This window comes from Pigmentiphaga sp. (genome assembly GCF_033795525.1).
GTDB lineage: Bacteria > Pseudomonadota > Gammaproteobacteria > Burkholderiales > Burkholderiaceae_B > Pigmentiphaga.
Genome location: NZ_JARYGM010000005.1, coordinates 110953 through 154770, shown reverse-complemented (window position 1 = coordinate 154770; position 43818 = coordinate 110953). Strand labels below are relative to the sequence as shown.

General features: G+C 63.5%; 53 protein-coding genes and 1 riboswitch (1 of these 54 only partly in view). Of the genes, 42 read left to right on the top strand and 11 right to left on the bottom strand.

Features of this window, described 5'->3' with window-relative positions; translation table 11 throughout:
* The 13 genes from QHC78_RS15045 to QHC78_RS14985 all read left to right on the top strand — a co-directional run.
* On the top strand, nt 1–260 hold a 260-nt coding region (locus QHC78_RS15045), incomplete at its 5' end, for an EF-Tu C-terminal domain-related protein (RefSeq protein WP_495886037.1).
* Nucleotides 261–440: 180 nt separating this feature from the next.
* A complete protein-coding gene (rpsJ, locus tag QHC78_RS15040; protein ID WP_087779994.1) occupies nt 441–752 on the top strand; it encodes a 30S ribosomal protein S10 in 312 nt (103 codons plus the stop codon).
* 275 nt (nt 753–1027) lie between these two features.
* Nucleotides 1028–1720: a 50S ribosomal protein L3 gene (rplC, locus tag QHC78_RS15035; RefSeq protein WP_319745914.1), complete on the top strand. Its 693-nt coding sequence runs from the start codon at nt 1028–1030 to the stop codon at nt 1718–1720.
* Between the two features lie 2 nt (nt 1721–1722).
* Nucleotides 1723–2346 (top strand): 50S ribosomal protein L4, encoded by a 624-nt coding sequence (rplD, locus tag QHC78_RS15030; RefSeq protein WP_319745912.1) that lies wholly within the window; start codon nt 1723–1725, stop codon nt 2344–2346.
* Nucleotides 2343–2642 (top strand): 50S ribosomal protein L23, encoded by a 300-nt coding sequence (rplW, locus tag QHC78_RS15025; protein ID WP_087779997.1) that lies wholly within the window; start codon nt 2343–2345, stop codon nt 2640–2642. The genes rplD and rplW overlap by 4 nt, the downstream gene beginning before the upstream one ends.
* Nucleotides 2643–3470: a 50S ribosomal protein L2 gene (rplB, locus tag QHC78_RS15020; RefSeq protein WP_319745909.1), complete on the top strand. Its 828-nt coding sequence runs from the start codon at nt 2643–2645 to the stop codon at nt 3468–3470. It abuts the gene before it with no gap.
* Nucleotides 3471–3482: 12 nt separating this feature from the next.
* Entirely contained in the window at nt 3483–3758 is a 276-nt protein-coding gene (gene rpsS / locus QHC78_RS15015) for a 30S ribosomal protein S19 (protein WP_087779999.1), read from the top strand.
* Nucleotides 3759–3763: 5 nt separating this feature from the next.
* Nucleotides 3764–4093, top strand: coding sequence for a 50S ribosomal protein L22 (gene rplV / locus QHC78_RS15010; RefSeq protein WP_319745907.1), 330 nt, complete (start codon nt 3764–3766; stop codon nt 4091–4093).
* A gap of 9 nt (nt 4094–4102) precedes the next feature.
* Entirely contained in the window at nt 4103–4966 is an 864-nt protein-coding gene (gene rpsC / locus QHC78_RS15005) for a 30S ribosomal protein S3 (protein WP_319745905.1), read from the top strand.
* Between the two features lie 2 nt (nt 4967–4968).
* Nucleotides 4969–5385 carry a 50S ribosomal protein L16 gene (rplP, locus tag QHC78_RS15000; protein WP_319745903.1) on the top strand — a complete coding sequence of 139 codons (417 nt, stop codon included), beginning with the start codon at nt 4969–4971 and terminating at the stop codon, nt 5383–5385.
* A gap of 11 nt (nt 5386–5396) precedes the next feature.
* Nucleotides 5397–5588 (top strand): 50S ribosomal protein L29, encoded by a 192-nt coding sequence (rpmC, locus tag QHC78_RS14995; RefSeq protein WP_087780003.1) that lies wholly within the window; start codon nt 5397–5399, stop codon nt 5586–5588.
* A 2-nt stretch (nt 5589–5590) separates the two neighbouring features.
* Entirely contained in the window at nt 5591–5854 is a 264-nt protein-coding gene (gene rpsQ, locus QHC78_RS14990; RefSeq protein WP_319745900.1) for a 30S ribosomal protein S17, read from the top strand.
* A 176-nt stretch (nt 5855–6030) separates the two neighbouring features.
* Nucleotides 6031–6780, top strand: coding sequence for a FadR/GntR family transcriptional regulator (locus QHC78_RS14985; protein ID WP_319745898.1), 750 nt, complete (start codon nt 6031–6033; stop codon nt 6778–6780).
* A gap of 8 nt (nt 6781–6788) precedes the next feature.
* On the opposite strand, the gene QHC78_RS14980 is transcribed toward QHC78_RS14985, so the two are convergent.
* Genes QHC78_RS14980 through QHC78_RS14965 form a run of 4 tightly spaced genes read right to left on the bottom strand, consistent with a single transcriptional unit; the run spans nt 6789 to nt 10157 of the window.
* Nucleotides 6789–7952, bottom strand: a complete 1164-nt coding sequence (locus QHC78_RS14980) for a M20 family metallopeptidase (RefSeq protein ID WP_319745896.1) — start codon at nt 7950–7952, stop codon at nt 6789–6791.
* Between the two features lie 55 nt (nt 7953–8007).
* On the bottom strand, nt 8008–8988 hold the full coding sequence (locus QHC78_RS14975) for a tripartite tricarboxylate transporter substrate binding protein (protein WP_319745894.1): 981 nt from the start codon (nt 8986–8988) through the stop codon (nt 8008–8010).
* A 45-nt stretch (nt 8989–9033) separates the two neighbouring features.
* On the bottom strand, nt 9034–9717 hold the full coding sequence (locus QHC78_RS14970; protein WP_319745892.1) for a type 1 glutamine amidotransferase domain-containing protein: 684 nt from the start codon (nt 9715–9717) through the stop codon (nt 9034–9036).
* 29 nt (nt 9718–9746) lie between these two features.
* Nucleotides 9747–10157: a DJ-1/PfpI family protein gene (locus QHC78_RS14965; protein ID WP_319745890.1), complete on the bottom strand. Its 411-nt coding sequence runs from the start codon at nt 10155–10157 to the stop codon at nt 9747–9749.
* A gap of 288 nt (nt 10158–10445) precedes the next feature.
* Here QHC78_RS14965 and QHC78_RS14960 point away from each other — a divergent pair, with 288 nt between their 5' ends.
* Together QHC78_RS14960 and QHC78_RS14955 are read left to right on the top strand one after the other, a co-directional pair.
* Nucleotides 10446–11492, top strand: a complete 1047-nt coding sequence (locus QHC78_RS14960) for a phosphotriesterase family protein (RefSeq protein ID WP_319745888.1) — start codon at nt 10446–10448, stop codon at nt 11490–11492.
* 28 nt (nt 11493–11520) lie between these two features.
* Nucleotides 11521–13278: a M28 family peptidase gene (locus QHC78_RS14955; protein ID WP_319745887.1), complete on the top strand. Its 1758-nt coding sequence runs from the start codon at nt 11521–11523 to the stop codon at nt 13276–13278.
* Nucleotides 13279–13372: 94 nt separating this feature from the next.
* Here the strand turns inward: QHC78_RS14955 and bglX are convergent, their stop codons facing one another.
* The gene (gene bglX, locus QHC78_RS14950) at nt 13373–15613 is read right to left on the bottom strand and encodes a beta-glucosidase BglX (protein WP_319745925.1); all 2241 of its coding nucleotides are present in this window, start codon (nt 15611–15613) and stop codon (nt 13373–13375) included.
* 499 nt (nt 15614–16112) lie between these two features.
* On the opposite strand from bglX, the gene QHC78_RS14945 reads away from it, so the two are divergent.
* Together QHC78_RS14945 and QHC78_RS14940 are read left to right on the top strand one after the other, a co-directional pair.
* Entirely contained in the window at nt 16113–17663 is a 1551-nt protein-coding gene (locus tag QHC78_RS14945) for a glucan biosynthesis protein G (RefSeq protein WP_319745885.1), read from the top strand.
* 62 nt (nt 17664–17725) lie between these two features.
* On the top strand, nt 17726–18712 hold the full coding sequence (locus QHC78_RS14940; protein ID WP_319745883.1) for a dioxygenase family protein: 987 nt from the start codon (nt 17726–17728) through the stop codon (nt 18710–18712).
* A 19-nt stretch (nt 18713–18731) separates the two neighbouring features.
* On the opposite strand, the gene QHC78_RS14935 is transcribed toward QHC78_RS14940, so the two are convergent.
* Nucleotides 18732–19904 (bottom strand): MFS transporter, encoded by a 1173-nt coding sequence (locus tag QHC78_RS14935; protein ID WP_319745880.1) that lies wholly within the window; start codon nt 19902–19904, stop codon nt 18732–18734.
* A 114-nt stretch (nt 19905–20018) separates the two neighbouring features.
* Here QHC78_RS14935 and QHC78_RS14930 point away from each other — a divergent pair, with 114 nt between their 5' ends.
* The 20 genes from QHC78_RS14930 (at nt 20019) to yghX (ending at nt 31740) form a co-directional block, all read left to right on the top strand.
* Entirely contained in the window at nt 20019–21002 is a 984-nt protein-coding gene (locus tag QHC78_RS14930; RefSeq protein ID WP_319745923.1) for a LysR family transcriptional regulator, read from the top strand.
* Nucleotides 21003–21273: 271 nt separating this feature from the next.
* Nucleotides 21274–21642 carry a 50S ribosomal protein L14 gene (rplN, locus tag QHC78_RS14925; RefSeq protein WP_087780015.1) on the top strand — a complete coding sequence of 123 codons (369 nt, stop codon included), beginning with the start codon at nt 21274–21276 and terminating at the stop codon, nt 21640–21642.
* A gap of 10 nt (nt 21643–21652) precedes the next feature.
* Nucleotides 21653–21970, top strand: coding sequence for a 50S ribosomal protein L24 (gene rplX, locus QHC78_RS14920; RefSeq protein ID WP_319745876.1), 318 nt, complete (start codon nt 21653–21655; stop codon nt 21968–21970).
* Nucleotides 21971–21985: 15 nt separating this feature from the next.
* Complete coding sequence (gene rplE, locus QHC78_RS14915) at nt 21986–22525, top strand: 50S ribosomal protein L5 (protein WP_319745874.1); 540 nt, start codon at nt 21986–21988, stop codon at nt 22523–22525.
* 11 nt (nt 22526–22536) lie between these two features.
* Nucleotides 22537–22842, top strand: coding sequence for a 30S ribosomal protein S14 (gene rpsN / locus QHC78_RS14910; RefSeq protein WP_319745872.1), 306 nt, complete (start codon nt 22537–22539; stop codon nt 22840–22842).
* A gap of 11 nt (nt 22843–22853) precedes the next feature.
* Nucleotides 22854–23249, top strand: a complete 396-nt coding sequence (gene rpsH, locus QHC78_RS14905) for a 30S ribosomal protein S8 (RefSeq protein ID WP_319745870.1) — start codon at nt 22854–22856, stop codon at nt 23247–23249.
* Between the two features lie 9 nt (nt 23250–23258).
* The gene (gene rplF / locus QHC78_RS14900; RefSeq protein WP_319745868.1) at nt 23259–23792 is read left to right on the top strand and encodes a 50S ribosomal protein L6; all 534 of its coding nucleotides are present in this window, start codon (nt 23259–23261) and stop codon (nt 23790–23792) included.
* Between the two features lie 18 nt (nt 23793–23810).
* The gene (gene rplR, locus QHC78_RS14895) at nt 23811–24176 is read left to right on the top strand and encodes a 50S ribosomal protein L18 (RefSeq protein WP_319745866.1); all 366 of its coding nucleotides are present in this window, start codon (nt 23811–23813) and stop codon (nt 24174–24176) included.
* 11 nt (nt 24177–24187) lie between these two features.
* Nucleotides 24188–24709 (top strand): 30S ribosomal protein S5, encoded by a 522-nt coding sequence (rpsE, locus tag QHC78_RS14890; protein ID WP_319745864.1) that lies wholly within the window; start codon nt 24188–24190, stop codon nt 24707–24709.
* A gap of 3 nt (nt 24710–24712) precedes the next feature.
* The gene (gene rpmD / locus QHC78_RS14885) at nt 24713–24898 is read left to right on the top strand and encodes a 50S ribosomal protein L30 (RefSeq protein WP_319745862.1); all 186 of its coding nucleotides are present in this window, start codon (nt 24713–24715) and stop codon (nt 24896–24898) included.
* A 10-nt stretch (nt 24899–24908) separates the two neighbouring features.
* Complete coding sequence (gene rplO / locus QHC78_RS14880; RefSeq protein WP_319745860.1) at nt 24909–25343, top strand: 50S ribosomal protein L15; 435 nt, start codon at nt 24909–24911, stop codon at nt 25341–25343.
* 14 nt (nt 25344–25357) lie between these two features.
* Nucleotides 25358–26680 (top strand): preprotein translocase subunit SecY, encoded by a 1323-nt coding sequence (gene secY / locus QHC78_RS14875; protein WP_319745858.1) that lies wholly within the window; start codon nt 25358–25360, stop codon nt 26678–26680.
* Between the two features lie 9 nt (nt 26681–26689).
* Nucleotides 26690–26908, top strand: coding sequence for a translation initiation factor IF-1 (gene infA / locus QHC78_RS14870; protein ID WP_087780026.1), 219 nt, complete (start codon nt 26690–26692; stop codon nt 26906–26908).
* 36 nt (nt 26909–26944) lie between these two features.
* A complete protein-coding gene (gene rpmJ, locus QHC78_RS14865; RefSeq protein WP_319745855.1) occupies nt 26945–27058 on the top strand; it encodes a 50S ribosomal protein L36 in 114 nt (37 codons plus the stop codon).
* 41 nt (nt 27059–27099) lie between these two features.
* Nucleotides 27100–27465: a 30S ribosomal protein S13 gene (rpsM, locus tag QHC78_RS14860; RefSeq protein WP_319745853.1), complete on the top strand. Its 366-nt coding sequence runs from the start codon at nt 27100–27102 to the stop codon at nt 27463–27465.
* A 29-nt stretch (nt 27466–27494) separates the two neighbouring features.
* The gene (gene rpsK / locus QHC78_RS14855; RefSeq protein WP_087780029.1) at nt 27495–27896 is read left to right on the top strand and encodes a 30S ribosomal protein S11; all 402 of its coding nucleotides are present in this window, start codon (nt 27495–27497) and stop codon (nt 27894–27896) included.
* A 361-nt stretch (nt 27897–28257) separates the two neighbouring features.
* Complete coding sequence (gene rpsD, locus QHC78_RS14850) at nt 28258–28881, top strand: 30S ribosomal protein S4 (protein WP_319745849.1); 624 nt, start codon at nt 28258–28260, stop codon at nt 28879–28881.
* 162 nt (nt 28882–29043) lie between these two features.
* Nucleotides 29044–30030, top strand: a complete 987-nt coding sequence (locus tag QHC78_RS14845; RefSeq protein ID WP_319745847.1) for a DNA-directed RNA polymerase subunit alpha — start codon at nt 29044–29046, stop codon at nt 30028–30030.
* Between the two features lie 212 nt (nt 30031–30242).
* Nucleotides 30243–30629 carry a 50S ribosomal protein L17 gene (gene rplQ / locus QHC78_RS14840; protein WP_319745845.1) on the top strand — a complete coding sequence of 129 codons (387 nt, stop codon included), beginning with the start codon at nt 30243–30245 and terminating at the stop codon, nt 30627–30629.
* 223 nt (nt 30630–30852) lie between these two features.
* Nucleotides 30853–31740 (top strand): YghX family hydrolase, encoded by an 888-nt coding sequence (gene yghX / locus QHC78_RS14835; RefSeq protein WP_319745843.1) that lies wholly within the window; start codon nt 30853–30855, stop codon nt 31738–31740.
* A gap of 19 nt (nt 31741–31759) precedes the next feature.
* Here the strand turns inward: yghX and QHC78_RS14830 are convergent, their stop codons facing one another.
* The 3 genes from QHC78_RS14830 to QHC78_RS14820 form a co-directional block, all read right to left on the bottom strand.
* A complete protein-coding gene (locus QHC78_RS14830) occupies nt 31760–32836 on the bottom strand; it encodes a GntG family PLP-dependent aldolase (RefSeq protein ID WP_319745842.1) in 1077 nt (358 codons plus the stop codon).
* A complete protein-coding gene (locus QHC78_RS14825; protein ID WP_319745840.1) occupies nt 32814–34004 on the bottom strand; it encodes an aminotransferase class V-fold PLP-dependent enzyme in 1191 nt (396 codons plus the stop codon). Before QHC78_RS14825 ends, QHC78_RS14830 begins: the two co-directional genes overlap by 23 nt.
* 90 nt (nt 34005–34094) lie before the next feature.
* Nucleotides 34095–35024 (bottom strand): LysR family transcriptional regulator, encoded by a 930-nt coding sequence (locus tag QHC78_RS14820; RefSeq protein WP_319745838.1) that lies wholly within the window; start codon nt 35022–35024, stop codon nt 34095–34097.
* Nucleotides 35025–35128: 104 nt separating this feature from the next.
* Between QHC78_RS14820 and QHC78_RS14815 the strand changes: the two genes are divergently transcribed.
* The 4 genes from QHC78_RS14815 to QHC78_RS14800 all read left to right on the top strand — a co-directional run bounded on the left by QHC78_RS14815 (nt 35129) and on the right by QHC78_RS14800 (nt 40829).
* Nucleotides 35129–37219 (top strand): hydantoinase/oxoprolinase family protein, encoded by a 2091-nt coding sequence (locus QHC78_RS14815; RefSeq protein WP_319745836.1) that lies wholly within the window; start codon nt 35129–35131, stop codon nt 37217–37219.
* On the top strand, nt 37219–38799 hold the full coding sequence (locus QHC78_RS14810) for a hydantoinase B/oxoprolinase family protein (RefSeq protein ID WP_319745834.1): 1581 nt from the start codon (nt 37219–37221) through the stop codon (nt 38797–38799). The genes QHC78_RS14815 and QHC78_RS14810 overlap by 1 nt, the downstream gene beginning before the upstream one ends.
* Nucleotides 38800–38925: 126 nt before the next feature.
* Nucleotides 38926–39918, top strand: coding sequence for a Bug family tripartite tricarboxylate transporter substrate binding protein (locus tag QHC78_RS14805; protein ID WP_319745832.1), 993 nt, complete (start codon nt 38926–38928; stop codon nt 39916–39918).
* The gene (locus QHC78_RS14800) at nt 39918–40829 is read left to right on the top strand and encodes a LysR substrate-binding domain-containing protein (protein ID WP_319745830.1); all 912 of its coding nucleotides are present in this window, start codon (nt 39918–39920) and stop codon (nt 40827–40829) included. Before QHC78_RS14805 ends, QHC78_RS14800 begins: the two co-directional genes overlap by 1 nt.
* A 70-nt stretch (nt 40830–40899) precedes the next feature.
* On the opposite strand, the gene QHC78_RS14795 is transcribed toward QHC78_RS14800, so the two are convergent.
* Nucleotides 40900–42192, bottom strand: a complete 1293-nt coding sequence (locus QHC78_RS14795) for a D-amino acid dehydrogenase (RefSeq protein WP_319745828.1) — start codon at nt 42190–42192, stop codon at nt 40900–40902.
* Nucleotides 42193–42316: 124 nt separating this feature from the next.
* A riboswitch (glycine riboswitch) is annotated at nt 42317–42423 on the bottom strand.
* 155 nt (nt 42424–42578) lie between these two features.
* Nucleotides 42579–43454 carry a helix-turn-helix transcriptional regulator gene (locus QHC78_RS14790; RefSeq protein WP_319745826.1) on the bottom strand — a complete coding sequence of 292 codons (876 nt, stop codon included), beginning with the start codon at nt 43452–43454 and terminating at the stop codon, nt 42579–42581.
* Nucleotides 43455–43601: 147 nt separating this feature from the next.
* Here QHC78_RS14790 and QHC78_RS14785 point away from each other — a divergent pair, with 147 nt between their 5' ends.
* Nucleotides 43602–43818, top strand: the 5' end (the start) of a protein-coding gene (locus tag QHC78_RS14785; RefSeq protein ID WP_319745824.1) for an ATP-binding cassette domain-containing protein. Its footprint extends 755 nt past the window's final position; 217 of the gene's 972 nt are visible here — the first part of the coding sequence; its start codon is at nt 43602–43604; the stop codon falls past the right edge of the window.

Below are 43818 nucleotides of genomic sequence, written 5' to 3'. Positions count from 1 at the left end.
TGTACGTGCTGTCCAAGGAAGAAGGGGGTCGTCATACGCCGTTCTTCAACGGGTATCGTCCGCAGTTCTACTTCCGTACGACGGATGTGACCGGGACGATCGAGCTGCCCAAGGACAAGGAGATGGTGCTGCCGGGCGACAACGTGTCGATCACGGTCAAGCTGCTCTCGCCGATCGCCATGGAAGAAGGTCTGCGCTTTGCTATCCGTGAAGGCGGCCGTACCGTGGGCGCCGGCGTGGTTGCCAAGATCATTGCCTGATTGACCCCCCGTACGCGCTGACGCGCGCCCCTCAGGGGGCGGGACTGGCGGACCGGCAAAGCCGGATCCGCGGTCCCCTGGATCAGGCCGCGGCAGTGCGGGTGTGGTTGTAGTGACCAGCAGTATCTGACTACTATCCGGGGCGGGTTCCCCCGCCCCATCGCTCTTTAGGACAGTTTTATGAAAAAGCAGAAAATCCGCATCCGCCTCAAGGCGTTCGATTACAAGCTCATCGACCAGTCGGCCGCTGAGATCGTCGAGACCGCCAAGCGCACGGGTGCCGTGGTTCGCGGTCCGGTTCCCCTGCCGACCCGCATCCGCCGTTACGATCTGCTGCGGTCGCCGCACGTCAACAAGACGTCGCGCGACCAGTTCGAGATCCGCACCCATCAGCGCCTGATGGACATCGTGGATCCGACGGACAAGACGGTGGACGCGCTGATGCGCCTGGACCTGCCGGCCGGCGTGGATGTGGAAATCGCTCTGCAGTGACGTAGTATTTGCGCCCGGGGCTTGAAAAGGCTGCCGGGCGCAGGCTATACTAGCCGGCTAGCCCGTGGGGGTTTCCCCTGGCTAGTGGATGGCGCGGGCCGTGTGCCGCGCGTACATCCGAAGGCGTCTTTTTTGCGTGGGTCCGGGGTACTTGCCCGGCGCGCGAATATCCGCTCTACCCAATCGAGTTTGGCGCGGTGCCTCCATGGCGCCGCTGTCCCGGCGCCATGCTTAGGCATGCCGCCATTTTTAGCCCCGGCCAATCGTAGTCGGGAATGGAGAAAACGATGTCGACCCAATCGACGGCCTCCACGCCAGCCGCATTCCGGCTCGGCCTGGTGGGTCGCAAGGTTGGCATGACCCGCATTTTCACGGACGATGGCGAGTCCATCCCCGTGACCGTGCTGGACGTGTCGAACAACCGTGTGACCCAGGTCAAATCCCCGCAAACGGACGGTTACGCTGCCGTCCAGGTCACGTTTGGCACGCGCCGTGCCTCGCGCGTCACCAAGCCGCTTACCGGTCATTTCGCCAAGGCCGGTGTCGAAGCAGGCAGCGTGCTCAAAGAATTCCGCCTTGATCCGGCCAAAGCGGCCGAGTTCGCTCCGGGTACCGAACTGAAAGTGGAAAGCGTGTTCTCGGTCGGCCAGAAGGTCGACGTGACCGGTACCACCATCGGTAAGGGCTTCTCGGGCGCGATCAAGCGTCACAACTTCTCGTCGAACCGCGCTTCGCACGGTAACTCGGTGTCGCACAACTCGGCCGGCTCCATCGGTATGGCGCAGGACCCGGGCCGCGTGTTCCCCGGCAAGAAGATGGCCGGCCACTATGGCGACGTCACGCGCACCGTGCAGAACCTTGACGTGATCCGCGTGGACGCCGAGCGCGGCCTGCTGCTGGTTCGTGGCGCCGTCCCGGGCCATACCGGCGCGAACATCGTCGTTCGTCCCGCTGTGAAAGGAGCCTGAACATGGCAGATCTCAAGCTCCTGAACGAACAGGGCCAGGTCGCCGCGACCGTCAACGCCCCCGACACCGTCTTCGGCCGCGAATTCAACGAAGCGCTGGTGCACCAGATCGTCGTCGCCTACCAGGCCAATGCCCGGAGCGGCAACCGTGCGCAGAAAGATCGCGCGCAGGTCAAGCACACCACCAAGAAGCCGTGGCGCCAGAAGGGCACGGGCCGCGCCCGCGCCGGTATGACGTCCTCGCCGCTGTGGCGCGGAGGCGGTCGGATCTTCCCGAACTCGCCCGAAGAGAACTTCAGCCAGAAAGTGAACAAGAAGATGTACCGCGCCGGCGTGCGCTCCATCTTGTCGCAGCTGGCTCGCGAAGACCGCATCGCGATCGTCGAGAACTTCGTGGTCGATTCGCCCAAGACCAAAGTGGCCGCCGACAAGCTCAAGAGCCTGGGCTTGAACTCGGTCCTCATCATTACCGATACGGTTGACGAAAACCTCTATCTGGCAACGCGCAACCTGCCGCACGTGGCCGTGGTCGAGTCCCGTTATGCCGATCCGCTGTCGCTGATCCACTACAACAAAGTGTTGATCACCAAGCCCGCGATCGCTCAGCTCGAGGAGATCCTGGGATGAGTAACGACCGTCTGCTGCAAGTTCTGCTGGCGCCGATCGTCTCTGAAAAGAGCACGTTCATCGCCGACAAGAACCAGCAAGTGGCTTTCCGCGTCCTGCAGGACGCCACCAAGCCGGAAATCAAGGCTGCCGTCGAACTGCTCTTCAAGGTGCAGGTCGAGTCCGTGCAGGTTCTCAATACCAAGGGCAAAGTCAAGCGCTTTGGCCGCTTCATCGGTCGCCGCCGCAATGAGCGCAAGGCGTACGTGTCGCTGAAGCCCGGTCAGGAAATCGACTTTGCGCAGGAGGTGAAGTAAATGCCCCTCGTCAAGCTGAAGCCGACTTCCGCCGGTCGCCGCGCGATGGTGAAGGTGGTTCACCCCCACCTGCACAAAGGTCGCCCGCTCGACAGTCTGCTCGAAAAGCAGATGCAGAATGCCGGCCGCAACAACAACGGCCATATCACCACGCGTCATCGCGGCGGTGGTCACAAGCAACACTATCGCGTGATCGATTTCAAGCGCACCAAGGACGGCATCCCGGCCAAGGTCGAGCGCATCGAATACGATCCCAACCGTACGGCGCACATCGCTCTGGTGTGCTATGCCGACGGCGAACGTCGCTACATCATCGCCCCGCGCGGTCTTGAAGTCGGCGCCACGCTGGTCTCCGGTAGCGAAGCGCCCATCCGCGCTGGCAATACCCTGCCGATCCGGAACATTCCGGTGGGCAGCACGATCCACTGCGTGGAAATGATCCCCGGCAAGGGGGCCCAGATGGTTCGCTCGGCGGGCGCTTCCGCGGTCCTGTTGGCCCGTGAAGGCACCTACGCGCAGGTTCGCCTGCGTTCGGGCGAAGTTCGCAAGGTACACATCGAGTGCCGCGCGACCATCGGCGAAGTCAGCAACGAAGAACACGGCCTGCGCCAGATCGGCAAGGCTGGTGCGACGCGTTGGCGCGGCATTCGCCCCACCGTTCGCGGCGTGGCCATGAACCCGATCGACCACCCGCACGGTGGTGGTGAAGGTCGTACCGGCGAAGCCCGTGAACCGGTCAGCCCCTGGGGCACTCCGTCCAAGGGTTTCAAGACCCGCCGCAACAAGCGGACGAGCAATATGATCGTCCAGCGGCGCAAGAAGAAGTAAGCGAGGCGAGCCATGTCACGTTCGATCAAAAAAGGCCCGTTTGTCGACCTGCACCTTCTGAAGAAGGTCGAGGCGTCCACGGCCGGAAAAGACAAGCGCCCGATCAAGACCTGGTCGCGTCGTTCCACGATCCTGCCCGAGTTCATCGGTCTCACGATCGCGGTTCACAACGGTCGCCAGCATGTTCCCGTGTATATCAACGAGAACATGGTCGGTCATAAACTCGGCGAATTCGCGCTGACCCGTACGTTCAAGGGTCACGCCGCGGATAAAAAGGCCAAGAGGTAAGCGCGATGGAAACCACTGCGAAAGTCCGTGGCGTACGCGTGTCGGCCCAGAAGGCCCGTCTGGTCGCGGACATGATCCGCGGCAAGTCGGTGGCCCAGGCCATCAACATTCTGACGTTCACGCCCAAGAAGTCTGCCGGCATCATCAAGAAGGCGGTCGAATCCGCCATCGCGAATGCCGAGCACAACGACGGTGCCGACATCGACGAGCTGAAGGTGAAAACCATCTACGTCGACAAAGGCACGTCGCTCAAGCGTTTCGACGCCCGCGCCAAGGGCCGGGGCGTCAAGATCGAGAAGCAGACCTGCCACATCGTGGTCAAGGTCGGTAGCTAAGGAGCCACGATGGGACAGAAAATTCACCCGACCGGGTTCCGTCTCTCGGTCAGCCGTAACTGGTCTTCGCGCTGGTTTGCCAGCGGGAACGCCTACGCGGGCATGCTGGCGGAAGACATCAAGGTCCGCGAGTACCTGAAGAAGAAGCTGAAAGGCGCTTCGGTAGGCCGCGTCATCATCGAGCGTCCTGCCAAGAACGCGCGCGTCACCGTCTACTCGGCGCGCCCGGGTGTCGTGATCGGCAAGAAGGGCGAGGACATCGAAATCCTCAAGGCCGACCTGCAGCGCCTGATGGGTGTGCCCGTGCACGTCAACATCGAAGAGATCCGCAAGCCCGAGATCGACGCTCAGCTGATCGCCGATTCGATCGCCCAGCAACTCGAGAAGCGCATCATGTTCCGCCGCGCGATGAAGCGTGCGATGCAGAACGCCATGCGCCTCGGTGCCCAGGGCATCAAGATCATGAGCGCGGGTCGCCTGAACGGCATCGAGATCGCCCGTACCGAATGGTATCGCGAAGGCCGTGTGCCGCTGCACACCCTGCGCGCCAACATCGACTACGGTACGTCCGAAGCCGGCACGACCTACGGTCTGATCGGCATCAAGGTGTGGGTCTACAAGGGCGACACGCTGGGTTCGGCCGAGCTCGCCGCCGCCCCGGAAGCAACCAAGGACGAAGAGCGCAAACCGCGTCGCGGCCCGCGTAACGATCGCGGCGACCGCCCGGGCAATCGCCCCGGCGCTGGACGTGGTCGCGGCGGACGCAAGCCCGAGGGCGAAGCGGCTGCCGCCGCGCCCGAGGGCGGCGCCCGGCGTGCGCCGCGCAAGCCGGCTGCTGAAGCAGCGGCCGCGCCTGCCAAAGACGGAGAATAAGCATGCTGCAGCCATCGCGCAGGAAATACCGCAAGGAACAAAAGGGCCGCAATACCGGCCTGGCGACGCGCGGCGCCAATGTCTCGTTCGGCGAATTCGGTCTGAAAGCCACCGGCCGTGGCCGCCTGACCGCTCGCCAGATCGAGTCGGCCCGTCGTGCCATCACCCGCCACATCAAGCGTGGCGGCCGTATCTGGATCCGCGTCTTCCCCGACAAGCCGATCTCGCAAAAGCCCGCCGAAGTCCGTATGGGTAACGGCAAGGGCAACCCCGAGTACTGGGTCGCCGAGATCCAGCCGGGCAAGGTGCTGTACGAGATGGAAGGCGTCAACGAAGAACTGGCGCGCGAGGCGTTCCGCCTGGCCGCTGCCAAGCTTCCGATCTCGACCGTCTTCGTGACGCGTCACATCGGAACGTAAGGAGATTAGCAATGAAGGCAAGCGAACTCCGTTCGAAAGACGCCGCCGAGCTCGGCAAAGAGCTCGAGGGTCTGCTTAGGGCTCAGTTCAGTCTGCGCATGCAGCTGGCTACCCAGCAGCTTTCCAACACCAGCCAGCTCGGCAAGGTGCGCCGCGACATCGCGCGTGTCCGTACCGTGCTGCGCGAGAAAGCCGGGAAGTAAACATGAGCGAAACCAAGCTGAAGCGTACGCTGACCGGTCGTGTGGTCAGCGACAAGATGAACAAAACGGTGACCGTGCTGGTCGAGCGGCGTGTCAAGCACCCGCTGTACGGCAAGATCGTCGTGCGTTCCAACAAGTACCACGCTCACGACGAAGAAAACCAGTACAAGACTGGCGACCTGGTCGAGATCTCGGAAACCCGTCCGGTTTCCAAGACCAAGGCCTGGTCCGTGGTCCGTCTGGTCGAAGCCGCGCGTATCATCTGATCGCCGGCGGAAAGCGCGCTCGCGCTTTCCTGCCAAAGCCGCCGCGAGTCTACCGACTCCCGGCGGTTTTTTGTTTTGAACGGCAGAGTACTTCAACACCAAGGAGCTATTACTCCCCCAAGCGTATGTGCTAACCTGTCAGGCAGTAAGATGGCTTGGCAACGTTTGGAATTCATATGCAAGTACAGAACAATAAACAGGAGATCGCCCCTTTTGAGAAGCGTCGCACCGCAGCCACGTATGTCCAGGAACAGTTGAGACAGCGAATAGAGAGCGGCGTTTTTCGCCCCGATGAGCGATTGCCATCCGAAGCGGAGCTGGCCGGCTTGTTCGGTGTGAGCCGTCCGGTGGTGCGGGAGGCCTTGATGTCGCTGCAAGCTCTGGGTTATACGGAGTCGCAAACCGGCCGGGGCACCTTCGTGGTGTCGAACCGAATCAGCAGCTCTCTTGTCTTCGGGCGGTACACGCCTGCGCAAATACAAGAGGTGCGTTGCGCGCTGGAAGTCCCGGTCGTTCAATTGGCCGCGATAAAACGTACAGAACAGGACATCGGTGTATTGGCGTCGTTGTTAGGCCGGCTCGATGAGGCTAGTGATCCAGATCGGCGCAATCAGCTTGACGCGGACTTTCATACGGCGATTGCCAAGGCCTCGGGTAACCCGCTGTTCGTCATGTTGATTGAGGATATGCGCGGAGTCCTGGAAGGCTATGCGAAGGAATTAACCAAAGCGCCCTATCGCCGGAATGCAGCGCGAGCCGAACATGCAGAAATCTATAAGGCAATCGTCCAGCGCGACCCTGTCGCTGCAGGGGAGGCGATGATCAGACACTTGCATGCGGGCGAAGAGGTATTTGGTGCAGTGGTGGTAGGGGCATTACCGGTGCAACGTAATGGTATGAAACGTACTGGCAAGAAGAATACTTAAGCATTGAATCAATCTGGATCGAGTGTCGCGATCGCCAAGGCCAGAGCCTGGGCGCGGGGAACTATTGATGCCAGCATGCAGTATTCCCGATCCGTATGAACGTGCCCGCCGACAGGTCCGACAGCGCAAAGGGTAGGCGCGCCAACCGCGGAAGTTAGGCCACTGTCCGCGGCGCCCCCTGTGTACTCGCCCTCGACAGTGAAGCCGACCTCGCGCGCGGCGGTCTGATAGTGGGCAAGGAGATCCATCGTCATTGCTGTAGTCAGCAAAGGCAGGAACAGTCCTTCACGGACGACCTTTCCGCAGGTACAAGTCGGCGATTCTTCTTCGATGATGTCGATGATCTGCTGTCTGAGCGCGCTACGGTCGATGTTGTCGGGAAAGCGAACGTCGAGTTGGCCACAGGCAAAGTCGGCCACGGTGTTGACCGACAGGCCTCCGGAAACGGTGCCGACATTGGTTGAAATGCCGTTGCTGCGATTGGACAGGGCGTGTAGCGCGATGGTTTTGCGCGCCAGTGCCTCGATTGCACTGGCGCCTAGCTCCGGGCTGACACCTGCGTGGGCGGCAACCCCCCGGACCTCAAAGTCCATGAACAGGGCACCTTTCCGGCCGGTGACCACATTGCCTGTAGGCCTTCCCGGCTCGGCATTGAAGACCGCGCGGGCACCCTTTGCCATTTCTTGAGTGAGGCGGCGAGAGGCCGGCGACGCGATCTCTTCGTCACCGGTGAAGAGGATGTGCAGCGGTAGTCGATTGCCTCCTAGTTCGGCGAACGCTCGCGCAACAAACAGGTTCATGACGAGGCCTGCTTTCATATCGGCGACGCCTGGACCATAGGCCACATCACCGTCGATGTGAAAGGCTCTTCTGGACGCGGTCCCGGATGGAAACACTGTGTCCATGTGACCTAGCAAAAGGACGTGCTTGTTCGCCCGATGTTCACCGTCGATCTTCCCGCTGATACAGTCGCCGTTGTTCAATAGCCGGTGGCGAGAAGTGACTACATCGGCGTTCCGAAGGGCGCTTTCGAGTATGCTGCCGACTTGGTCCACGCCCGCTTTGTCGTAGCTGCCACTGTCGGTATTAACCAGCGCTTCAAGCAGGTCGAGCATCTCGCCTTCGCGTTGCCTGAACCAGTCGGTTAATGCCGGCTTCAGTGTCGCTTTCATGGCTGGGATTCCTTTGTAGTGAGCGGATGCTGCTGCATGGTTCCGAGTCATGCGCCTATTGGATGCGTATATTTGCAGTGCGGATGACGTGCTGCCATTTGGCGATTTCATCTTGGATGCGAACCCGAAATTCCGCGGGTGAGCTGGGCGCGACGGAAAAGCCTACGTTCAACAATTGCGCCCTGACATCAGGCAAGGCCGCAGCCTTTCTGATCTCGGCATTGAGCTTCTCGATAATGAAGTGCGGAGTTCCCGCGGGCGCTAGAATGCCCGAGACTGTATCGCCTTCTAGTCCGGGAGTGCCGGATTCTTCAGTGCCAGGTACGTCGGGCAGAATTTCGCTTCGCGTTTTGCTCAAGACCATAACGGGCTTGAGTTTGCCGTCGCGGATGAAGGGCAGGGCCGACGGCAGCGAGGTGAACACGATGGGTGTATCACCTGAAACGGCGGAGGCCAGCAGTTGAGGGGTACCGTTGAACGGAACGGTGGTCAGTCCGTCGAGCTTGTACGTTAGTTTGAATAGTTCGCCGTTGAGGTGCGGCGTAGAGCCGATACCGGGGTGGGCATAGTTGTACTGGTTCGGGTGAGTCTGGATGAGTTTGATCAGTTCTTTTGCCGATCCAACCTTCATCTGTGAATTTACGCTAATGATGTTTGGTGACGCAGCCAACATCGCTATTGGTTCGAAATCCTTAAGCGGGTCATAGCCGGTGCCGCCAACATAAAGACTCGGATTAATGATGAAGCCTGTGCTGATTACGTGTAGCGTGTAGCCGTCTGGAGCGGCCTTGGCAACCCTCGCGGCGGCTATGTTGCCGCCCGCGCCCGGCACGTTTTCAACGATGACGCTCTGGCCCAGGCTTTCACCCAATTTTTGTGCCATGACGCGAGCGATGATGTCGGCGGGCCCTCCGGCCGTAAAGCCGACCACAATCCGTATGGGTTTCTCGGGGTACTGGCCGGCAGCATATGCGGTGTGGGACAGCATGACTGAGACGGCGAGCAGGGACAGCAGATTCGATAGGCGCAGCTTCATTTCATCGCTCCTTGGAAAGAGGCGTCGATAGGGTGGAAGGAGCCTTTAGCGGGCGAGGATTTCACCCATGCCGACCACGGTCGTGTAGTCGGCTGACGCAACCCCTCGAGGGCCCATGTTCAGGACTGCACGCTGGGTGTAGACCGCCGTCGCGGGCTTGCGTCCCTCTGCAGGAGTGAGGGCTCGGCTGCCCGCTGGGGACGAAGGGGCACTACGTAGGTACTCGATGATGGCGGAGCAAAAGATAGGTAGATCGCTCGGGAGGCGCGACGTGATTAGATTGCGGTCGCGCACGACTGCTTCGTCCCTATAGCGGCCGCCGGCGTGAATGACGTCGTCACGAATCAGAGCGACGCAGGTGACATCGCGGTCCTTCACGATGCCCGCTGACGCGAGAACCCACCCCGCGTGGCAGATGGCTGCAACGAGATTGCCGCGGGCGTCCATGTTGCGAACGAAATCAATCATGGCCTTATGGCGGCGCATCCCTTCGGGAGCGAATCCGCCAGGAATAACGACGGCGTCGAAATCCTCTGCGTCTACCGCGGCCACTTCTAGGTCAGGGCGTACCGGGTAGCCAAGCTTGCTGGCATAGACCTGCTCGTGAGAAGGACCAACGACCAGCACTTTGGCCCCCGCCTCGCGTAAGCGCAGCAGTGGATACCAGAGTTCGAGTTCTTGGTACTGGTTTTCAGCCAAGACGGCAATACGGGCTTCTGAAAGCTTCATTGTGGGCTCCTGAATATGATGCCCGGCGCTCAAGCCAGGGCGGACATAAGTTTCCGGCTCCAGTTGGGCAGCTCGTCCGTATCGGGTGCCGTGATTGCATCGCCGGCAGCGCCGCCCAGAAGTGAAATGCCTTCGGAAATCGCCGCGAGGAGGGCGCCTGCTTTGTCCGCTTCGTCCAGGAACGTGCGCAGGGCAGCGTTGGTTTGGAGGGGAGCTGCATTTCCTCCAGGAACGATGACGGCTGAAAACTCTGAGCCGGTGACATCGGTTAACGGCCGGTTGGGGATGACGGGATAGCCGAGCCGGCTGTACGCCGCCTCTGGGCCCGAACAGCCGAGGACGACGACTTCCAGTTTCTCCTCCCGCAGTCGAAGCACCGGATACCAAAACTCCAACTCCTGGAAGCCCGGATAAAGAAGGACAGCGACGGGTTTGGTCATGGATCACTCCATACAGAAGTAGTTGTAAGGCTGTAAGATAGGTTGTACTCTATCCGCTCAGTAGAGCTTTGGCAACGAGTTTTGCTGGAATTTCTTGAGGGCGGTCTTAACGTGTTGATTAATATAGTTATTTTGTGAGATTTGCTGGAGTTCTCAGAGAGGCCGATAGATGGGTTTTGAAGCTGGTAAAGAAAAGTTGGTGATCTGTTGCCCATAAGCTGTCTGACAGGATGGGCATGCATGCCCGATCTAGACAAGTGGCGTACCTCGTAACTAATGGAGATGGCAATGAAGAAGATCCGAACCGTAACGGGCGACGTTCCGGTCGAGCGCATGGGCGTGACGTTGACACATGAGCATCTGCTCTATACCTACCCCGGCGGGGAATACGACCACCTGTCGAGTTATGTGCTAGATGAAGCGGTCGACAAGATCTCATCCGAGCTCAAGGCTGGTATGGATGAGTACGGCTACGGCACGATTGTCGATATGACGCCAGCTGAGGTCGGCCGTAACCCCGAGCTGATGAAGCGGGTCGCTGAAAGTACGGGCGCGAACATTATTGCCGTCAGCGGTTTCTTCCCCGAGAGAATGGGGATTCCGTATTGGTTCAGGCGCCAAACCGTAGAAGAACTGACCGAGTTCTACTATCGCGACTTGATGGAAGGCATGGTCTTTAGTGGTACGCGGACCGGAATCAAGGCGGGTGCTATCAAGATAGCGACAGGTCAGGAAAGTGTTCACCCGACACCGAGCCCCATTGGTCCTAATGGGCGCCGGATTCACTTGTATGAGGATCGCCTGATTCGAGCCGCTGCGCGCGCTCAACGCAAGACCCGGTGCTGCATCAATACACATACCGACCCAATGGACTACTCGGTGACGAATCCTGGGCTGGAACAGTTGGAGATCTTGGAGGAGGAGGGGGCCGATCTGAGCAAGGTCATCATAGGCCATGCCTTTGTCCAGCCAAGAGGCGTAGAACAGATAGAAGCAATCCTGCAGCGCGGCGCGACCGTGCAAGTCGATCACATCGGCATACCGTGGCGTTTTGATGGTGAAGAGGGGCTAGATGAGTCGATGGCTCACTTGATGCAAGTGCTGGCGGATAAGGGATATATGGATCAAATGGTGATCACTTATGACCGCTGGTTTTTCAACCCACGCGGTCCGTCAACCGAAGAGAATCCGCAGCTTCTCAACGAGGCGGTCGGATTAGGCTATATCTTTGACGAGTTCGCCCCTCGTCTTCGCAGGAAGGGCTTTACCGATGCCGACGTCCATAAGATGATGGTAGACAATCCGAAGCGATTGTTGTCCATGGACTCTCTCTAAACCGATATTCGCTATCCTGGAGAAGAATATGGCCGACAATCCCGTTGCGTATGAGTTCTCGGCACAGCGTGTACGTCATGACGTCGTGACAACGACGGAGAATTTCCCAACCCGTCTGGCGGGAACCGAACAAGTACGTCTGACTGCCGAGTACTGCGTAGACGAGTTGCGCGGTGCCGGATTGCAAGCAGATGTTCACACTTTTCCAGGCTTGGTAAGTTTCCCGGAAGAAACCTATGTCGAACTGAGTACCAGCACTCCTCGGCGAGTACGGGCCATGACGTTCGGGCATAGCGCTCCTACGCCGGAGGCTGGCGTGTGGGGCGAGATCGTCGACGTCGGAAGCGGTACAGAGGCTGATTACCGGGGGCGAGATGTCGCAGGGGGCATTGTGCTGGTAGATACCCAGGCAGGGCCTGGGAGACAAGAGAAACAACGTATTGCCGCCTTGCATGGGGCAGTTGGCTACATCGGTATCAATTGGGGCCATGCGACCGATGAGACTTTGCCGTATGGTTCTGTCAAATGCGGGTGGGGTAACCCCTCGCCGATAGCGTCCCGTGGCGAGGTGCCGACTTTGCCGTGCATTGGAGTTTCACGCGCGGAGGGTGAACGGATACGCTCGCAACTGCGCCAGGGAGCTCTTCACGCCTGCCTGCATACGCGGGTTTCCAACCCTTGGAAGCCAGTCCAAGTGGCTCTGGGATGCTTGCCTGGACAAACCGATGATTTCGTTCTGGTTGGCGGGCACATCGATTCCTGGGAAGGGCCTCAGGCCACAGACAATGCCACCGGTATGGCGTGTATGTTGGAGTTGGCTCGAGTGTTTGCGCAGCATCGTGAGAGGTTGCGCCGTGGCTTGGAATTCGGATTCTGGGTGGGGCACGAAACTGGCACGATGATTGGATCGGCTTGGTACGCGGATCGGAATTGGCGCCGCCTTCAACGGCACGCGGTAGCTTATCTTCAGATAGATCAGCCGGGTTGCCGCGGGGCGACTCATTGGGGTGCAACGTCGAATACTGAACTGCGCCCATTCCAGGAAAGGGTGGACAAATTGTGGACCGATGGCAGGCCGTGGTCTTGGAGGCGGGCGATGAAGATTGGCGATACCTCGTTCTACGGGGCTGGCGTGCCGATGTTGAGCGGTTTGGCGACCTTCGACGCGGCCACACTCAAGGACACCGCGAACGCTACGTTGGGCGCATGGCATCACACTGTAGAGAACACGTTGGACAAAGTGGACTGGGATGGCTTAGCGATGCACTTACGCGTCTACGGCGCTTATTTATGGGAGCTATGTACCCAGCCGGTATTGCCATTGTCATTTGGCGGGGTGGCAAACGAGATCCTTCAGCGCCTGGACGTTTTGTGTCGTGTCGGTGCGCCGCTTCCGCTTGACGAGGTGAAGGCAGAGGCATTGCGCTTGCAGTCTGGCGTAACTCGCCTTGATCGGCTGATACAGTCGGATGATGTGACCCGGCACGCGGAAATCGTCAATGAATGCCTAAAACGGCTAAGCCGGCACCTGATCCCTGTGACTCACACCGTTCAAGGGCGCTACGGCCACGATACGTATGGATTGAGTGCGCAAACGACCTCCCTACCTGGGTTGTACGGGTTGGCAGACTGGGCTCGAGAGCCGATAGGTACGCCCGACTGGGTGGGTAAGGAAATTGACTTCTTGCGAGAGCGGAACCGGATCGGGGATGCGCTGGCCGACGCATCAGACGAAATCGACCGGTGCTTGGCATTAGTCGGCAGCGAGCCAGGCGGTAAGCATTGACGCGCGCCGACGAAGTCCACCCACGGTGGCTTGTTGACCAACAAAGCCGCTCAGTTCGAGAAAAGCTGAGCGGCTAGGGTATCCAGACCGAGACTCAGAGCAGCTCGAAACGCGCGCTCTGGACCGCCTGCGAATCCAACCCGATCTGGACTTCGAACTCGCCGGGTTCGGCCACATGCTCGAGCCGGGCATTGAAGAACTTCAAGTCGTCTTCGCCGATGTCGAACTGGAGGGTGCGCGACTCGCCCGGTTCCAGCGTCACTTTCTGGAACCCGCGCAGTTCCTTTACCGGCCGCACGACCGACGCCGCTTCATCGCGGATGTACAGCTGCACCGCCGTCTCCCCCTTGCGCCGGCCGGTATTGGTCACGGTGACCCGTGCCGCGATGCGGCCGCCGCGCTCGAGCCGTGCGCTGCTCAGGGATACGGCGGACACCGTGAAGTCGGTATAGCTCAGGCCATATCCGAACGGGTAGAGCGGGCCGTTTTTCTCTTCGAAGTATTGCGAGGTGTAGTTGCCCGGCTTGCCTTCGACGAAGGGCCGCCCCACGCGCGGGTGGTTGTAGTAAGTGGGGATCTGGCCGATCGAGCGGGGGAAGGAGATCGGCAGCTTGCCGGACGGGTTGTAATCGCCGAACAGGACGTCGGCGATCGCATGGCCGCCTTCCGATCCGCTGAACCAGGTCTCCAGCATCGCGTCGGCATTGGCGCTCTCCCATTGCAGGTCCAGCGGCCGGCCGTTCATCAGCACCAGCACGAGGGGCTTTCCTGTCGCCTTGAGCGCTTCCAGCAGCGCACGCTGGCTGGCGGGAATGTCCAGGCGGGTGCGGCTGGAGGATTCGTGCGACATGCCCCGGGATTCGCCCACGGCGGCGACCACTACGTCGGCCTGCTTCGCCATGGCGACCGCCTCGGCGATCATGTCGGCGGGTGGCCGGGGGTCCTGGAGCACCTCCTTGTCATCCCAGTTCAGGAAGTTCAGGTATTCGACGATCTGCGGGTCGTCCGTGACGTTGGCGCCGACCGCATAGAGCAGGCGGCCCTTGCCGCGCATTGCTTCGGCCATGCCACGGCGCAGCGTGACGGAGGACTGGCTCTTCCCGGCCGCCGACCAGCTTCCCATCATGTCCAGCGGTGCGTCGGCCAGCGGCCCCACCAGGGCCACCGTGGCGGTCTTGCGCAGCGGCAGCGTCTGGTTCTTGTTTTCCAGCAACACCATGGACCGGCGCGCCACTTCCCGCGCATCGGCGCGGTGCATGCGGCTGTCGGCGTAGAGGTCGGCCGGATCGTCGGCCGCCGCGCCTATGCGCAGGTAAGGGTCGTGGAACAGGCCCATGTCGTACTTGGCGCCGAGGACGTTGCGCACCGACCGATCGATTTCTTCCATGCTGACTTCGCCGGATTCGACCAGTCCCGGCAGTTCCTGCAGATAGAGCGTGTCGGCCATGCTCATGTCGATGCCGGCCTTGATCGCGAGCTTGGCGGCCTCGCGCCCGTCCCGGGCGACGCCATGCCGGACCAGCTCGGTAATGGCGCCGTGGTCGCTGACGGCGACGCCGCCAAAGCCCCATTCCTTGCGCAGCAGGTCCTGCATCAGCCAGGTATTGGCGCTTGCCGGCACGCCGTTGATCGAGTTGAGCGCCACCATGACTCCGCCTGCGCCCGCCTCGATAGCGGCGAGGTAGGGCGGCAGGTAGTCCTGGTACATCCGCATGGGACTCATGTCGACGATGTTGTAGTCGCGGCCCCCCTCGACGGCGCCGTACAGGGCAAAGTGCTTGACGCTCGCCATGATGCTGTCGCGCCGGGCGGGCGAGGGGCCCTGGTAGCCCCGGACCATCGCCCGTGCAATACGCGATACCAGGTAAGGGTCCTCGCCGAAGCCTTCGGAGGTCCGGCCCCAGCGCGGGTCGCGCGAGATGTCCACCATGGGAGCGAAGGTCATGTCCAGGCTGTCGGCGCTGGCCTCGATGGCGGCGACGCGCGCGCTGCGTTCGACGAGCGGCATGTCCCAGCTCGACGCCAGGCCCAGGCCGATCGGGAATATCGTGCGGTGGCCGTGGACGACGTCGTAGGCGAAGAACATGGGAATCTTCATCCGGCTCTTTTTGACCGCCGCGTCCTGCATCATGCGGTTGTCCACGTGCACCACCGAGTTGAACGTCCCGCCTATGCGGCCCGCCGCGATTTCCTGGACGATCTTCTCGCGCGGCATGTCGGGACCGATGCTGATCAGGCGCAGCTGCCCGATTTTCTCGGCAAGCGTCATCTGTCCCACCAGATCCGCGATGAATGCCTGCTTGTCATGCAGCAGCGCCGGATTCGGCGCCGCCATGGCCGGCGCCCCGAGCAGCGCCGCGCACAGGCCGGCTCCCAGCCATTGCCTCAAGAAACGCGCGGCATGCCGCACGGGACGGCGCAACGCGTGCCACCAGCGCGGCGCGGCGGGGGGAACAAGGGGGCGGATGCAAGGGGAAGCGTTGAGGGCCAAGTAGTCGTCCTCCTGGTATGCGGCGTGAGGGCGCGGCGACAGAGCAATGCGTCGCCGCGGACCTCCCGGATTGTACGGGGCCCGCCGCGGCGGCCAAGCCTCTGGCAACGGCGGGCGGGCTGGCTATGATACTTTCCGTTTCGAGAGATTGCCGGGCGGCGCGGCGCACGGTGGTCCATCGCCGCACGCTTGTTACAACCGGAGCGGCCATGGTGTCGCAAAAAAAGGAATCATCGACCTCTTCGGCGGTCCGACGCGGATGCCGGATTCCAATTACTTACATCGCTTCAGGGAGAAATTTGTGCGTTTTGCAGACGTTGCAGCCCCCGTGCGGAACAAGCTGATGCTTGCTTCGCTCGGCATCGCCACGGTCTTTTCCATGCTGAATGCCGCCACGGCGCAGGCGTTTTCGCTCGATGACGTGACGGCGCGCGCCAAGGCGCTGGTCGAGCGCCCCTACGCGGCCCCGGTGAGCAATCTGCCGCCGGTCTTCAGCAAGATGCAGTTCGCGGACTACCTGCGTATCCAGCCCCGCCGCGACAAGTTCGAGTGGCAGAACCTCGAGACGCCATTCAAGCTCGGCTTCTATCACCAGGGCATGCATTTCTCCGCGCCCGTCGTCATCAACGAGGTGATCGACGGCAAGGTCCGCGAGATCAAATACGATCCGGCCAAGTTCGATTTCGGCGGCCTGTCGTTCGATGAACAGTCCACGCGCAATCTCGGCTATGCCGGGTTCCGGGTGCTCTACCCGATCAATCGCGACGGCGTGCAGGACGAAATCATGAGCCTGCTGGGGGCGAGCTACTTCCGCGTGGTCGGCAAGGGCCAGGTCTATGGCCTGTCCGCCCGCGGATTGGCGATCGATACGGCCTGGAAGGATGGCATGGCCGAAGAGTTCCCCCGGTTCCGGGAGTTCTGGGTCGAGCGTCCCAAGCCGCAGGACCGGCATCTGGTGATCTATGCGCTGATGGATTCGCAGCGCGCCACGGGCGCCTATCGCTTCGTGCTGCGTCCCGGCGAGGACACCGTCCTCGATGTCGAGTCGCGCGTGTTCCTGCGAGGCGAAATCAACAAGCTCGGCGTGGCCCCGCTGACCAGCATGTTCCTGTACGGGCCGAACCAGGGCGTGCGAGGCAACAACTTCCGTCCGGCGCTGCACGATTCGAACGGACTGGCCATCCACACCGGCAGCGGCGAGTGGTTGTGGCGCCCGTTGAACAACCCGCCGTCGTTGTCGGTCAGCACCTTCCAGGTCGACAACCCCAAGGGCTTTGGTCTCTTGCAGCGGGGGCATGAGTTCCACCGCTACGAAGACCTCGTAGACCGCTACGACTTGCGGCCCAGTGCCTGGATCGAACCCAAGGGCAACTGGGGCTCGGGCAAGGTAGAACTGGTCGAAATTCCCACGCCGGACGAGACCAACGACAACATCGTCGCGTTCTGGACGCCCGACGCCGTGCCGCCCCAGGGCGAGCCCATGCGGCACGATTACCGCATCCATTGGACGCTGGACGAGCCGGCCCTGCTCGAGAAGCAAGTGGGCTGGGTCAAGCAGACCATCCGGACCGATGGCGAGATCCGGCAGGCCAACCTGATCCGGCACCTGGACGGCAGCACCGCCCTGCTGGTGGACTTCGAGGGACCGGTGCTGGCCAAGCTACCGCCTGCCGCCGCGGTCCGGGCCGAGGTCAGCGTGGGCGACAACGCCGAGTTGCTCGAGAACGTCCTGCAACGTAATCCCGCCATCCAGGGGTGGCGCCTGACGCTGCGGGTCAAGGTCAAGGATCCGAGCCGGGCAGTCGAGCTCCGCGCCGCCCTGGCCGAAGGCGCCCGCGTGCTGACCGAGACCTGGAGCTACCAGCTGCCGCCGCGCTCGGTGGCCGGCTCGTAGGGCGTCCGCCTTGCCGGGAGCGGCCGTGCCGCTCCCGCCGGCCGGCCAGGGGCTGTAAGCTCATGGTTGAACGGGGAGGCACCCCGGTGGACGAGACCATGATCATCAAGAACCAGGAAGACGTTACCCGTGCCGTGCTGGCCGAAGCCGCCCGCGCGCCCGACCCAAGATTCCGCGAGATCCTGTCCGCGGGCGTCCGGCATCTGCACGCGTTCGCCCGCGAAGTCCGGCTGACCGAGGCGGAGTTCCACCAGCTGTGCGGCGTGATTGCCCGCCTGGGCCAAATGACCACGTCCTCGCACAATGAAGTGGTGCTGGCCGCCGGCTCGCTGGGGCTGTCTTCGCTGGTCTGCCTGCTGAACAACGGCGACAACGGCCAGACCGAGACCACCGCCAACCTGATGGGGCCGTTCTGGCGCATGGGGTCTCCGCCCACGCCCAATGGCGGATCCATCGTGCGGTCGCCCACGCCGGGGGATCCGGTGTTCGTGAACGCCTGGGTCCGCGATCCGGCGGGGCGTCCCGTGGCCGGGGCGGAGGTGGATGTCTGGCACAGTTCGACCGAGGGCTTCTACGAGAACCAGGACCCCTCGCAGGGCGATATGAACCTGCGGGGCAAGCTCACCACCGATGAAAACGGCCACATCGCATTCCGCAGCATCAAGCCCGCCGGCTACCCGATACCGGTAGGCGGGCCGGTGGGCGACCTGATCCGCGCCCAGGGCCGGCACAACATGCGGCCCGCCCATATCCACTTCATGATCTACAAGCCCGGGTTCAAGACCCAGTTCTCGCAGGTCTATTCGAGCGACGACCCCAACCTGGAAACCGACGTGCAGTTCGGCGTCACGCAGGCCTTGGTGGGCCAATACGTGCTGCACGACAGCGCCCGTGAACCGGCCCCCGATCCGGCGGTGCAGGGCAACTGGTATTCGCTCGATCATCATTTCGTGATCGAACCGGGGGAGGCCAGGCTGCCCAAGCCGCCGATTACCGGCAAGGCCGATGGCGACCGCCCGGTCCTGACCGTTCTCGAGCGGCGGCCCTGACACGCCCCGTGGTGCCTTCCTAGGCGCACTGCTCTTGTTGTCCCGCCGCCGCGGCCGGCTTGCGTCCGCTCCATAGCGCCAACAACAGGCCCACGGCAGTGAGGCCGGCACCGGCCCAGCCTACTGACAACAGGCCCAGCCCGGACAGTGCGAGACCGCCGGCCCAGGCACCCAGTGCGTTGCCCAGGTTGAAGGCGGCGATGTTCAGGCTCGACGCCAGCGTGGCGCCTGCGGGACCGGCCTGCTGGAGCACGCGGATCTGCATAGGGGCGACGGTGGCGAACGCGACGGTGCCCAGCACGATGGTGTAGGCCATGGCGACGGCAGGCCGGGCGAACGCCCAGTGGCCCACTGCCAGCGCCACCATCAAGCCGGAGACGGTCAGCAGCAGCGCCTGCATGACGCCGCGGTCGGCCATGCGGCCCCCCAGCAGGTTGCCCGCCGCCAGGCCGGCGCCGAACAACAACAGGGTCACCGCCACCAGGTTGTCGCTCATGCCGGTGACCTGCCGCAGCAGCGGCTCGATATAGGTATAGAGGGCGAAGAGGCCGGCGAAGCCGAACACCGTGATGCCCAGGCCCATCCAGACCTGCGGCCGGCCGAGTACCGCCAGTTCCTGGCTGAGGGGGGCCGGCTCGGGACGCTGCCGGTCGCGGGGCACGAAGAGGGCCAGGATGGCATAGGCGAGCGTGCCGACCAAGGCAACCGCGGCGAACGAGGCGCGCCAACCGAAATGCTGCCCGATCCAGGCGCCTGCGGGCACGCCCAGCAGCGTGGCGAGCGTCAGTCCCGAGAACATCAGCGCGATGGCCGAGGCTCGCTTGTCCGCCGCGACCAGCCCGGTCGCGACCACGGCCCCCACGCCGAAGAAGGTGCCATGGGTGAGCGACGTCAGCACCCGTGCCGCCATCAGCCAGCCGTAGCTCGGCGCGAGCGCGGCGGCCGCGTTGCCGGCGATGAAGATCAGCATCAGCGCCAGCAGCAGACGCTTGCGAGGCCAGGAGCGGGTCAGCAGGGTCAGCACCGGCGCGCCCACGGCAACCCCGACCGCGTAGCCCGAGATCAACGTGCCGGCGGTAGGAATGCCGATGCCCAGGTCGGTGCTGACCTGGGTCAACAGACCCATGATGATGAATTCCGTGGTGCCGATGCCGAACGCGCCGGCGGCCAGGGCCAGGAGAGAGAGCGGCATATGAGTGTCCTTTCCGCGAGTCATTCGATGGCGAGACTGTGACGCTGGCGCACGTCTTTGTGTAGATGGAATAATGGAAAGGCATTTGTTCCCACGAGGAAAAAAGTCATGCCGATGATCCGGGCAGCGCTACGTTCCGGCCAGGCGCAAACCGGACTCCCGGGGGCGGACGTCAACCGCTCCGGCGAGCTGGAGGTGTTCGTTCTGGTCGCCGAGCGGGGAAGCCTGTCGGCGGCGGCCCGCCGCCTGGGCGTGTCGCCCTCGGCCGTCAGCAAGATCATGTCGCGCCTGGAAGCGCGCCTGGGAGTGCAGCTGCTCCAGCGTAGTACCCGGCGGCTGCAACTGACGGCCGAGGGCGCCCAGTTCTATGAGCGCGGCAAGCGGGTGCTGGCCGATCTCGACGAGGTGGAGCTGGCCGTGGCGGGGCAGGGTGAACCGCGCGGCAGGGTACGCATCAGCGCCAGCAGCTCGACCGGCCAGAAGCTGCTGGTGCCGCTGGTCTGCCGGCTGCTGGAGCGGCACCCCGGACTTAGCCTGGACCTGTACTTCACCGATTATGTCGTGGACCTGGTCGAGGCAGGCGTGGACATCGCCATCCGCTGGGGGCGCCTCCCGTCCTCGGACGTGGTCGCGCGGCTCCTGGGCCGCACGGGCCAGGTCATCGTCGGCAGCCCGGCCTACCTCGCCGCCCGAGGCGTGCCGCGGCACCCGGACGAATTGGCCGCCCATGTGCGTCTGGGCTGGAACTACCCCCGAGAAGTGCCCGACTGGCCGTTCGAGGTCGACGGGCGGCGCGTGCACGTCGACATCGGCCAGGTCATCCGCCTCAACGATGGGGAGGTCATGCGCAAGCTCGCCTTGCAGGGGGCGGGCCTGGCGCGTCTGTCGGTCTATCATGCGTGGGAGGATCTGCGGGCCGGAAACCTGGTTCCAGTGCTTGAACCCTACAATACCGGCGAACTCGAACCCATCCACGCGGTCTATCTCGGCCGGCCCGACCGGCTGCCGCCCCGCACCCGAGCGGTGCTTGATTTCCTGCAGGCCGAAGTGGACCTGCGCTATGCCGAGCGGCCGCCGGTGTTGGTCCCGCGCACATAAACGCTTGCTAAACGCAAGGTTGCCGGGTATGATGGCTGGCTTACCTGTGGTTTTTGCCAGAAGCCTGCCTTGCTGCCCCTGTTGTTGCGCGGTGCGGCGGGTTCGAAAGTGAAGCTCAGGGGTGAGCCGTGTATGCCGCGTCCTGCGGTATGCGCTTCAGAATTTCAACCCAGGGTGGGCAAGCAATTGTCCGCCTGACGGGACCAAAACTGATCGGAAGGCCTGGTGCGCCGCGCTAGGTGTTTCGGGTTAAGTTGGAACAGGGTAAACCATGATTCAAATGCAGACCACGTTGGACGTGGCCGACAACACCGGTGCGCGCTCGGTTATGTGCATCAAGGTGCTCGGCGGCTCCAAGCGCCGCTATGCCGGCATCGGCGACGTCATCAAGGTGAGCGTCAAGGATGCGGCCCCGCGCGGCCGCGTAAAGAAGGGCGAAATCTACAACGCCGTGGTGGTTCGTACCGCCAAGGGCGTCCGTCGCAAGGACGGTTCGCTGATCCGTTTCGGTGGCAATGCCGCCGTGTTGCTCAACGCCAAGCTCGAGCCCATCGGCACTCGTATCTTCGGACCCGTTACGCGCGAACTGCGTACCGAGCGTTTCATGAAGATCGTGTCGCTGGCGCCGGAAGTGCTGTAAAGGGGCCGCGATGAACAAGATCCGTAAAGGCGACGAAGTCATCGTCCTGACCGGCAAGGACAAGTCCAAGCGCGGCGTCGTGCTGAGCGTCCTGGCCGACCATGTCGTGGTCGAGGGCGTCAACGTCGTCAAGAAGAGCGTGAAGCCGAATCCGATGGCCAACCAGCCCGGCGGCATCATCGACAAGACCATGCCCATCCACGTTTCCAACGTGGCGATTTTCAACCCCGCCACCGGCAAGGCCGATCGCGTGGGTGTCAAGAAAGTCGACGGCAAGAACGTTCGCGTATTTCGTTCCAATGGCGAAGCCATTGCGACGAAAGCGTAAGCGGGAGCAAACAACATGGCCCGTCTGCAAGACTACTACCGCGAGAAGGTCGTCCCCGACCTGATCAAGCAATTCTCGTACAAGAGCGTGATGGAAGTGCCTCGCATCACCAAGATCACCCTGAACATGGGTGTCTCGGAAGCGGTGGCCGACAAGAAAGTCATTGAGCATGCCACTGGCGACCTGACCAAGATCGCCGGCCAGAAGGCTGTCGTGACCAAGTCGCGCAAGGCTATCGCCGGCTTCAAGATCCGCGAGAATTATCCCATCGGCTGCATGGTGACCCTGCGTGGCGCCCGCATGTACGAATTCCTCGATCGCCTGATCAGCGTCGCGCTGCCGCGCGTGCGCGATTTCCGTGGTATCTCCGGCCGTGCGTTCGACGGTCGCGGTAACTACAACGTCGGTGTGAAAGAACAGATCATCTTTCCCGAAATCGAATACGACAAGATCGACACGCTTCGTGGGCTGAACATCAGCATCACGACCACGGCCAAGACCGATGACGAAGCCAAGGCGCTGCTGTCGGCCTTCCGCTTCCCGTTCCGTAATTAAGGGGTGAAATAGTGGCTAAGCTTTCACTCATCAATCGCGACCTCAAGCGTGCCAAGTTGGCGGCCAAGTATGCCGCCAAGCGTGCCGCGCTTCAGGCTATCGTCGACGATGCGTCCAAGTCGGACGAAGAACGTTACCAGGCTCGCCTGAAGATTCAGCAACTGCCCCGTAACGCAAACCCCACTCGCCAGCGCAACCGCTGCGCGGTGACCGGTCGCCCCCGTGGCGTGTTTCGCAAGTTCGGTCTTGCCCGTAACAAGCTGCGCGAGATGGCTATGCGCGGCGAGATCCCGGGCATGACCAAGGCCAGCTGGTAGGAGAGTCATTCATGAGCATGAGCGATCCGATCGCCGATATGCTGACGCGCATCCGCAATGCGCAGCGCGTAGATAAGGCGTCCGTCTCCATGCCCTCCTCCAAGCTGAAGGTGGCCATTGCCGCCGTGCTGAAGGACGAGGGCTACATCGAGGGCTTCGAAGTCAAGCCCAACAATGGGAAGCCGGAACTCGAAATTTCCCTGAAGTACTATGCCGGTCGTCCGGTCATCGAGCGCATCGAGCGCGTCTCGAAGCCCGGCCTGCGTATCTACAAGGGACGTCATTCCATTCCCCAGGTCATGAACGGCCTGGGCGTGACCATCGTGTCCACCTCCCGTGGTGTGATGACCGATCGCAAGGCACGCGCCACCGGCGTGGGCGGCGAGGTCCTCTGCTACGTGGCGTAAGGAGTCGACATGTCGCGTATAGCAAAATATCCCGTCGAGCTGCCCAAGGGTGTCGAAGCCACCATCGCGGCCGACCAGATCACCGTCAAGGGCCCGCTGGGCACGCTGGCGCAGCCGCTCAATGGCACCGTCACGATCCAGCAGGATGCCGGCAAGCTGACTTTCGCCGCTGCCAACGACAGCCGCGAAGCCAAGGCCATGTCCGGCACCATGCGTGCCCTGGTCAACAACATGGTGACCGGCGTCAGCAAGGGTTTCGAGCGCAAGCTGACCCTGGTGGGCGTGGGCTACCGTGCCCAGGCCCAAGGTGATTCCGTCAAGCTGCAGCTCGGTTTCTCGCACGACATCGTGCACAAGATGCCTGCCGGCGTGAAGGTTGAGTGCCCCTCGCAGACGGAAGTCGTGATCAAGGGCTCCAACAAGCAACAGGTTGGTCAGGTGGCTGCCGAGATCCGCGCCTATCGCTCCCCCGAACCCTACAAGGGCAAGGGCGTGCGCTATGCGGATGAGCGCGTGGTCATCAAAGAGACCAAGAAGAAATAAGGCGGGCAAGGACGAATCATGGACAAGAAGCAAGCTCGTTTGCGTCGTGCGGTACCTACCCGCCGAAAGATCGCCGAGTTGCGCGTGCATCGCCTGTCGGTGTTCCGCTCCAACCTGCACATCTACGCAAACATCATTTCGCCGGAAGGCGATAAGGTGCTGGTCAGCGCCTCGACCGTCGAACCCGAAGTCCGCCAGCAGTTGGCGGGTGCGTCGGGCAAGGGCGGTAACGTGGCCGCAGCGACCCTGGTGGGCAAGCGCGTGGCCGAGAAGGCCAAGGCCGCCGGTATCGAAACGGTTGCGTTCGATCGCAGCGGTTTCCGTTACCACGGCCGCGTCAAGGCCCTGGCTGATGCCGCGCGTGAAGCCGGCCTGAAGTTTTAAGCGAGGATTACATGGCCAAGATGCAAGGCAAGAATGCGGCGGCTGAGGAACGCGACGACGGTCTTCGCGAGAAGATGATTGCCGTCAACCGCGTCACGAAAGTCGTGAAGGGCGGTCGTATCCTCGGTTTCGCGGCACTGACCGTGGTCGGCGATGGCGATGGCCGCGTCGGCATGGGCAAGGGCAAGGCCCGGGAAGTCCCGGTAGCCGTCCAGAAAGCTATGGAAGAGGCTCGCCGCAAGATGATCAAGGTGCCGCTCAAGAACGGTACCCTGTATCACAACGTGGTCGGCAAGCACGGCGCTTCCACCGTTCTGATCTCCCCGGCCGTCGAAGGTACGGGCGTGATCGCGGGCGGTCCGATGCGCGCGATCTTCGACGTGCTCGGCGTTCGCAACGTGGTGGCCAAGAGCCTCGGCTCGACCAACCCGTACAACCTCGTGCGAGCGACGCTCAACGGCCTGCGCGCAAGCTCGACTCCGTCCGAAGTTGCCGCCAAGCGCGGCAAGACGGTCGAAGAGATCCTGGGGTAAGCCATGACTAAGAAGAACGTCAAAGTGACGCTCGTGCGTTCCCCTATCGGAACGCCTGAATCGCATCGCGCCACGGTGCGCGGTCTGGGTCTGCGCCGCCTGAACAGCTCGCGCGTCCTGGTCGATACGCCGGAAGTGCGCGGGATGATCCGCAAGGTGTCCTACCTGATCACCGTGTCGGAAGCCTGAGAGGTCTAGCATGCAACTCAATACGCTCAAGCCGGCTGCCGGCAGCAAGCACGCCAAGCGTCGGGTCGGCCGTGGTATCGGCTCGGGCCTCGGCAAGACGGGCGGACGCGGTCACAAGGGCCAGAAGTCCCGTTCGGGCGGCTTCCACAAGGTCGGTTTCGAAGGCGGCCAGATGCCGCTGCAACGTCGCCTGCCCAAGCGTGGTTTCACCTCGCTCGGCCAGCACCTGTACGCGCAAGTCCGCCTGTCCGAACTGCAAGCCCTGCCGGTCGAGGAAATCGACGTCCAGGCGCTCAAGCAGGCCGGTGTGGTCGGCCAGCAGGTCCGTTACGTCAAGGTCATCAAGACTGGCGAGATCACCCGCAAGGTGGTGCTCAAGGGCATGACGGCCACGGCAGGCGCCAAGGCGGCCATCGAAGCCGCCGGCGGTTCCCTGGTCGGATAACCGAGGACTAAGCTTTGGCTAATGCGAACGCACTGGGCAAGACCGGCAAGTATGGCGACCTGAAGCGCCGGCTGGTCTTCCTGTTGCTCGCCCTGGTGGTGTACCGGATCGGTACGCACATCCCTGTCCCCGGGATCGACCCGGTCCAGCTCACCTCCCTGTTCCACCAGAACCAGGGCGGGATACTGGGCCTGTTCAACATGTTCTCGGGCGGTGCGCTTTCGCGTTTCTCGATCCTTGCATTGGGGATCATGCCGTACATCTCGGCATCGATCATCATGCAGCTGATGACGGTCATCGTGCCGTCGCTGGAAGCGATCAAGAAGGAAGGCGAGGCCGGGCGGCGCAAGATTACGCAGTACACGCGCTACGGCACGCTCGCGCTGGCGCTCGTGCAGTCGGTCGGCATTTCGGTCGCACTGGAATCGCAGCCTGGGCTGGTCATCGATCCGGGTCTGATGTTCCGGGTCACCACGATGATCTCGCTGGTCACGGGCACGATGTTCCTGATGTGGCTGGGCGAGCAGATCACCGAGCGGGGCCTGGGCAACGGCATCTCGATCCTGATCTTCTCGGGTATTGCTGCCGGTTTGCCGGCGGCGCTGGCCGGGCTGTTCGAGCTGGTCAACACCGGTGCGATGGCTGTGCTGACGGCGCTGTTCATCGTGGTGCTGGTGGTGCTGGTGACGGCCTTCGTGGTGTTCGTGGAACGCGGGCAGCGCAAGATCGTGGTCAACTACGCCAAGCGCCAGGTGGGTAACCGGGTGTATGGCGGGCAGAGTTCGCATCTGCCGCTGAAGCTGAACATGGCCGGGGTGATTCCGCCGATCTTCGCGTCGTCGATCATCCTGTTCCCGGCGACGGTGGTCAGCTGGTTTTCGAGCGGCGATGGCCTGCGTTGGCTGAAGGACCTGGCCGCCGCGCTGTCGCCCGGACAACCGCTCTACATCACGCTGTATGCCATTGCGATCGTGTTCTTCTGCTTCTTCTACACGGCGCTCGTGTTCAACAGCCGCGAGACCGCCGACAACCTGAAGAAGAGCGGGGCGTTCGTACCGGGTATCCGTCCGGGCGAGCAAACCGCGCGGTATATCGACAAGATCCTGATGCGCCTGACCTTTACCGGCGCCATCTACATCACGTTGGTGTGCCTGCTGCCGGAGTTCCTGGTCTTGCGTTGGAATGTGCCGTTCTACTTCGGCGGTACGTCTCTGCTGATTATCGTTGTGGTCACCATGGATTTCATGGCCCAGGTGCAGGCTTACGTGATGTCGCACCAATACGATTCCCTGCTCAAGAAGGCGAACTTCAAGGGCGGAAATCTACCGGTGCGGTAACGAGAAAGTATGTCCAAAGACGACGTTATCCAGATGCAGGGGGAGGTCCTGGAAAACCTGCCCAACGCAACGTTTCGTGTAAAGCTCGAGAATGGCCATGTCGTGCTGGGACATATCTCGGGAAAAATGCGGATGAACTACATCCGCATCCTGCCGGGAGATCGTGTGACCGTCGAACTGACGCCATACGATCTTTCACGAGCAAGAATCGTGTTCCGCTCGAAGTAAGCGTCAGGCTTGCCGGGTAAGAATTAGGAGTCAATCATGAAAGTAATGGCATCGGTCAAAGCAATTTGCCGTAACTGCAAGGTCATCAGGCGCAAAGGTGTCGTGCGCATCATCTGCACCGACCCGCGCCACAAGCAACGTCAGGGCTGAGCTAGGCTCGGCACTGCGCTCAAGGTATTCAAGGAAACGTTATGGCCCGTATCGCTGGCATCAACATTCCGCCGCATCAGCACACCGAAATCGGTCTGACGGCTATCTTCGGCATTGGCCGCTCGCGCGCTCGCAAGATCTGCGAAGTCGCCGGCGTACCGACCGACAAGAAGGTCAAGGATCTGAACGACGCCGAGCTGGAGCGTATCCGCGAACAGGTGAATGCGTTCACCGTCGAGGGCGATCTGCGTCGTGAAATCCAATTGTCGATCAAGCGCTTGATCGACCTCGGTTCGTATCGTGGTTTCCGCCACAAGCGCGGCTTGCCCGTGCGTGGTCAGCGCACCCGCACGAACGCTCGTACCCGCAAGGGTCCGCGTCGCGCCGCGGCCGCGCTCAAAAAGTAAACGGCTGATACCCAGTCAAGGATTTAGAAATGGCGAAATCCCCCTCCAGCGGCGCTCAGCGCGTTCGCAAGAAAGTCAAGAAGAACGTCTCGGACGGCATCGCGCACGTCCACGCGTCCTTCAACAACACGATCATCACGATCACCGACCGTCAGGGCAACGCGTTGTCGTGGGCGACTTCGGGTGGCGCTGGCTTCAAGGGCTCGCGCAAATCCACGCCCTTTGCCGCGCAGGTGGCCGCCGAGTCTGCCGGCCGCGTGGCGATGGAATATGGCATCAAGACGCTGGAAGTCCGTATCAAGGGCCCCGGCCCCGGCCGCGAGTCGTCGGTCCGCGCGCTGAACGCGCTCGGCATCAAGATCTCGAGCATTGCGGACATCACGCCGGTGCCGCATAACGGCTGCCGTCCGCCGAAGCGCAGAAGGATCTAGGCCCACCCCCTACGCGCTGCGCGCGCCCCCTCAAGGGGGCGGCACTGGTGGACCGGCGGAGCCGGATCCACTGTGCCCTGGATCTGTTGGCTCGTTGCCCGTTGGGCAACATTGCCGGGGCTGCGGGAGTTGGGTTGTGGGCCTGGCTTTCCGGAAAGGGTGCGAAGCGCGGTAGAATGGGGGGCTTTGCTGTTGGCTGTACGAAGTTTTTAGTTTTTGTTGTGATGGGGGCGCAGCCGGCATGGGTCGGGTGCGCCGAGTAAGACCACCGTTTGCCGCGTTCTGGTTCATCGAACGTAAACGACCAAGGCAAACTCCTCGCCATGCCTGGTGCATGGCCTGACAGAGAAAAGGATACATCGTGGCACGTTATATTGGCCCCAAATGTAAGCTTTCCCGCCGCGAAGGCACGGACCTCTTCCTCAAGAGCGCCCGCCGTTCGCTGGATTCCAAGTGCAAGCTCGAGAGCAAGCCCGGCCAGCATGGCCGCACCTCGGGTTCCCGTACCTCCGACTACGGTCTGCAGCTGCGCGAGAAGCAAAAGCTCAAGCGCATGTACGGCATTCTGGAGAAGCAGTTCCGCAAGTACTTCGAAGAAGCCGAGCGCCGCAAGGGCAACACCGGCGAAAACCTGATCCAGTTGCTGGAATCGCGCCTGGACAACGTCGTCTATCGCATGGGCTTCGGCTCGACCCGCGCCGAAGCGCGCCAGCTGGTCAGCCACAAGGCCCTGATGCTGAACGGCCATACCGCCAATGTGCCGTCCATCATCGTCAAGCCGGGCGACGTGATCGCCGTCCGCGAAAAGGCGAAGAAGCAGGCCCGTATCCAGGAAGCGCTGCAACTGGCCTCCAGCCAGGGCATCCCCCAGTGGGTCAGCGTCGACGCCACCAAGCTGGAAGGCGTGTTCAAGCAGGCTCCGGATCGTGCCGATGTCGCCCGCGACGTCAACGAATCCATGGTCGTGGAATTGTATTCTCGCTAAGCCTTTTCCAGGCTTTGCAGGGCCGCGCTGGTTCAGCGCGGCTTTTGGCTTTAAGGAAGGCCCGCGGCATGGATGCCGCAGGCCTGGGCAATATCCGCAGCAATGCGTTTTTCCACCAGCCTTATCGGTGTAACGAGCCGAGGGTATTGATAAGGAAGATTCATGGCGAATGCCGCATTTCTGAAACCGCGCAACATCGATGTGGAAACCATCGGGCCCAATCACGCCAAGGTGATCATGGAGCCGTTCGAGCGCGGCTATGGTCATACGCTGGGCAATGCGCTGCGCCGCATCCTGCTGTCCTCGATGGCAGGCTACGCTCCCACCGAAGTGCAGATCACCGGTGTGGTGCACGAATATTCCGCGATCGACGGTGTCCGTGAAGACGTGGTCGACATCCTGTTGAACCTGAAGGGCGTCGTGTTCAAGCTGCACAATCGCGACGAGGTCGTGCTGACGCTGCGCAAGCAAGGTCCGGGCGTCGTCACCGCCGCCGACATCGAGGTCTCGCACGACGTCGAGATCATCAACCCCAACCACGTCATTGCCAACCTGACGGACAACGGCCGTCTGGAAATGCAACTGAAGGTGGAGAAGGGCCGCGGCTACGTCCCGGGCAACCTGCGCAGCTTCGCCGACGATCACTCCCGCACCGTGGGCCGTATCGTGCTGGATGCGTCGTACAGCCCGATCCGCCGGGTCAGCTACACGGTCGAAAGCGCGCGCGTGGAGCAGCGTACCGACCTCGACAAGCTGGTGCTCGACATCGAGACCAACGGCGTGATCTCGCCGGAAGAGGCCGTGCGCCAGTCGGCTCGCATCCTGATGGATCAGCTGTCGGTGTTCGCCGCGCTGGAAGGCTCGACCGAGACCATCGAGGCGCCTGCTCGCGGTACGCCGCAGATCGACCCTATCCTGCTGCGCCCCGTCGACGACCTCGAACTTACCGTGCGTTCGGCCAACTGCCTGAAGGCCGAAAACATCTACTACATCGGCGACCTGATCCAGCGTACCGAGAACGAACTGCTCAAGACCCCGAACCTGGGCCGCAAGTCGCTCAACGAGATCAAGGAAGTCCTGGCTGCGCGTGGCCTCACGCTCGGCATGAAGCTCGAGAACTGGCCGCCCCTGGGTCTGGAACGGCCGTAGAGATCCGCCCTGCGCGCTTGGCGCGCACCCCCTCAGGGGACGGCACTGGCGGACCGGTAAGCCGGATCCGCTATGTCCCGGGGGTAGCGGAGTTTCTTTTGTTTCAGTAGCAGCAGTACCGAAAAATTTTTCCACCGGCCCGCGGCATATTGCCGATAGAAGAGCTGGAAACCCGCGGCACCGCCGCTTTTAGATTCATAAAGGAAGTCATCATGCGTCACCGTCACGGTCTTCGTAAACTGAACCGCACCAGCAGCCATCGCCTGGCCATGTTCCGCAACATGGCGGTCTCGCTGCTCACCCACGAAGCCATCAAGACCACCCTGCCCAAGGCCAAGGAACTGCGCCGCATCGTCGAGCCGCTGATCACCCTCGGGAAGGAACCCACGCTGGCCAACAAGCGCCTGGCCTTTGCCCGCCTGCGCGACCGCGACGTGGTGGTCAAGCTGTTTGCCGACATCGGACCTCGCTTCAAGGAACGCAACGGTGGCTACACCCGCATCCTGAAAATGGGTTTCCGCCAAGGCGACAATGCGCCGATGGCCTACATGGAGTTGGTCGACCGGGCGCCGGAAGCGGAAGCTGCCGACGCCGAGTAAAGACAGGAGGGCCGGTCAGCCGGCCTTACCCGGTCAAAGAGGAACTGCGAGCTCGTCTCGCAGTTTTTTTTCGTCCGGCGTCGCCTGTAGGATCCAGGGCGCCGCGGCGTGCATGCTGCCTAGGGAACCCGGCCGCCGCACCTCCTCGGCTGCGCCCCGATGGCAGACCGCATGAGGATGTGGTTGAATCCAATTCCGGACCACATGCACAGAAGGGGGCGCCATGGCTCGTCTTACTGCGAAAGACTTCCACCCTGAGCTGCTTGAGCTCTATGACTACTATGTCCACGGCAAGATCTCCCGGCGCGACTTTCTTGACCGGGCCGGCAAGTTCGCCGTGGGAGGCCTGACGGCCGGCGGCATCCTGGGCTTGCTCAGTCCCGACTACGCCATGGCCCAGCAGGTGTCTTTCACCGATCCGGACATCGTCGCCGAGTACATCACCTATCCGTCGCCCAAAGGGCATGGGACGGTACGAGGCTACCTGGTGCGGCCGGCTAAGGCTGCGGGCAAGGTGGCCGGTGTGGTCGTCGTGCACGAAAACCGGGGCCTGAATCCGTACATCGAAGACGTGGCGCGTCGTGTGGCCAAGGCTGGTTTCCTCGCCCTGGCGCCCGACGGGCTGAGCTCCGTCGGCGGCTATCCGGGCAATGACGACAAGGGCCGGGAGCTTCAGCAACAGGTCGATCCCACCAAGCTCATGAACGATTTCTTTGCCGCCATCGAGTTTCTGATGCAGGGCGACCTGACGACCGGCAAGGTCGGGATTACAGGGTTCTGCTATGGCGGTGGCGTGGCGAATGCCGCCGCCGTCGCCTATCCGGAGCTTGCGGCTGCCGTGCCGTTCTATGGACGCCAGGCCAGCGCCGAGGACGTGCCCCGCATCAAGGCGCCGCTGCTGCTGCACTACGCCGAACTGGACAAGGGCATCAACCAGGGCTGGCCAGCCTATGAAGCGGCGCTCAAGGCCGCCGGCAAAACGTACGAGGCGCACATCTACCCCGGTACGAACCACGGCTTCCACAACGATTCGACCCCGCGCTACGACGAGGCCGCCGCCAAGCTGGCTTGGGAGCGGACCATTGCCTGGTTCAGGCGGTATCTGGGATAGCCAGGGCAGCGAGGTCGATCTAGCGTCCGGTCTCGACCGCGTGGGCGATGCCGGCCGCGGCGGTCCGGATCGCGGCATCGTCGATGTGCCGATGCGTCACGATCCGCAAGGTATCGGCATCGCGCGGCCTCACGAGTATCCCGCGGGAGGCCAGCCGTGCGGCGCAAGCCACCGCATCGCTGGGCGCCCGGACCATCACGATGTTCGTGTCAGGCGCGTCTCCGACCAGCGCCGGTGCCTGGCCCCGGAGGCTAGCCCACAAGGCGTGGGCCCGGCGGTGATCCTCGGCCAGCCTGTCGACCATGTCACGCAGGGCAACCACGCCCGCGGCGGCCACGCAACCCGCCTGGCGCAGGCCGCCGCCTACCATGCGGCGATAGCTTCGAGCCCGGACGACGAAGTCGCGGGAGCCCGCCAGTATCGACCCCATGGGTGCGCTCAGCCCCTTTGACAAGCAGAACGTTACCGTGTCGCTAAACGCCGCGAGGGCGGCGGGCGGAACGCCCTGCGCAACCGCAGCGTTGAAGATGCGCGCACCGTCCAGGTGTACGGCCGCGCCGGCCGCCCGCGCGCATTGGCCCACCGCTTCGAGGTAGGATAGCGGCAGCGCGCGGCCGCCCGCGTGGTTGTGGCTGGTCTCGACCACTACCATTGCCGTTGGCGCGCCGTGGCGGGAGTATCCGTCTCGCATCGATGCCGCCAGCGCGTCCAGGTCCATCATGCCGTCGCACGACCGGACCGGCGTGCACATCAGGCCGGCCAGCCGCGAAATGCCGCCCCCTTCGGAACGGGCCACATGCGCGTGCTCGTCGACCAGCGCCTCGCCTCCTCTGCTCGCATGCACCAACGCCGCAATCAGGTTGCCCATGGTGCCGCTGGCCACAAACAGGGCGTCTTCCTTGCCCATGGCTTTGGCGCCCATTATTTCGAGCTCGCGTACGGTCGGGTCACCGTCCAACCCGTCGTCGCCGACCAGAGCTGTCCGCATCGCCTCGCGCATCGCTTCTGTGGGTTGGGTGACGGTATCGCTACGCAGGTCGATGCGACGGCCGGCGCCGGCGGCGGACGCACGGTCAGGCGCTGCGGTGGCGTTCATGCCATTGCGCGGTCACCGCCACGGCGCGGTCGATGTCCGAACGATCGTTGTAGGCGTGAATGGAAAACCGCAGCAGGTCACGCCGGACCGCGGCCTGCACCCGGTTCTCTTGGAGATAGCGCTGCAACTCGGCCGGGGCGGTATTTCCGCCGGGGATGCGAAGGCAGACGATATTGGCCATGATGGCGCCCTCGGGCCGGATCACGCCGCAGCCGCGTTCCGTCAGGCCATCGGCGAGCGAGGTGGCGAGATCCGTGACGTGCTGGTCGATCGCCTGCGTGCCGCACGCCAGCAGCATGGACAGAGTATCCGCCACCAGTGCCGACGCCAAAAAGTTGTAGTTGCCCACGTCGAAGCGCTGCGCCCCCGGCTTGTAGTGGATCGGGCCCTTGTCGTAGTCCGCCTCGTGGGTCGCGCCGATGGTGACACCGAATCGGGCGAGGTAGCGCGGCGTCATCGATTCGGCAAAGGAACGGCGGACATACAGCAACCCCATGCCGTACAGCGAGCACAGTCCTTTCTGCGTGCTGGCCGCCAGCGCATCGATGCCCATGGCCTCGACGTCCAGGTGCGTGATCCCGGCCGCCTGAGCGGCGTCCACCACCAGGTGCACTCCGGCGGCACGGCAGGCTCGGCCAAGCGTATGCAGGTCGGTCCGCAGGCCAGGCTTGAACGACGTAGCGGACACTGTTACCAAGCGCACACGCGAGCCGTCGCCCAGTCGCTCGAGCACGGCTTGCAGCGGGAACAATCCGTCGGGCGAGGGCAGGTCGTGCACCACTACGCCTAAGCGCTCCTGGTTGCGCCAGGTATAGAGATTGTTCGGGTGCTCGATGTCGGAGCACAGGATGACTTCGTCGCCCTTCCGCCAATCTATGGACGCTGCCACGATGTTCAGGCCTTCAGATACGTTTTTGGTCATGGCGATCTCGACTGGATCGGCGTTGACCAGGCGCGCGAAGGATTGGCGTACCGTTTCGACCAGGCTGAAGTACCGGTCCTTGTCGATAACGCCGTTCACGCGCTCCAGCAGATGGGCCTGCGCGATCTCCAGGCTGCTTGCAGGAATGAGGCTGCGGCTGGCCACGTCCAGGTGGGCACGTTGGGCCGTGCCGGGAAAGCGGGTGCGCAAGGCGGCGAAGGTGGATGGATCGATATCGGGCGTCATGGCTGACTCGGGCGGATGCGGAGAATGCCTGGCAGCATAGTCGGCAGCGCCATGGACGCCTATCGATTTTTCGGGGCGCGAGCTATGACCTCAGGACATACCGCGTCGGGTATGCGCCGTTGCGTGGGAGATCTGGCCGGCCTGCCCGTGCAGGAAGCCGATCAGTGTTTCGGCGGCCGCCGACAGGGGCCGGTCCACCCGGCGCAGAATGCCCATCTGCCGCTGGGGCCGCGGCGGCCCTATGCGGCGATGCACCAGTCCAGTCAGGTTCATTGCCTCCAGGCCGACGCGCGGCAAGACCGTTACGCCCAGGCCTTCACGCACCATGCTTAGGGCCGTGACCATATTGACGACTTCGAAGGCGGGAGCGCGATGGCTGCCGGCCTGCGCCAGTCCTGCATCGACCAGCCGCCGGACACTGGACGGGGCGGGCAACAGCACCAGCGACAACGCGGCGAGTTCCGACCATCTGATCTGGCGGGCCCGAGCCCGGGCATGGCCGGCGGGCAGGATGGCGACCAATTCGTCCGTGAACATGAAGTCGAACCGCAACGCCGGAATCTCGTGCGAGTACATGCCAAGACCGAACTCCACTTCGCGCTGAAGCACTTTGTCGATGAGGAGGTCGTTCTGGTCTTCGATCTGGCGTACCTGGACTTTCGGAAAGCGCTCACGCAACTGCGCGATCGCGCGGGTCCCCAGGCCGAACGCCGACGAGGGCAGGACGGCGAAGGTCACGGTGCCGCTTTCCCCACCGGCCAGTTCCCGCAGGTTGGCGTAGGCGTGATGGAGGTCGTCCAGCGGTCGTTTGACCTGCGCCAACAGCAGGCGTCCGCCTTCAGTCAGCTCCATGCGGCGGGTGGTGCGCTCGAACAGGCGCACGCCCACCATGGCTTCGAGTTCGCGTATGAGTTGCGAGAACGCGGGCTGGGTCATGGCCAAGCGGTCTGCGGCCTTGCTGAACGCGCCGGTTTCCGCGGCGGCCACGAAACCCTCCAATTGCCGCAGCTTGAAATTCATACGTAATACCTATGAATAGTAAATAAATATCCAATTGTCGTAACAGTCTACCAAGCTCATAGTCCAGCCGTCAGGACCGATCCGCGGTCCTTGCCGAGGAAGGAATGAGCGAATACTGGATAGGCATAGACACCGGCGGCACATTCACCGACCTGGTCTTGGGCGATACGCGCGGCGGCCTCTGGCACTACCACAAGGTGCCCACGCTGACGGCCGATCCCGCGCAAGGGATACTGAACGGCATCGCCGAGATCATGAGCCTGGCGGCGGTCGATCCGGCGCAGGTCGGATTCCTGGTGCTGGGCACGACGCTGGCGACCAATGCCGTGCTGGAAGGGCAGTGGGCGCCGACCGGCCTGATCACTACGCAGGGGTTCGGCGACGTGTTGAACCTCGCGCGGCAGCGCCGTCCGCACTATTTCAATCTGGACGTTCCCAAGCCTACGCCGCCAGTGCCGGACGATTGCCGCGCCGAAGTGGCGGAGCGCATCGCCGCTGGTGGAGAGGTCGTCACGCCGCTGCAAGACGAGGACGTCGTGCGCGCGATCGATGCGTTGCGCAGTCGAGGCGTGCAGACGGTCGCCATCTGCTTCCTGCATGCCTATCAGAACCCGGCGCACGAGGAACGCGCGCGTCGCTTGGTCGCCCAGCACTGGCCCGAGGCCTATGTCAGCGTTTCCTCGGAAGTGCTGCCCGAGTTTCGCGAGTACGAGCGCTTCATCACCACCGTCGTCAACGCGAGCCTGATGCCGGTGATGGACGATTACCTGCAGCGCTTCGAGATGGGCGTCCGCGATCTTGGCGTGCGCTCGAGTCCCCACGTCATGCAATCCAACGGTGGCGCGGTCACCACCCAGACTGTGCGGCAGCGCCCTATCAACACCTTTTTCTCGGGCCCGGCGGGCGGTGTCGTCAGTACTGCAGCGCTCGGTGAGGCCTGCGGCGTGCGCAACCTGATCACCTTCGACATGGGCGGCACGAGCACCGACGTTTGCCTGATTCGCGACGGGCGGCCCGCCATGAAGAGCGAACGCGATATGGGCGGCTTTCCCGTGCGCACCCGCACCCTGGACATCCACACCATTGGGGCGGGCGGCGGAAGCCTGGCATGGTTGGATGCGGGCGGGCTGCTCAAGGTCGGTCCCAAGAGCGCCAGCGCCTATCCGGGGCCGGCTTCGTACGGGCGCGGCGGCACCAAGCCCACGGTTACCGATGCCAACGTGCTGTTGGGCCGGCTGAGTCCGGTTGCGCTGCTCGGGGGCCGCATGTCCATGCATCCGGAACTTGCGGCGCAGGCGATCCGCGACGAGATCGCCACCACCATGGGCCGCAGTGCCGAAGAAGTCGCAATCGGCATACTGGAGATAGCCAACGCCAACATGACGGGTGCGGTGCGCGTGATTTCCGTCGAGCAGGGCGAGGATCCACGCGACTATGCCCTGGTGGCCTTTGGCGGCGCCGGGCCATTGCATGCGGCCGATGTCGCCGCGATGGCGGGCATGCGCCACGTCATTGTCCCGCCCCGCCCCGGGCTCATGTCGGCGCAGGGCCTGCTCCAGTCGGACCGGCAGGGCGATTTTTCCCTGACCCGCCTGGTGCCCGCCACGCCCGACAGGCTGCCATCCCTGAACGCAGGGCTGGGCGAACTGGCACGCAGAGCGGGCGAGTGGCTCGCTTCAGAAGGCGCCAGCCACGATACACCCGGCGTGTCGTGGCATTGGCAGCTCGATCTCCGTTACCTGGGCCAGAACGCCGAGTTGATCCTCGACATCGCCGCCGGCGAACTCGATGCGGCCGCGCTGGCCCGCGCCGTCGACGCCTATCATGCCCGGCATGCCGATCTCTACGGCTATGACATGCGCACCCACGGCGTCGAGGTCGTAAACCTGCGCGTGTCGATCGTCATTGCCCGCGAGCGTCTCCAGGCCGCGGCTATCGCCCCCCAGGGTGTCCAGGCCGATGCGGCCGCCGGCGCGCCCACACGCCGCGTGTGGTTCCCCGCGACCGGCTTCGTCGATACGCCCGTGCTGCAGCGGGACGACCTGCTGGCAGGTGCCTGCCTCGCCGGCCCCGCCATTCTCGAGCAGATGGATACCACCACGGTTATTCCGCCCGGCTCGTCGACCCGTGTCGGTGTGGACGGCAGCCTGCACATCGATCTCACGCCCGGCGCGCCGGGCAAGGAAACCCATTGATGACGCTCGTAGATCCCATTCGTGCCGAGGTCGTCGCCCGCTACCTGCTGGGCGTGACCGAGGAAATGAGCGCTGCGCTGATGCGTACTGCGTTCTCTCCCAATATCAAGGAACGCGGCGATTGCTCGACCGCGGTGTTCGACCACCTTGGCAACGTCGTGGCCCTGCCTCAGCGTGTACCCATCCACCTGGGCTCGATGGTGGGCGTGGTTCAGGCTGTGCTCGAACGGTTCCCCCGCGAGGAAATCCGGCCGGGCGACATGTTCCTGGCCAATGATCCCTATAACGGCGGCGGCTCGCATCTGCCCGACATCAACGTCATTGCACCGGTCTTCATTGGTGGGCAGATCGTCGCGTATGTGGCCTGTATCGCTCATCACGCGGACGTGGGCGGTATGGTGCCGGGCTCCGAGGCTGCGGTCTGCCAGTCTATCTTCCAGGAAGGCCTGCGTATTCCTCCGGTTCGCATCGTCAGCGCGGGCCAGATCAACCGGGACGTATTCGACATTCTGATGTTGAACTCGCGCACCCCCGACGAGCGGGCGGGCGACCTGCGTGCCCAGATCGCCGCCAACACGGTAGGCCAGCGCAGCGTGCAGGCGCTGTTCGAGCGCTACGGCGTGGCGGAGACCCACGCCATCATGACTGCGTACCTGGATTTCACCGAGCGCCGCTTTGCCGCCGCCATCGACAAGGTCCCGCCTGGCCGCTACGAAGCCTGCGACTACCTGGACGGCGTCGAGCCGGGGGAACGGGCCGCGATACGACTTGTCCTGACGGTGGGCGGAGGCAAGCTCCGGTTCGACTTTACGGGTTCCGCACCGCAACTGGCCGCGGCGCGCAATATCCCGTTGCGGGCGCTGGTGGCCACGGTCTACACCGTGGTCAAGAGCCTGCTCGATCCCGACGTGCCTGCCAATTCCGGCTATTTCCGGACCATGGACATCAGCGCGCCGGCCGGCTCGGTGGTTGGGCCGGTTTCGCCCGCGGCAGTCGGCGCGCGCTCGATTTCGTGCGCTGTGCTCGGCGACGTGATTGCCGGGGCGCTTTCGCAGGCCATACCCGATCGGGCCCTGGCCGGCTGCGGTCCGCACCAGTTGATCGTGCTGGCCGGGACTGACCCGCGCACCGGTGGCTATTACGTGAACTACGAGACTATCGCTGGCGCCATGGGCGCGCGGGCTTACCAGCCTGGCGTCGATGCCGTGCGTGTGCACGCGTCGGGTTCGTCGAATCTTCCGGTAGAGGCGCTGGAGCATGCCTATCCGTTCCTGATCGAGCGCTATGCGCTGCGCACGGGCTCGGGCGGAGCGGGGCGTCACCGTGGAGGCCAAGGCGTGGTGCGGGACTATCGCGCGCTGGGCGACGATACGGTGCTGAGTTTGTCGTCCGAGCGCCAGAGCGTGCCGGCCGCCGGTATGTCGGGCGGCGCCGACGGCGCACTGGGGGAATTCATCCTCAATCCCGGTACGCCCGAAGAACGGCGCCTGCCTCCTGCAGCGGCCGAGATCCGGCTGCGCCGGAACGACGTGCTGCGTGTTTGCACGCCGGGTGCGGGCGGCTACGGAACACCGGGGTAAAGACGGCGAGGCCGGGCGCGGGCTCGAGGACGCCATGCCCCGTCCCTATTGACAACTAGGAGACACAGTCAAGCAGTACGGCTGCTGCCGAGAGTTTTTCCAACATACAACCGCGAAGGAATTCTCATGTACTCGATCAAGACTGTTTGCCGGCTGGCACGGTGGATACCCGCCATGGCCATTACCTTGGCGTCGTTCCCTTCCGTTGCCGCTGATACCTATCCCAGCCGGCCGCTGCGCTTCGTCGTTCCCTATGCCGCAGGCGGCGCGGTGGACGTGGCCGCGCGTATGATCGGACGCCATATGTCAGAGCGGCTGGGCCAGCAGGTCGTGGTCGAGAACAAGCCGGGAGCGGGCGGCATCATTGCAATCAAGCACGTGTTGGGGTTTCCCGCCGACGGCTATACCTTTCTGGTCTGCGCCGCAGGCGAGATCGTAATCAACCCCGTTATCAACAAGGAGGTCGACTACGACACCACCAGGGACTTGACGCCGGTCAGCATGGTCACCACTGCCCCCAACGTGTTGGTCGTCAAGCGGGACTTTCCGGCGAACACCGTTTCCGAGCTGATCAGCTATGCCCGCAAGCACCCGGGTGAGCTCACCTTTTCCTCGAGTGGTGTGGGCACTATCCAGCACGTGACCGGGGAGGTGTTCAACAAGATGGCCGGTATCGAGGTCAGGCACGTGCCCTACAGCGGCGCGCCGCAGGCCACGATGGAAGTGGCGACGGGGCGGGTGACCATGACTTATGCCAGTCCGGGCTCGATCCGAGGTTTTGTCGACCGCGGCGAACTCAAGATGCTGGGCATGGCACTACCCGAACGCTATCCGCCGCTACCGCAGGTGCCTACGATTCGCGAAGCGCCAGAGATGGCGTCGTTCAACATCGAAAGCTGGTTTGGGATGTTCGCAGCCAGCGGCACGCCCGAGCCAGTCATCCAGAAGGTCAATGCCCTGGTCCAGCAAGCGATGCAGCAGCCGGATATCGCCAAGAAGCTCATCGACACGGCGGGCGTGCCGATGCAGACGACGCCGGACCAGGCCGAGGAATTCGTCGGCCGCGAGATCGCCAAGTACAAGACCTTGTTGAAGGAAGCCGACATCCGGCTGCAGTGATGACTATCGGCCCCGCCATGCCGTCCTCTTCTTCCGCGCTGCTCGCGCGGCTGCCGTCGATGCGTCTCATGCTGGCTTTCGACGTATCGGCGCGGCACCTGAACCTCGTGCGGGCAGCCGAGGAACTCGGCATCACGCAGGGTGCTCTCAGCCGCCAGATCCGCGCGCTGGAGGATCACTTGGGCGTGCGCCTGTTCGAACGCCACGCACGCGGGCTGCGCTTCACGCAGGAGGGGGAGCTGCTTTATGACTTCACCCAACGCGGCTTCGAGACACTGGGGGCGGGGATAGGCCGGCTCACGCTGCAGGCCGAGCGCCAGACGCTGGTGCTGTCGGTGGCGCGCAGCTTCGCGTTGCGCGTCCTAATTCCCCGTCTGGCGGGCTTCACCGATACCCATCCGCACATTCATCTGAGCCTGGACATCCATCGCTACTTTGCAGACATCGCGAGTTCGGGCGTAGACGTCTCGATCCGCCTGGGCGGTGGGGACTGGCAGGATTGCCATGCACTGCGTTTGACGCGGGATCGCATCGTGCCGGTATGCGCGCCGTCGATCCGCGACCAGTTGCGCAACCCCGCCGCGCGCACGCGCGTGCCGCTGCTGCGCAACATAGAACGGGACGATCCGTCGCTGCAGGCGGATGGACTGGGCGGCATTTTGTCCGGCGGCCTGCGGATCGACTTCAACGATTCGGCCTCCATGCTCGCGGCCGCGGAGGCGTCGCTGGGCGTCGCTATCAGCCGTTCGTCACTGGTCGCCGACGCGGAGTCTGCCGGGCGCCTGGTACGCCTTACGTCCTGGGAAGCGTGTGACGGCCAGGACTACTATGCCGTATGCACGGAGCGCGCCTATCGCAAGCCCGCGGTCAAGGCGTTCCTGGACTGGGTCGCGAGCCAGGCGCCGAGCTGACGGGCGTGCGAGCCCGGCTGCGCGAAAATATTGGCAGCACCCCCGGCATTGCGCCGGGGGCACGGACCGGCTAGGCCGCCGCCAGGCGAGGCACCGCCGGCCGCGGGGACTGGCCCACGAACGCGAAGTCCACTTCCGGCTGCCGTCCGTCGATGATGTCGGCAAGGGCCCGCCCCGAGCCGCAGCCGTGGGTCCAGCCCAGGGTGCCGTGACCGGTGTTCAAGTACAGGCCGCGTACCTGCGAGGCACCGATGTAAGGCACGTTGCCGGGTGTGGCCGGCCGCAGGCCAGTCCAGTATTGCGCGAGTTCCGGACGGCTCATGCCGGGGAAGATCTCCAGGGTGCGCTTGACCAGTGCTTCGCAGCGCACCCGGTTCAGTTCCAGGGTATAGCCGTTGAGCTCCGCCGTGCCGGCAACCCGCAGCCGGTCTCCCAACCGCGAAAAGACGAGCTTGTACTCGTCGTCCGTCAGGCTCACTTGCGGTGCCAGCGCGGGGTCGAGCACCGGTAGTGTGGCCGAGTAGCCCTTGGCCGGGTAGATGGACAGCCGGAGCCCGGCCTGCCTGGCCAAGAGCGGGCTGAAGCTGCCCAGCGCCAGTACGTAGGCATCGGCCGTTACGGTTTCGTAGCCGCCCGTCTCGCTGGCGATCTCTACGCCGGTCATGGCGCCGCCCTCGGTACGCAAGGCCTGGATCCGCACCCCGTAGCGGAAGGTGACGCCGCGCTGCGCGCACAGTTCGGCGAGCCGGGTCGTGAACAAGTGCACGTCGCCCGATTCGTCCGCGCTGGTATAGGTGGCGCCGGCCAGCCGCGGAGCGATCTGCGCCAGCGCCGGTTCGATGCGGACGGCCTCGTCCCGGTCGATGACTTGCCGCTCGCATCCCATTTCGCGCATGATCCGCGCCGGCTCCAGCGCGGCGTCGAATTCGCGCGGGTCGGTGTAGAAGTGCAGGATGCCGCGTTGCAGGTGGTCGTATTGGATCCCCGTCTCGGCCCGCAATTCCTGCAGGCTGGTCCGGCTGTAGGTGCCGAGGTTGAGGATCTGGATCATGTTGTGCCGCGATCGCGCCGCCGTGCATTCCCGCAAAAATTGCAGGCCCCATTTCCATTGCTGGGGGTCGGCACGCAGGCGGAACAGCAGCGGGGCGTCTTCACGTCCCAGCCAGCGCAACAGCTTGAAGGGCGCGGACGGATTGGCCCACGGTTCGGCGTGGCTGACGGAGATCTGGCCGCCGTTGCCGAAACTGGTTTCGCGGGCGGCGCCCGTATTGCGTTCCAGGACGACGACTTCGTGGCTGGCCTTGGCGAGATACCAGGCCGTTGTGACGCCGGTGATGCCGGCGCCCATGACGATGATTTTCATGTCAGGCCTCCCTTTGCGTCGTGCGAGGGAAGGACCGGGCCGGCCCGGAGGGCGGCAGGTGGGGCGAATGTGGGAGGGTGTTCAATTCAGGCTCTCGAATAGCAGGGGCAAGCGGCCATGCCACTTTGCCCCTACTGTCCTTTTGCCTGAGAGATTCGCGCGCCGGACGGCGTCGCTTGCCCCTTCGGCGGCCGCGCTTGCAAGGGCGCGACGCTCTCCAGTTGATTGGTTGCCAGTCTGGTGACCTGAGCGTTTCAGGGGATACGCCTTCGGTAGAAGCGGCAAGGCTTGCCGCTTCGTTCTCCTGGTGAAGGCAGGATAGCACGCCGGTGGCGCGATTGCCATGGACCGGCGCAACCCGCAGCGACTGCCGCGGTGTCGTGGTTTTACTGGCGCGAAAGCCGCATCAGCAGGCTGACGAGTTCGCCCTGGCGATCCGTGCCGGTCTTCATGAAGAGCGATCGCAATTGCGTGCGGACGGTGCTGATCGCAACCCCTTGGCTGCGTGCGTAGTCGGCCAGGCTCATGCCTTGCTGCAGGCCCGAGGCAAGGCGGGCCTCGGCGGGGCTGAACTGGAACAACTGGGCCAGGTGGCGGCTCTGCACCGCGGGATCGAGTACGCTGACCGCCCCCAGGGTGTGCGGCCGGGCCGTGTCCGGCTCGGGAGCCGGCAAGGGGGCGACGATGATCTCCGCGCCGCTGGCGGACCCGGAGGCGATGTGTGTGCTGCGCGCTGGGCCGGCGCGGCCCAGCGCTTCGCGGATGGCGGTTTCGAGCCGCCCGGTCGTCGCGCGCCGGGGCCGGACATACCCGCCCTGTTCGCACAGCGCGCTATCGGGTTCGGCCGCGTAGCGCATGGCCGCTGCATTGCGATAGGCCACGCGCCGTTGCTCGTCGAGCAGCCACAGAGGCGTGGGCAGGCTGTCGAGCAGCAGGTCGCGCCGGCGCAGGTCTTCGCGCAGTCCCGAGACGATCTCGAACAATCGGCGGGCACGATCCAGGTGGGGCGCCACGCGCCCAGGCAGTTCGCCGTGCTTGCCGTCGGCCAGCACGTCTATGGCGGCCTGCAGGTTCAGGAACGGCTGCGCGTGGTCATCGTCGGATCCGCCTGATGGCTGGCCGCCCACGTCGGGGAGCTGTGCGGACGGCCGGAAGCTGGCCAACGCCGCGAGCAGCGTGGACCAGCGTGCGTCGTCCACCACGCTTTCGTAGCACAGGGCCAGAAGTGCATCGTAGATTTCCGAGGAGGGGAGGGCGCGCATAATGGACCGGTAACCGAGGCGTTACATGATGTTACGGAACGACCGGAGCGGGCAATCACTTCGCGCATTTCCTTGCCTCAGGAAAACCCTGCGAGACCAGCCCGGGGGCACCGATGCGGTGCGCCGGGGCCGGGGTACTATTCCACCATGACGACCCATTCGCTGCACGCGGGAGCGAATCCCTTGACCCTTCCCGGCGCCGGTCCCGCGTTGCGCGTGGAGCGGCTCGACAAGCGCTATGGCGGCCGCATGATCGTCGACGGATTGTCCTTCCTGATCGACCGGGGCGAATGCTATGGCCTGCTGGGTCCCAACGGCGCCGGCAAGACCACCACCCTTCGGTCCATACTGGGCCTGACCCCGA

Coding starts and splice junctions, on each gene's coding strand:
- rpsJ (WP_087779994.1), top strand. CDS start 441: ATGAAAAAGCAGAAAATCCGCATCCGCCTCAAGGCGTTCGATTACAAG.
- rplC (WP_319745914.1), top strand. CDS start 1,028: ATGGAGAAAACGATGTCGACCCAATCGACGGCCTCCACGCCAGCCGCA.
- rplD (WP_319745912.1), top strand. CDS start 1,723: ATGGCAGATCTCAAGCTCCTGAACGAACAGGGCCAGGTCGCCGCGACC.
- rplW (WP_087779997.1), top strand. CDS start 2,343: ATGAGTAACGACCGTCTGCTGCAAGTTCTGCTGGCGCCGATCGTCTCT.
- rplB (WP_319745909.1), top strand. CDS start 2,643: ATGCCCCTCGTCAAGCTGAAGCCGACTTCCGCCGGTCGCCGCGCGATG.
- rpsS (WP_087779999.1), top strand. CDS start 3,483: ATGTCACGTTCGATCAAAAAAGGCCCGTTTGTCGACCTGCACCTTCTG.
- rplV (WP_319745907.1), top strand. CDS start 3,764: ATGGAAACCACTGCGAAAGTCCGTGGCGTACGCGTGTCGGCCCAGAAG.
- rpsC (WP_319745905.1), top strand. CDS start 4,103: ATGGGACAGAAAATTCACCCGACCGGGTTCCGTCTCTCGGTCAGCCGT.
- rplP (WP_319745903.1), top strand. CDS start 4,969: ATGCTGCAGCCATCGCGCAGGAAATACCGCAAGGAACAAAAGGGCCGC.
- rpmC (WP_087780003.1), top strand. CDS start 5,397: ATGAAGGCAAGCGAACTCCGTTCGAAAGACGCCGCCGAGCTCGGCAAA.
- rpsQ (WP_319745900.1), top strand. CDS start 5,591: ATGAGCGAAACCAAGCTGAAGCGTACGCTGACCGGTCGTGTGGTCAGC.
- QHC78_RS14985 (WP_319745898.1), top strand. CDS start 6,031: ATGCAAGTACAGAACAATAAACAGGAGATCGCCCCTTTTGAGAAGCGT.
- QHC78_RS14980 (WP_319745896.1), bottom strand. CDS start 7,952: ATGAAAGCGACACTGAAGCCGGCATTAACCGACTGGTTCAGGCAACGC.
- QHC78_RS14975 (WP_319745894.1), bottom strand. CDS start 8,988: ATGAAGCTGCGCCTATCGAATCTGCTGTCCCTGCTCGCCGTCTCAGTC.
- QHC78_RS14970 (WP_319745892.1), bottom strand. CDS start 9,717: ATGAAGCTTTCAGAAGCCCGTATTGCCGTCTTGGCTGAAAACCAGTAC.
- QHC78_RS14965 (WP_319745890.1), bottom strand. CDS start 10,157: ATGACCAAACCCGTCGCTGTCCTTCTTTATCCGGGCTTCCAGGAGTTG.
- QHC78_RS14960 (WP_319745888.1), top strand. CDS start 10,446: ATGAAGAAGATCCGAACCGTAACGGGCGACGTTCCGGTCGAGCGCATG.
- QHC78_RS14955 (WP_319745887.1), top strand. CDS start 11,521: ATGGCCGACAATCCCGTTGCGTATGAGTTCTCGGCACAGCGTGTACGT.
- bglX (WP_319745925.1), bottom strand. CDS start 15,613: ATGGCGGCGCCGAATCCGGCGCTGCTGCATGACAAGCAGGCATTCATC.
- QHC78_RS14945 (WP_319745885.1), top strand. CDS start 16,113: ATGCTTGCTTCGCTCGGCATCGCCACGGTCTTTTCCATGCTGAATGCC.
- QHC78_RS14940 (WP_319745883.1), top strand. CDS start 17,726: ATGGTTGAACGGGGAGGCACCCCGGTGGACGAGACCATGATCATCAAG.
- QHC78_RS14935 (WP_319745880.1), bottom strand. CDS start 19,904: ATGCCGCTCTCTCTCCTGGCCCTGGCCGCCGGCGCGTTCGGCATCGGC.
- QHC78_RS14930 (WP_319745923.1), top strand. CDS start 20,019: ATGATCCGGGCAGCGCTACGTTCCGGCCAGGCGCAAACCGGACTCCCG.
- rplN (WP_087780015.1), top strand. CDS start 21,274: ATGATTCAAATGCAGACCACGTTGGACGTGGCCGACAACACCGGTGCG.
- rplX (WP_319745876.1), top strand. CDS start 21,653: ATGAACAAGATCCGTAAAGGCGACGAAGTCATCGTCCTGACCGGCAAG.
- rplE (WP_319745874.1), top strand. CDS start 21,986: ATGGCCCGTCTGCAAGACTACTACCGCGAGAAGGTCGTCCCCGACCTG.
- rpsH (WP_319745870.1), top strand. CDS start 22,854: ATGAGCATGAGCGATCCGATCGCCGATATGCTGACGCGCATCCGCAAT.
- rplF (WP_319745868.1), top strand. CDS start 23,259: ATGTCGCGTATAGCAAAATATCCCGTCGAGCTGCCCAAGGGTGTCGAA.
- rplR (WP_319745866.1), top strand. CDS start 23,811: ATGGACAAGAAGCAAGCTCGTTTGCGTCGTGCGGTACCTACCCGCCGA.
- rpsE (WP_319745864.1), top strand. CDS start 24,188: ATGGCCAAGATGCAAGGCAAGAATGCGGCGGCTGAGGAACGCGACGAC.
- rpmD (WP_319745862.1), top strand. CDS start 24,713: ATGACTAAGAAGAACGTCAAAGTGACGCTCGTGCGTTCCCCTATCGGA.
- rplO (WP_319745860.1), top strand. CDS start 24,909: ATGCAACTCAATACGCTCAAGCCGGCTGCCGGCAGCAAGCACGCCAAG.
- infA (WP_087780026.1), top strand. CDS start 26,690: ATGTCCAAAGACGACGTTATCCAGATGCAGGGGGAGGTCCTGGAAAAC.
- rpmJ (WP_319745855.1), top strand. CDS start 26,945: ATGAAAGTAATGGCATCGGTCAAAGCAATTTGCCGTAACTGCAAGGTC.
- rpsM (WP_319745853.1), top strand. CDS start 27,100: ATGGCCCGTATCGCTGGCATCAACATTCCGCCGCATCAGCACACCGAA.
- rpsK (WP_087780029.1), top strand. CDS start 27,495: ATGGCGAAATCCCCCTCCAGCGGCGCTCAGCGCGTTCGCAAGAAAGTC.
- QHC78_RS14845 (WP_319745847.1), top strand. CDS start 29,044: ATGGCGAATGCCGCATTTCTGAAACCGCGCAACATCGATGTGGAAACC.
- rplQ (WP_319745845.1), top strand. CDS start 30,243: ATGCGTCACCGTCACGGTCTTCGTAAACTGAACCGCACCAGCAGCCAT.
- yghX (WP_319745843.1), top strand. CDS start 30,853: ATGGCTCGTCTTACTGCGAAAGACTTCCACCCTGAGCTGCTTGAGCTC.
- QHC78_RS14830 (WP_319745842.1), bottom strand. CDS start 32,836: ATGAACGCCACCGCAGCGCCTGACCGTGCGTCCGCCGCCGGCGCCGGC.
- QHC78_RS14825 (WP_319745840.1), bottom strand. CDS start 34,004: ATGACGCCCGATATCGATCCATCCACCTTCGCCGCCTTGCGCACCCGC.
- QHC78_RS14820 (WP_319745838.1), bottom strand. CDS start 35,024: ATGAATTTCAAGCTGCGGCAATTGGAGGGTTTCGTGGCCGCCGCGGAA.
- QHC78_RS14815 (WP_319745836.1), top strand. CDS start 35,129: ATGAGCGAATACTGGATAGGCATAGACACCGGCGGCACATTCACCGAC.
- QHC78_RS14810 (WP_319745834.1), top strand. CDS start 37,219: ATGACGCTCGTAGATCCCATTCGTGCCGAGGTCGTCGCCCGCTACCTG.
- QHC78_RS14805 (WP_319745832.1), top strand. CDS start 38,926: ATGTACTCGATCAAGACTGTTTGCCGGCTGGCACGGTGGATACCCGCC.
- QHC78_RS14800 (WP_319745830.1), top strand. CDS start 39,918: ATGACTATCGGCCCCGCCATGCCGTCCTCTTCTTCCGCGCTGCTCGCG.
- QHC78_RS14795 (WP_319745828.1), bottom strand. CDS start 42,192: ATGAAAATCATCGTCATGGGCGCCGGCATCACCGGCGTCACAACGGCC.
- QHC78_RS14790 (WP_319745826.1), bottom strand. CDS start 43,454: ATGCGCGCCCTCCCCTCCTCGGAAATCTACGATGCACTTCTGGCCCTG.